Below are 57,671 nucleotides of genomic sequence, written 5' to 3'. Positions count from 1 at the left end.
TCGTTATTGAGACTACTGATTCCAAGCCGGGCTTTGTAGTTGATGGCCAACAACGACTCAGTGCCCTTGCGACGATGGAAAAGCCTGGGTTCCAGGTGTTCGTATCAGCATTGATTTGTAAAGACTACAACGAATTACGACAACAGTTTGTGCTCGTTAACAATACGCGGCCGCTTCCAAAGTCACTGATCTATGAACTGCTACCAACTGTTGACGGCTTGCCCGAAAGATTTACCAGTCGCAAATTCGCAGCTCACATTATTGATCTATTAAACTTCTTACCAAACTCTTCTCTATTTGGCGAGATCAAGCAACATACAAACCCCAAGGGAGTTTTAAGCGATATGGCGATGCAGAAGTTTGTAATGAACTCTGCTAACGACGGCGCCATTCGTAGCTTTATGAAATTCGATGACTTTGAGGGGCGCAGCATCGAACTCATCAACAATTTCTTTCACGCTGTGCGCGTGGTTTTCAGATCGGAGTGGGAAGGACTAGCGCCCAGAAACTCACGTTTGAAGCACGGGGCAGGCCTAGTATCGTTGAGTTTCGTTATGGAAATGCTTTACTCCGAGCAAGGTTCGGCCAGCAAAGAAGAGTTCATTAAAGGCCTCAAACTTTTGAAACCTCATACCGCATGGACAAGTGGTGAATGGCATATTTCAGAAACTGACCAACGCCCCTGGAACGGTATCCAAAATACCCCTACTGATATCGGACTACTTACGAAGTACCTGACCGAAAAGCTAAAACACGAATTGAAGCGTCGCTAAATACACGCCCAGTTCCGAGGATGGGAATATGCATAAAAAAGCCTTAGTTTTATTTTCAGGCGGGCAAGACTCCACAACCTGCCTTGCCTGGGCGCTAGAGCGCTACGAGTACATTGAGACTATTGGCTTTGATTATGGCCAGAGGCACGAAATAGAACTCCAGTGCCGGATAAACATCTTGCTGGAAATACGTAACAGGTTCCCAAACTGGGCTAAGCGACTTGGTGATGATCACGTACTTGATATCAAATTACTCGGCCAGATCAGCGATACAGCGATGACAGCCGAGAAGAAAATAGAATTTGAGAAGAACGGGCTTCCCAACACTTTTGTCCCTGGGCGCAATCTGCTGTTCTTCACCTTTGCTGCCGCCATCGCGTATCGACGAGGACTTAGCGTACTAGTAGGCGGAATGTGTGAAACGGACTACTCAGGCTATCCAGATTGTCGAGACAACACGCTAAAGTCGCTGCAGGTGTCTCTCGGCCTTGGCATGGATTTACCGTTGGTTATCGAGACACCCTTGATGTGGCTGGATAAGAAACAAACATGGGACTTGGCCAAAGACCTTGGCGGGCTTGGCTTTGTCGAGTTTGTTCAGGAGGAAACCCACACCTGTTACCTAGGCGATCGTCAGCGTCGACATGAGTGGGGATATGGGTGCAATGACTGCCCGGCTTGCGAATTGCGCCGAAACGGCTTCGAGGCATTCCAGCGGGATAACGACGTATGACCTACAGCGTTAAGGAAATTTTCTACACCCTGCAAGGAGAAGGACTTCGAGCGGGCCGGCCAGCAGTATTCTGTCGCTTTGCTGGGTGCAACCTCTGGAGCGGCCGGGAAGCCGACCGCTCCCAAGCGGTATGCCAGTTCTGTGACACCGATTTTGTGGGTACAAACGGAACCTTGGGAGGTAAGTACCTGAGCGCGGAGGCCTTGGTCGAGCGGATCAGTTCGCAGTGGCCAGTTGGCCAAGCGCACCGTTATGTCGTGCTCACAGGAGGTGAACCGTTGCTACAGGTCGATGAGGACCTGATCAATGCACTTCATAACCAAGATTTCGAGGTAGCGGTTGAGACAAATGGGACCATCGCAGCGCCTGCCGGTATCGACTGGATCTGTGTGAGCCCCAAGGCTGGCACTGAATGGGTACAGCAAAGCGGTGACGAATTGAAACTCGTCTACCCACAACCGGGACTGCTGCCCGACACCATTACCGCCAATGACTTCAAGTACTACCTATTACAACCAATGGATGGTCCATTGCAACGGCAAAACACTCGATCCGCAATTGCCTATTGTCAAGCCAATACCAAGTGGCGACTGTCCGTGCAAACACACAAAATATTGGAGATCCGCTGATGTCCACGCCTCCGGTTGCTCTTCCCTCCCCTTCGCCCGCCGCTGAGTCCATTCTCAACTCGAATAGCAACACGGTCTGCGAATTGTCGCAGCGGTTCTACTTTGAGGCTGCCCATACATTGAATCGTGGCATAGAGACCGAAAGTAGCCGCCGCATCCATGGGCATACCTATGAAGCGGAGGTAACCGTCGCAGGCCAACCAGATGCCACCTCCGGCATGCTAATTGACCTAGGCTACCTACGAAGCGAGATTGCACGTGTTCGCGAGATGCTTGATCACCGGCTACTTGACGAGGTGCAAGATCTGGGGCCGGCCACAATCGAAAACCTGTGTGCTTTTATCCGTAAGCAACTCGAAGATTCAGTACCCAGCCTCTGCGCCGTGATGGTGGAGCGCCGCCTCAGTGGTGACCGCTGCGTTTTGCGCTGGAGGAAATGATGACCTTTTTCAAAATCATTAAGTCCATAATACTCCAACACCTAAATAGACTTCCGCTCCACTCCCTCTATAAACTCACGAATGATGCTTGAAGCCCCCTTACCATGCGGATAGATAATATCTCTTCTTACACTAATCACAGGATAGAACGCCTGATGTTTTGAACTGCGAGATGAGAATACAAAATAATCTGCGGTTTTAGCTAGATGGCACAAGGCTGGCGTAGATGTATGATCGCTGTTGATCTCAACCCTGAGCCCTTTAAAAATAATTTCCAGTACATCCCTGGCGCGGCGCGCGGCCCCCTCAGTGAGGGTGTAGATAGCCAACAATTTTCCTTGTAAGTCAGGGACTGATCTTATCGCTGAGTCGGTATCTGAGTTAGAGTCTTTGTTATCGGTAAAGTCTGGAACTGACTCACCGACCTCAAGAATTTCTCGCATTAGCACAAAAGTCAACTGGCGTACCGCTGGGTCTTTAATTTGCCTCCAATGTTTTGCCGCGAAATCCTGTAGCGCTTGCCAGACCTGGCGACGCAATGGCTCAACTGGGCAGGGCGCATCCAGTAGCACATCCACCGACTCCAGCATTTTGGAATACGCTTCAGGCCCTTTATTGACCTCCCACAGCATTAATATCGCGTCGATCAACCTCGTATATTCATTGACGGTGAACGGTTGCGCTAACATCAACTGTGTCAGTTGCGCGGCCAGTGACAGCAATGCTGGATTGACTACGGAATCAAGGGCTAGCAACTCTAACAGTTCTAACCAGAGAACTCCTTGGCAAGTCAGGTCCCGCTCCTCCAACCAATCCAGGAGCAGTGGCAGCGTGTTACGAAGAACCGCCTGCCCAGCAGGCGATCCGGCCTGGATACAGTGAAGCAACTTTTTCGCGCTAAAGGATTCAACTGTCCAATTTTCGCAGTACTCTTGTGCCTCACGCTCCAGTCCACCATCTAGCGATTCAGCATCATCCAAGCGCTGAAACCAACTATTCCAACCGCCTAACTGTTCTTTAGAAAAGCGCTTCTGCATATCTTGCCAAATTGCAGTCATCATAGGAAATGACTGCAGCGGTTCAAACCAAGACACAGGCATGGCCTGCAACTGCTGCCACAATTGCTGCAATTCACCTAATGACACATCCAGCGATCGCTGCAGTAACGCTTGTACCGCTCCAGGCCCCTCCTCCTGAGCTTTCGACTCACCGACCACCGTCTGTATATCAACCTCAGGTTGAACTACCTGAACTGATCCTGCCCAATGTAGTAGTTTTCTTAACCAGTCCGAATCGACAAAAACGGGCGCATGCTGCTGAATCTGTACATTCCCCAACACAGCGGCACCAGCAACCCACAACTGCCAGTCTTGCTTAAAGCTTTCGTGAACCTCAAACAGCGGAACTGACATGAATAGCGGGTTTAACGGGTAGCACAAATCAGCCAACTCATCCCTGCTTTCCCCGGCTATCACATCAGTAATAAGCAGCCGATTGAGTCCCAGATGCCCCAGCGCTCGAAGCATTATGCGAACTAGCCGTAACGGTATACGACCGCCGAGTAGACTGGGCAAGCGTGGATGGTTAATAATGTCCTGCCAACGGTCTGCTGAAGCCAATGCCTGCAACTCTAACGATAGCAGGTTAGGCGGGCTGAAACCTCCCGAGTTCTTAAGTTCGCCGTAAAAGCGCCAAGCATTTTCGCCATCATGTAGTCGGTAGGCCAACATGAAATCACGCAGAACTCGACCTATTGGCCGTTTAGCCAATGACATAAGTGCGGGACGTTGACGATACAACTGCAGCACATTAGCGAGCACTGTAAATATCCGGTGTTTCTGCTGTTCACCTACCCCGTCCAGCAAGTCAATACGCAACAACCCTGCGGGTGAACGCGCTAGCAATGCACTTTGTCCCTCATTATTTGGAGTGCTGATTAGACCATAACCAGGAGCGGTACCCGCCGTTCCTAAGAACGCCGAAAGTACCTGACGTAACTCCTCCAGCGCTCGGCCATCCTCAGCCGCTGCGTAGAAACATAATTCCGGAGGTCGACTGTACGGCAACAATAGCGGCCACTGCCCGGCACAAGCACTTTTCAGCAATGGTTCCAACAAACGCTGATGCGGTTGCGGGTATTTTCCGGCAATTACTTTTTCTGGATCGATCTTATTATCGACCGAGAAAAATGGTTGCAACCAGGCCGGCACTTCGCTCATGAACACGCCTCGAAGCGGTAATAATCTTCAAACTCCAGTAGCGCTTCGGAAATTATCTGCGGGTTATTTGTCAACATGACGTGCTCGTCGTTGCGGTTTGTACCGCTCCAAGTGTAGTTCATTGAACCCTTCAAAAAACAATTTTTAGTAAGCAGGCCTTTGGTATGAACCTGATCACTGTACTGGTAACAAAAATCTTGATCGGCAACCAAGCGACCGCTCAGTTGTTGGACAAACCGACGACTGTGAACGTCGTCTCTGGTTACAATCCGCAACCGGCAACCACCGTTAACTGCTCGCGCCAATACCTCATTAAAACCAACCTCTCTATTGCCCCAACCAGGTTCAAGTGCATCCCACTGCCCGGAACAGTTGTCCAGAACAGGAAAGTCACTCAGCCAGGGTGACACTAGCCATATAGGCTCTGGACGGAGTAATAGACCCGCCATTAACCCGCCAAGTACTTCACGAAACTGCCTACGCCCCAGAGGGCCGTGTAAAAAAATTTGACGCTGATCAGTCATGCTAAATCTCTTATTGAATGGCCTCAGCCAGTTCGATTCGCAGTACCACACTATCCTGCAACCGAGCCATAGCCCCGATGCGCGGATACAACCAAAGCCCTAAGTGATCAACCGGTTGCAACTGAATCTCAGCAATCAGTTGCGAAATATTGGTGATCTGCGTACGCGGAAGTAGCAGGTCCGCACGCCCTGCTCGGCATAACACTCCGTGCAACTCAGCCAGGTAGCCAGAGGAGAGTTGAACAAGCGGTTCTTGCTCTGCAAACAGAAAACTGCCAAGTAAGCGTTCAGTGGTGGCAACACCGTTTTGGAACGGGTTGTAGTAACTCATCTCAGACTGACGAATGGCATTGCCACGTGGCCACAACAACCCCTGATTGCGGCACAGCCCTTGGAACACCTCAACAGGGGTTGCCTGCTTACCCAGATCTTTGGACGCAAGTGCATGAGCTGCGATATTTAGGGCCCATTCAAGGCCGCTATCAGCCTCCAACGCTCGCCAGGCGCTCAGTAATTCAAACAAGGCTGCGTCAGTGGAGTCATTGCTGCCAGGTCTTAGAGCCCTCGAATACAGCACACTCAAGAAACTGTGACTCAGGGCAAAGCCTTCGCTGAGCAGAAGTCGGTGCAGTTCTGCATTGGCTTCACGGCGGCACTGCAAATCACCGGCCCCTCGCACCGAGGCTAATGCATCAGCCAGATTGCCTCCTGGGACTACTAGCCCCAGCAATTGGTACAGATCAAAATCAATCTGTTCATAGTCACTTGGCTGTAGGCTACGTGCGAGAGTATTAAGAACGCGAAGCGGATCATCGAAATATACTTGCTCCAAGCGACTTATAATCCCGTTACCCCCAGCCTCCGACTCACTCAACCAGATCTCCAGGCAGTCCTCCAGCCATACCGCATCGGCCAATACCGCCCGCTCATCAACATCCGGCAGCAGTACGCACATTGTTCGCTGGGCAGCGGCAGCGAGAGTGTTGGCTAACAATGTGCGACTCCAGAGAGGCAATTCAGGTAGCAAATCTACATCCACCCACAGTGCACGGGCGCACTCCTGTAGGCAGATGAGCAGATCATCCCGCGCCAGTAACTCACGCAGATCCGCTTGTAACTTTTGCTCTTGCACAGAATCCAACTGTTCATCGGGTTGAAACAAACTCTGTGGAATTTTACGCAAGCGCTCAATACCGGCAGTCGTGTGCAACCGAGTTAACGCACTGGTTAATGGTTGAACCTCTGTAGGATCTAGATCAAACAACTCTCCGGCCAAAGCGGCTAAGTAACACTCGGCAATCCAATTTGCCTTGAATGGATCACCATCAAGAATATCTAGTTGATCAACAAGATGACGGAAGAATAACGGGCGGAGTCCACGTAAAACCTGCGGGCTTGGCAACATATCGCCAATCACTTGATCGCTAATCTGAAAGCGCAAACGCATGCCATCGACCCACTGCCGCGCACCGATAGCTACAGGTTCACCCCTGCGCTGCCAGTCAAATCTCACCCGGGTATTTTCCCCGTTGGTAAACCGCAAACTGGCATTCGCTGCGGTGCTGAATCGCACCACCTCCAAAGGAGTCATTTGCTGGTGCAAACAGAAGGTCACATCGGTCAGATGTCTTCCCCAACTTCCGACTGGAGGCTCATGCACCTCAGTCAATGACGGCACACGAAACTCGGCTTGCCACACAAGTCGCGCGTTGCTTTTCTCAGTTAGATTTAACTTCGGCTCGAGACGACGGGTATAGACGACACTTGGGCGCAGTACTGTCAACGGGTGAGCAGCGCTACTGCCAACCAGGCCCTCATCACGTAACTGCTCGCCAAAGGCCTCAAAAACCTCAAACTCGGACTGCTGGTCGACGCCAGGTTCAGGAACGAAACTTGCTGGAATTAGCCAGTCAGCATCCAAGTTGCTGTCAATGGCATAGCGCTTGGAAATCCGTCCAGGGGCAAACTCGCGTAGAGCTTGGAAAATCGGCAAATCTGTCCACTCGACGCTCACATCCACACCGCGCACCAAGGCAATAAACAGACTGGGTAAGCTCAACTCGGCAAACAGCGCTTCAGGGATAAACTCCGGTAGTGGTGAACTTCCTTTAGCCAAATCTTCCCAGAGTTGGCCATTGGCGCACCAGTCGGTAACCAGTTTGCGCTGCAGAGCAGGTAACAACTCAAGCATAACCGAACGCGGCGGAGCCCAAAGAATACGCAGCAGAGCATCGTTGTCGACATGCAGGGCATCTTTCAAATAAGCAGTGAACTCATCTTGCTGGCTTCCAGGCTGCAGTAGTTGCTCAACTAAAACCAATAATCTCTTGCAACCACTCCTATTAGCCTGAGGCTTTCGCAGTATCGTCCAAACTGCACCACTGCCTAATTGCTCACTTAGCCAGTCGAGTAGCGCCATAGCTGCTTGCATTTTCTGAATATGGCTGTTGTGTAACGGCAGACTTTGCCGCTTAATTTCTGGGCTAAGCAACTCTTCGTAGCGTTGAAATGCAACTCGATCGCGACCAAACTCGGAAAGGACTACCAACATCCAAGGGCGCATGGTACGAGAGCGACCTGCTCGGCCCTTGCGCTGCAAATATGACGCAACATCACGCGGCGCCTTGTGTTGCAGTACAGCCCCCACGGCAGGGTCGTTGAAACCCACCTCAAGTGAGGCCGTGGCAACGACAATTTCAGCGTCAGCATCGACTCCCACATCTTGGCTTGATGTACGACCGATTACCGCGCGATCATCCTCACTGAGCAAATGGCCTATGTCAGTGCCCACCCTCCAGTCTTGCCCTAGACGAACACGTTCTAGAGGATGCACCGCTTCTTGCTCATCTACACCCTGCCCATCCTTCGGACCGCGCAAGCTAGCCAGTGTGGGGTGGTGAGGTGTTAGCCCCCACTTATTCGTACGCCATCCTTCGGCATCTGCAAGCTGGTGATAAAGACGATTGTTGGCGTCCAAGTCGTCGGTAAAGACGAAGGTTTTACTTCCCCACGTTCCCTTAGAACAGCCCTTGCGGGCATCCAGAATACGCCTAGTTAGCATGCTCGCCTGAATGGTGGTCGATAGCAAAGCAGTCTGTGAGACCGGATCACCACGCAGCACCATCAGGTACTCCGCCCCCTCATCAAACATTTCATCAGGCAACGGTTCAACCAGTTCAACACGCTCTTGGCGCGCCCCGACCAGTTCGGCAAAAAACCGTGCGGCATCGGTCAAGGTTGCAGATAACCCCACAAAATGAGGCCGGCATTGAGCGCGCCTCATCCAACGCCGGAGTAGATACGCCGTCTGAGCCCCACTGCTACCGCCGTAGGTGTGCACCTCATCAAGTAACACTAGCGTCGGCCCCGCTTGCGGGCCGACACCAAAAAGATGGTTACAACTATAATCCCCAAGTTTCCGATTGAGCATCTCAGTGGTGGTAAACAAAATATCCGGCGGGATATCTGCCTGGCAATGGCGAGTCAAGGCCACTTCGTCATCGGCCACTCGATGCCCGCAGCGATTGCATTTAACCTCTTGCAGGCTGGCAATCCATTCCATCTTTCCGCCGCAACTACTGCTGGAGCAACGCAGCAAGTCAAATGCCAGACTTGGTTTCTTCGTTTTAAAATCCACCCCAGCCCATTGCCACTCAGTAGGAGTATCACCGTAGAGCGCGCCAATGCGAATCTTGCGCCCAATTCCAGCCTGCATCAGGCCATCGAGTTTACGGCACTGGGTCCAGGCCTCCATAAACTGGTCTTTGAGCAGTTCATTTCGCGGATAGACGGCTAGAATCCGCACCCTGGGTGTGTGATTGCCCAGCAGGTCTGCAGCGAGCGCCGCTAGTCCTGGCAAGTAGAACGACAGCGTCTTTCCACTACCTGTACCGGCACAAACAATGGTGCCGGAGGCATGGGTCTGTCCATTGCGATGCGCACTGAAAGCCTGCAAAATTCTCGATGTGGAGCGGGTCTGAAAACCGGCCAAATCCAGTGGGTTTCTGGCCGACTCGAGTAATGACTCAATGGCTGCTTTTAAATATTCAGAGGCATGCATCCCCGGCCACTGCAACCACTGAGGCAACAGTTGCGCCGGATCCTGATCGCGTTTGGGATAACTACGAGGTCGCCGTAAAAAGCGGAAATCCGACACTAGCGTACGAGAGCGATCTATCGGTTGCTTAAGAAACCATTGCCGGAGATTGCGATATAGGTGCGCCGCCTCGCCCATTCTCGTCCGGTAAACCTTCATCAGTCCTTCCGGATGGGGTACCTCGATGAGCATCGCATGCTTTATCAATGCCCTTCGTACATCGTAGGAGTCATGATCTGGTAATACTTCTTCTAGGATGTGCAGTACCTCTTGCTCACTGAAAAAGCCCCCGGTATCTCCCCAAACCAGCAGCCTAGTTTCATGCTCTTCCAACTTATCCAAACAAGCGTGCAACTCATTCAGCGTGATGCTCATGAGAATTTCAACCTTTGCGTCTTATTAGAAAATGACCAAGCAGGTCGTTCTTCTGCAACCACTCAAAGACCTCAAGACTCATAGCTGATAAAGGCAACCAACCTTCTCTAAACAACTTAAAGAAATTCTTTACAACATCAGGAAGAGAGCCCTCCAACTCAGAACTGACTTCCTGCATTTTCTTCGTCAGATCCTGCAGAATCGCAATATTTTCTGAACTTAAAGGCCCCCTCTTCTCAAGAGTCGAAAACTCCTTCTGCCAAGCTATATAAGATCTACAGAACTCCGCACGCCCGGGAATATCTTTTTGACTTTCCAACACAGAAGGCAACACCAGTGATCGCTCTTTCAAAGAGGCAACCCACGCCCTCCAGCAGGAATCGACCTTCCCCTCCAAGTAAATCGTTAACGATTCAAGAGACACCTTAGCGTTATCTAAAGAGTCGTCCTGTCTCGCGGCCGCTTTTAGTTGCTCCCAGACCTCTATGCAGGACCTGAGACTCGCAGAGGCTTTAGCAATTTTGCCTTGAACTTCCTCATCGAATCGAATCAATTCCGGAGCATCTGCAGGAAGTTTTTTGAGCACGGCTACCTTGTCGACCAACACCTTAAGAGTCGTCGCCGCATCAATAAACCGCCCTCTAATCGCGTCACACTCAGCTATTTGACTCTCAGCCTGACCTGAGGACTGGTTCAACTGCTGTTGGCTGCGCAAACTTTGGACCTGTTGTTCAAGCGCAATCACGGCTTACCTCCTCTAACTTATCCAAAGTTGCAGATAGGTCATCAAACAACTCAGCAACAAGATTTTGCGCATTAGCCAAATTATTACCACCCCATTTATTATTCTCCGTAACTAGACTAGCCAGCGCATGCCCATAGACAATTTTCCAATGTCCGAGCACCTTCAACACGAATTCCAACTGCTTTCCATCCAGTCGATTGACCTGCTCAAGGCGCTTAACCACATCAACTTCGGCACGCATTGCTAGAAGACCTTTGATCACATCCCAAGTCTTACTATTTTTCAACTTTGCCAGGGAGTCCTGTAAGCCTTTTCCATTGGGCAAATCAGTTCGCGGTAAAGGATAATGCTGTCCCTCATCACTGATTTGTCGCACAAGAGCTATCATATCATCTAGCAGACCACAAAAAACCTCGTAGCGAGAGCAACCCTCCAGCACCTCTACTGCACTAAAGGCTGGTTGCAAAGCAGCAACAATACCTTTAGCCAGTTTTACCAATTTTGGCTCTGGGTTGCTCTTAGCGCCCCTAATCGCTTTAAGCACTAGATAACCATCCATACCATGAAAACTGGCAGAAACTAGTTTCAGCCAAGCATCACGTTGAGCATCCCATTCCTCAAGCACTTGCTGACGTGCAGACTCTAACTCGAGAACAACAGGAGGAAACTCTACCTCGCGAATTTGTTCAGTTGTTTTGAGCAACTCATTTAAGCGTTCTCGATCATTACTGCTACCCGCCAACAAACCCAAGGTCATGGCTGACTGCAGTTGCGCACTTAACAAACCAGATAATTCTTGCTGCGCCTCAATCGCTAACGTCTGCAAAACATCAGGCACCCAACGCGCAGCGAAAGCCTGGCAAACCAGGAAATCATCAAAGCCATTAGCGTATTGCCAATCAGCATACGGAGGCTTCCGATTGAAATGTTCATAACGCAACAACGCCAGAGTTACGCTTTGTAAAAAAGCAGACTTCTGCGGGGCATCAAAATCTTTGTCTAGAAAAAAGTTAATTTTACTCGACACCAAATTCCCTTCCGCATAAGGCAATTCAATTAGCGGACGATTACCAACTAGAAGAGACGGCAACTCCTTTAACCCTAACCAGTCTAGATGCTTATATCTCTTTTCTGTGTGCAAATCATAGATACGCAAAAGCCCCGTTCGCAAATCGCGAGCATCATGCTGCCCCAATTTTTGTTTACGCTGAAACCATAAAGTAACAGTATCCTCCAATTGATCCAGTCGCGCCTGATCTGGATCTACCTTCACTCGCGGTTCAACCTTATTTTCACCGAGATTTTCTGCACTAAGCGAGGTAACAGGAACTGCAGCAGAAGCAACTACTCCGTCCTTAAGCAACAAAGCCAGACCATCCAAGCCAAAGGTCTTAGCAACATTTCTATCTAACTTACTTTGCAATTCATCTAACGTACGACTTCTATACCCCCAGATTGCCGCTGTGGTCTTAGATCGCTCAGGATCATTAAGCCTCTGCAAACCACTACTTAATCCTGCACCAACAGTAACCCCTGCAAATCCTGCCGGCGGAAAACGACTGGCCAAGCATAGGTCCCGGTAATCACGCAGGACGCGTAGAAGAATTTCATTCAAAATCTGGCGAGGATTGAACTTCAACTCTTCATCACCTTTGCAGCAAAATTTATCTGACAGACATTCAATGGCATTACGATTGAATGGAAACAATGGCACATTACAATGCGCGTAACCGAATGACTTTATATCGTCGCCGTCATCATTATCGGAATTCGACCAAATGGGCGGCCATGAACCTTTCTCTCGAACCAACCAGGAAGACTTCAACGTTTCACTACCATAGCGTGCAGCATTCAGATAGCGGCCGCAAAAATCGACAATCCGCTCAAGGGTCTGCTCACGATCCTGCCCATGCTCGCGAATATACCACTCATATTGTGCACGGGTTTTAATGGTGTCCTGGCGTCGCAGATATCCTTGGTAGCCGTCGGTTACAGCAATAGCTGAACGCAATGTGCACAACTCTTGCTCACCGTCATACACAGACTCTTCTAACAAACTTTCGATCAGTACATCTTCAATTGCTGAGATAGCCGCCATGTCCTCAACAAGCACAACCAGAGTGCGATCTTGTTGCTTCAATGATCGACGAATCTCCTTGAAAAGGTCTTGAAAACTGCCGCCACTGAACTGAAACAACTGCTGAAATGCTTTACGGGTCGACTCGCCAAGAACCTCACTAAGTACACTCGCAGCACTTTCGCGAGATGCAGCACTGGTATTGAGTTGCGTTTGACTAACATAGCGCTTTGCGTTACTCGCCAAATCATCCAGATTGAAATTAAAATCCAGATCCTTAGCACTTATTTGATAACTATTACAACTCAACTCTTCATCTGAGGCTCCGTCAGTCAGGCGAGAAGCGAATTGGTAAATGCAATGATCAGGCTTAAGCAAACCAAGCCTGAAGTATGAGTCCTGAATCAACTCAGAGAGGCCTGCACCTTTACTGGTATGAGCATATATTTCCTTAAGGCGCGCCTCTTCTTTAGCATCTGGTCGAGTCCCATTCGCGCGATGCATTTCCACGATTTCTGTAACTTTACGGTTCAAGTGCCTCAACTGCTGCCCCATAAAGGTAAGCAATAATTCTGCCACCTCATGAGTATTTAACCGCTCGCTCACCTGTCTTATTTTTGTCCTTGCTTGCGCGAAAGTCTCTCCATCTAAGTCCTTCAGTAGAATATCCAATACTTGCCGTAGACTGGCATTCTTTGGAATGCGCACGATATGCCAGTCTGCAGACGCTGGATGAAGCTTTAACTGAGCATGCAACCAACGAATTAGATGGGATTTCCCCACACCAGAGCGACCGATTACTGGAATTGGCCTCTCCGTCAACAAGAAGTGCTTAAGCAGATCCTCCTCATCACAAACTGTATCCTCGCCACTCCCCACTCTCTGCAGTAGCATGGGTTCATGCACCGCCAACAGAACGTGCTCGGCCAATTCCTCAGCTTCGGTCCGTATACACTGGGCGATATTCTCAGGCAGCGGCCAGTAATTGATCAGATTCATGCATTCACCTCAGAAAGGTAAACTACTTCACTAACGAAACGATGTTTTCCTTCCGGCAGTTGTAGTTGCATGCTGGAGGTATCGTCTGAGGCCTTATCAAAGCGCAGACGGAAAGCACTTTCTAAGCGAACAAGAGCATGACTTAGAGATGGACTGACCTGATGAACCTCTCTCGGGTGCCATCCTAATTCCTGCATCAAGGGTTCTAGCAAGCGACGGTAACGTCCACCGTCCAATAATGGGATCTGCTCAGCCAATCGTTCAATAAAGATTCTTAGCGACAGCTTGTTATCACTTCCAAACACAGTCTGTAAATGCGGCTCAATAGCACGAGTTGGATCGACGATATAGCCAGCACCAAAAGGCTCGAGAAACCCCAGAAAATCGCCGTATTGTAAAAACGTAGGTAATTCGTTACTTAAGTTCAGGCCTCGCTCACCTGGCAGCCAGCGGTTTACCGCTTTTTGTGCATTACCATTTTTTCCAGGCAGTACCGTTTCCCCCCCCATAAAGGTGTAGCCCTGCTGCACCAACAAACAAGTCATCGCACGAAAAAAAGGCTCTGTATTCTTATCATCAAGTATGGCCTGATCTGTTTGCGACCTTGCATTAGCTATTAGTAACTCCAACACTCTTTTAGGCAAGTTACGCTCTGTTGCTTCGGATGACACCGATATCATGGTATCGTCATCCTTTAACCACAGACCCTCTTTGATCCAAAAGTCCAGATTCCACTCAAAACGCCTCATTGCCGTTCCATCGGCATCATCTGCATCATCTGCGTCTTTTTTTCTCTTAGGCGATAACTTAGGTAACATTTCAGGCCGTAAAATTCCCAACAACTCGGCTCGCGAAACTGGTTTATTTTTGCGAAGCAGTACCCGATCAATCAGGCTCAACAACACCAAACTGCTGCCTGGATGGGCATTGTTAATCATCGACACTATTGAAACTCCTGACAAAAACTTTCAAGTTCTCTGCTGCCGGGGTGACACTCCCACCAAGTGCGATGGGGTAAAAGTGGATCGGACAACTCTTCCGGAGCGACGATGACCCTAGGGCGGGGATCAAAATCCGACGGAGGTAAATGTGTTTCTGTCGGCATCAGAAGTACCAATTCGACCCAACTCCCGGCAGCATCTTGAGGCTCAAAAGAACACCAGAACGGCAAATTCTCCCAAGAACTATCCTGGAAAATTTCACTCAATACTGTATGACTGGCGCGTATAGCCTGAATTTGCTTACTACGTAGTAAGCCCTTCAGCCAGAAACGCCACTCTTCAAGCAGATCACTAGGTGTAACTCTACGATACGACTCGGTTCGATAACGAACTCGCAGCAACTGCGAAGTTGGCATCCAATTCGGCATAGGCGATATAGGCACACCGCGCAGGTGGAATACATGCCCCAGCGTCGGGGTAAAAGCCCCTCGTCCCTGGCAACGACACCCAGGACATCCGCCACAACTTCGCTCGGGAGCGACCGCACTAGGACGATAGAACTCATCCAAAATCCAGCATAGTGGTTGCTTTGCATCATTTAACCATCCGATTAAACGAGCAAAGCCATCGGCCCTCACCTTTTTTTCTTGATTGCGGCGCATTACTACCTGCTGCTGCCACACCTCTGGAGACAAATGAGCGTCAATGAGGATCTGAACACCAATCCGACTGTAATACGCTTCAAAGTATCCTGTTCGGATTTGCTCATCTTCGTGTGTTAACTCACCCTCAAACTCTGGGGGGTCGGGAGGCGAAAAAAATAAACGAATCAACCCCGCACGCTGCATCAACTGTAGCGTGCGTAGATTCCACTTTTCGTTACGCTCACTATGCCGTGGTAAACCTCGATGCAGCGCCGACCGGGAAATGGTGAAATGCTCGCCGCAACGCTCCTGGCTTTTCAACAGCATTTTCCAGCGTTCCATTCCTAACTCTGCAGAAATCAACCTCTCGTGCGACAAGCTTTCCGCAATATTCAACTGTCCCGGGTGATATATCATCCAAGACCAGCAGGCCGTACCGTCACGCCCCCCGCGACCTGCCTCCTGATAGAACCGATCTAGGCTTTCTGGCACGGTTGCATGCAGTACCGAACTCACGTCAGACTTATCCATGCCCACACCGAAAGCGGAAGTTGCGACCATAATGTCCAGTTGGTCACACCCCCACATGCGAATCAAGGTGTCACGTTGGTCCGACGCTGTTGCACCGTGGAACAAACCGACTCTGTTAAACCCCTGGGATAGCAGAAGGCTCTTCCAAGACTCAGCCTCTTTTTGCTTCGTCGTGTACAAAATCAGAGGGCGAGGTAAACGCTGAATTGCGTCCAGCACCGCGACTTTATGCGCCTCAGGTCCTGCAGTTTTAAGAACATTGAAATTCGGCTCAGGACGTAAAAAACTGCCGTGAATCTCTATAGCCTGTTCGTCTTCAAGAAGAAATGAGTCTTTAAGCAACTGCAAAGTCGGCTCACTGAATGTTGCCGACATTAAGATCGTTCGTATGCCTTTCGATGAATGTTCTTTAAGAGAGCGAAACAGAGGTGCTAATAACTGAAACTCTGGGCGAAACTCAGCACCCCACTGATCAATAATGTGCGCTTCATCAACAACCAGAGCTTCCAACTGCCCCTGCTGGGCCAACCGAAACAGCATAGGTCGCAACTTGCCAATTGCTAACTCAGGCGAACAAAACAAAATACGCTGAGTGCCAGTTTTTAACCGATCGAGGACTTGCTGGCGCTCATCCTCCTTCTGTCCCCCATACAAGGTGTAACTGCCTCCATGGCCACAATCCGCGTGGTCAAGAACCTCACCTGCCCGACTCGCCTGCTCTAGCGCTAACCCTACTGTTGGCACAATGACCAGTACCAGTTTTTGCTTTCCTGCAAAAAGGCTAACCGCATGAATAACTAGCGTTTTTCCACTACCGGTTGGCAGGTTTATAATCAGCGTGCTGTCTGGCGGAGAGGTAAGAACAGTACGTACCGCTGCTTGTTGGCCAAGGCCCTGGTATGAATCAAATTTGTCATTTTTAAGCTTTTGCCGTAGCGCCACATCCATCGGTACCGACTTCAAATATCGGCGTCGGCGATGCCCATACACAGCAAGCGCATCATCATCCAAAACTTCTACCATCCGTACATGTCCGGTCATGAAATCCTGAACTAGACCAGCCCGACTGAGAGACAAGGAATCAACCGCATTGGTAGGTAGTTGCAACACAGGTTGGACAATATTATTTGCCAATGCGCAACCCAGGGCATCGCGGCACGCAGTTGCGCGGTCACCTGGGCCTGATTTCCAGTCCCGAAAAACCGTTAGTAATCGAATAAAAAATGACTCAGTCAGAGCTCCCGACTCGCTCACAAGACCAGGACTCAACAATGCTGCTTGTAGTGCGTTCCATTGCGCTTGCATCACCCCTCCCTCAGCATTTTTTTTGTGCACACCACTACCGCGCGCATCGATAGCAGATGCAGTTGCGGTTCAAACGAAGAGATTGTCATTTTTGGCAAATCCGCTAGAGTCTGTTGGCGACTCAGAGACATGATGTCCAAGACCATTCGCCTCCAATGCTCTGCAGGTAATAAGGACTCCAGTTCAGGCCAGACGTCACTGCGTAAATTGATATCTTGAAAACCAGGGTTTGATTTGTCGTAAGGCCATTCCAAAGACCTCAACATGCTCTCAGAAATTACCAGACTGCCATCCTCTGCCAGCCAGTGGCTATATACTGAAGGCGGCATAACCTCATCACCACGGAGTTGCTGCTGGCGACCAGCCCCAAGCTTCGTTGCGGCCACCATCCAATTAAGACGGAAAAATATTTTCGGTGCGCTCAAGTTGCTTTTTTCCAGCACGCGCAAAAAAGCACTGGTTGCCCCCCGTGAATCACTAGCGGCCAGTTCAAATATGCAATCCACGAATGGCTGACCGTAACGGAAAGGGTAGACATCCGCTTTAACTGAAACCTGCTGCCGCGAAAAGCTCATTGGAGCGGTGTACGGCGGGTTACCACTTTTCGGATCAATCCCCGTGACACAACCCTCGATAAAGGTCCTCACGTCCACTAGGGTACGACCGCCACGCTCAGTGGGGTCAAGGCCGAAGCCCAACCTGAATTGCTGCCGCAGATCCCCCTCTAGCCTGAAGTTCAAGCCGCGCGTCATCCAGGCACACATGCGGCCAATCTGCTCCTCAGCAATTTCGTCCGCCTCAGAAATTTTTTCGGCGAAATCCTGTGCCTTGGCGACTTCCTCGTCCAATGCAAGCAATTCTTCCTGTACCTTCACCCGACGGCGCTCGCGATCCAGCAGGCCACCCTCGCCGCTCAATTGCTTAGCGCAGGCAAGCAACTCTTCATCACCGGATCGCGCGACTGCCTGCCAAGTCTTGTCGAGGTGCTCCTCCAGTACGTACTGCAAGCTAGCCACCGTCTGATCGAACACACCTACCGATGTGTCAAGCAGATCTAGCCACCGTCGGAATAAACCATCATGGTCAGACATCAACACCAAACTTTCCACAGGTCTGATGCCACGCAAATTTGCGCTGTAACGGTTCAATCGTCCCAGACGTTGTTCAACGCGACTGATCGACCTCGTTAGACTGTAGTGTACGGCGAGTTTCTGCCCTCCATGCAGGTTAAGACCATCTTCACCACCTTGATCGCAAACCAATATCCGCACAGAGCCGCCGGACTGCAAGAACTGCAAGTCGCGGTCGGAAGCATTGCGTTCTATATCTACAGCCAGAGAGTCACCGAGGGTAGCGGCAACATGATTCGCGACTACTTCGTCCCCGCAGAAAACAACCACCTTGCCCTTAGGGTTTTCGGCCAACCATCCCTCCAGACTCGCGATCAAACTCCGATCTTTACACGCCTGCTCGAGTGTGGCCTGTTTGGATATTTCGGCAAGAAAATCTCGCTCGGTTGCTTCGAGAGTCGCCGCCAGTTGGCTGACGAACCTATCGGCCCGCTGCTGGACCAATAATGGACTGCCCAACAAGTCGTCAACCCAGTTCAGGTACTTTCCAGAACTCATCGCCTGGAACGCATCGGGATCTCGGCAGGCCTGGCTGCGATACTCTTCCAACAACAGATCTAATGGCATGCTGCGTGGTTGTATCGGCCAGTATTGACGGCGCAACCCAGCCAATCCTGGAAACAACTGCGCAAGATACCCCATTTCCCGGCGATTACGAAGCATACGCTGATGCAGGCGGTAGTGTTCTCCGAGATAATGCCGCAACCCTATGATTTGTTGCTCGCGCTGCTCGCTGCTCTCCTCAGCGAAGAGATCCACCAGTGGCATCAAACTCCCGATCCGCTCATGCAACTCCTGATCCTCAGGAAATTTCCCGCGCATGTCCTGTAGTGCTGATTCCAATGCGGCGTTCGAGTTAGTCGGGGTCAGTGCGCTATACAACCCGCCAAGCCACTCACGCTCCTTGACTCTAGCGATGAAATGCTGAACGCCCGCGTCCGAGATCTCATAGGCTTCGGGACTCAAGCAGTGCAGCATCGCTAGAAAATTTTTTTCGTTCCCATTCAATGGGGTGCCTGAAAGTAACAGAACTGCCTCAGTTGTCCAGCAGGCCTCCGCCAAAACCTTAAACCGGTCATTCGAGCGTTGCTCGGAGGACCAGGCCAGCGGCGCTATTTGATGCATCTCGTCTACGACAACCAAGCTAGGCTGGCCACCCTCTCGCAACGCCATCACCAATTGCTCATGACTGCATATTCGAATCAGTTGTTCCGATCGATGCTTTGTGGACATCAACTCACCGAGATGAAATCGGCCCTTTAACTCCTCATGCCATTGAGTAACAAGAGAAGCCGGCGCCGCAATTAGCACATTGGCGTCGAACTTTTTCTGAAGCACATGCTCACGGATGATCAGCCCAGCCTCGATCGTCTTTCCCAAACCCACTTCATCCGCTAGCAAGTACTTTGGGCATGTATCCTGAAGGACACGTCGAACTACGGCAATTTGATGTGGTTCCAACTCCACGCTACTGCTGATAATCGCACCGATGGAACGGCAAGCCGCCCGCTGCTCGATATACGCTTCGAGAAAACCCTGACGCAGTGGGAAGAAGTAAGGCGCGTCGTTAGCCCTAGCCGCCAAGAACGCCGAAGGATCGAGAAAACCCTGCGTTCCAAGGTTCAGGCAATAGAGCTCATCAATATCGACAACCGCTTGATCGTTATCTTCAGCACGAAATATCACTAGATGCTGATTAAGTGGCCGAGCACCGCCGTACCGACCACGCCGCCAAATGCCTGTCGATGGATCTCGACAATAGACGATGGCTTCTTCATACAACTGGATTTTCTGAATGTCAGCCAGGTTTACCCTAACCTTTCGCGCCTCAGGGCTCAAAGGAGACTCGAAGAAGGTGACCTCGCACTCGCCTTTCTGACGATCCAATGCCGACAGTTTACCAATGCCAGGAAAGGCACTGGACAAAACCAATTCACCGACGCATAAAACCTGGTTCACTTCGTCCCTCTACCAGTATTTTCTCACTATCTTCCGCCTCTCACCGGCGACGTGGGCGAAGCCGTGGCGCCTGACGCTTCAACGTTAATGGGCGCTAATTCTGAGGCCAGCGCTTCCGTTGGCGTTCACCCTATCCGCTGGCCACATTCGGGTAAAGCCATGCGCAGTGTTTTTTTGCCATCACAGCTAGCACACGCCCGCAGCCATCGCCCGATCCTTGCGAAGGCGACAAACAACCACACTTTCATTCGCCTTACCGGCACACCTTGCCTTGCCTGATCCTTGAATATTGCCAGCGTATTAGCATCTAGACGCGACGCGATTCGTTGCAGGAGCCAAAGGGGCATCTCCATAGTGCTTGCCTGTACGGACAAACTGTTTGGAACAGACCTAACCACGCTGTCAATGCGCTGCTGAAAAGCAGCAATCCGATTGGAAAAATCTATCACGCCACGAAAGTCAGAACTCGGATGGGAGTCAGTATCCAGAGCGGTGCTATGCGCAAAGCCAGCAATGGCCTGGTATGTGGTCAACCAAGCGTTCCATGCTCATTTGAAGCCCAGGTCGTGAAATTCAAATAATGTGCTAGGTCGATCCCTGGTTTAGAGTTCGGGAATAGGTATTCCAAACGGTATTCCAGCTTTTTTCACCAAAGAAATTTCTAGTTAATTTTCAGATAGATATAAATCCATTTCAAATCCCCCCGGCTCCCAAAACCGGCCTAAAGAGCAGCCAAACCGTGCAGTCATAGGCTTGCTAACCAGCAGTCACCGCCGGGCTGGAACCGAAGACGGACAGCGATTTAGACCATGCTCAGCCTTGGATTTTGACCAATACATTGTCCAACGCCGCCAGCAGTGCCCGGCTACCGCCTCCGCTCTCAAAGTCCCTAAACAACTGCTCATTCAAGCCCCCCTTCGTAGAAAAATCACTACGCAAACCCGCAAAATCAACCCCTTCCGACGCGCATGCAAAATTCCCCAAGCTCGCAAACAGTGGTTTCAGATACCCCTGCGCCTTGGCACTGGGCATGCCCTTGCCCTCCAGCCAACCGGCTACCTGATCAAGAATGCCGAAATAGGTCCCCATCAATGCGCTAGCTACCGCCAACTGGTCGAACTCAGCCTTGCTGTCGCAGCACACAGCCGTCCCCAACGCATCAAATAGCTCGCTCACAATCGGGTCAGCCGGATAGATAGCTGTCACGCCTTCACGCTGGGCAACGAACGGTAGTGGGATAGCCCTGATGATGCGCTCAGCCGGTATATTGGCCCAGCGCGCGAGGGTTTCATGGTCCGTGGCGGCGATCACGCTGATGATCTTGGTGTTTGCAGGGATTACCAGGTTTCGCAGCACCTCCTCCGCAACCTGCCAACGGATAGCCAAGACCAGAATGTCGCATGAGTCTGCTACCTGCTGATTGCTCTGCCCCACCGTTACCTGTTGATACTGAGCGCTAAGACGAGAGGAAACCGGTTCACTCCTGGGCGAAACGATCACCGACGAGCAGGCTGAAAGTGGCGATGCCATCAAGCCGTGGATCATGGCTTCGGTGATTGTGCCCGTGCCGATGAAGCCGTAAATCATTCGTTTAACTCTCATAGGACCACTCATAAGCTATTGATTTAGGGGGCTGTGGGGTAATGCCAGTCAGTTAAGACTGCCGGGGCTGCTGTGCAGCCCATCGCCGGCAAGCCAGCTCCCACACCGATTGCACTGAACTCTAGCCATGCGCTGTACCTGTGGGATGCCGGCGATGGGCCGCAACGCGGCCCCAAATTGCTTAACTGACTGGCATTAGGCTGTGGGGGCGGATTTACCTGTGAATGCGATGGTGGTTGTACGGGCGCATTCGCGGGCTTGCCCGCTCCCACAGGGGATCGCGTGAGGGCTGACAGGTGGTGGCCACGGGATGTGTAGCGCCTGTGAGATCGAGCGCCGCCCGCGCGGCGCATCGCGAGCTGGCGCTCGCTCCTACGTTTGTTTCGGGCCAGTAACGCCAGTGCCAGGTGCGCGCGATCGCCTTGTTTGTTCGACGCGATATTGAGCCGTGCGCCAACGTGTTCGCGCGCGGATCCCGCAGGGATTATTGGGCCGGAAAAAACGCAGGAGATCACCCTGCCCTTTGGGCTGGGCTGTCGTGCAGAGAATTGTTGCTGGCAAACGCGGCGCATTTCCTGTGGCGGGATTACCCGCGGTTGTTGTTGCGGGAGCCGCGCTTGCCGGCGATGGGCGGCGAAGCGGCCCCGCGATTTCGAGGTTGTTGCATGGATTGCCGGGGCCGCTTCGCGCCCCATCGCCGGCAAGCGCGGCTCCCACAGGGTTCCCTGCTATATCAATGAGTTATGCGCAGTTCTATGAGAGCGAGCGACTGCTCGCGATGCGCCGCGCGGGCGGCGCTCGGTTTCACAGGCGCTGAGGATACTGTGACGAGCACCTGATCTCCCACAAGGTACGCGACACGCTTGCGAGCTATGTTCTCTGCGCGACAGCGCAGCCTGAAGGGCGGGTGCAGGGCCACGTTCTAACTCGACCGCTGCCTGAGCTGGAACCTCAACGAATATAACTACCGCCATTCACATCCAGCGTGGCCCCGTTCAGCGAAGCTTGTGACGGCCGCAACGTGAAGGCAACCAACTCTGCCACTTCTGCCGGGCTCGCCATACGCCCAACCGGGATATCACTCACCGCCGCAGCCTCTCCATGCTGAGCCACAAACTGCTCCGCCATGTCGGTACGCACCCACCCCGGCGCGATGGCCACTGCCACCACCCCGCAACCACCCATGCTCCGGGCAATGGACTTGGTCAGATTGATCAACGCCGCCTTGCTGGTGCCGTAAGGCAGGGCATCCGCAGCGTAGCCGCGCTGGGCCGCACGGCTGGCCATGTTGATGATTCGCCCACCACCATTAGCGCTGTAGTGCTGCACAGCTTCGCGGCTGAGATCAGCGGCAGCAAAGAAGTTAACCTGGAACTCACGGCGCCACGCCGCACGCCACTCTGCCGAGCTCGCATCCAGCGCAATTTCAGTGCGGATGCCGGCGTTGTTCACCAAACCGTGGATACGGCCAGCACTCAACTCCAGCGCGGCGTGCCAAAGCTGTTCCGGCCCGGCCTCATCACTCAGGTCGCCCTGCACGATCCAGCCATTACCGCCAATGCGCTCAAGCAATGCGCGGGCACCCTGCTCGTCCCGGCTGTAATGAATGATCGGGCGCGCGCCCTCAGCTGCCAACTGTTCGACGATCGCGGCACCAATACCACCAGAAGCACCAGTCACCAGTACGGTTTGTCCTGCCAGGGGGCGTGTCGGGTCATACATCAGTTATCACCTTATTGGTTCAAGAACGGGAAATGCTGCCCGCTTCAGAAGCCCGGGCAGCATGCCAGGGAATGCTAGTTGGCCGCGTTGGCCTGATTTGAAGCCTTGTCGACCAGTTGCTGGATATCGCCGGTGTCGCGTCGTTGGCGCAGGTAGATGTTCAGCACTTCCAGGTCAGCAGGTGAAATGTCGCGCCGCACACCAAACGATACGCCCTGCTTGGCCAAAGCCGGCTTGGGCAGAATCTCACGGGCCCAGGTGGGGTTGGCCAGCGCGAACAAGTGGTTGGTGTCGCTGGCATCAACCAGCACGTCGGCACGCTTGGACATGACGGCAAGGCGGGCTTCATCCATGCCTGGCAAGCGCATGATCTTGCCGTTATGGATCACCGAAGAAATGGCTTTGTCCTGGGCGGTGCCCGACATCACGGCGAAGGTCACTTCGGGCTTGTCCAGGGCCGCAATGTCCTCTTTCACATCAGCGACCTTGGGGTTGTCCTTGTTCACCAGCAGCGACACCTGGTAATCGGTGGCGGGCACGGTGAAGGCAACCGCCAGGGCACGCTCAGGGGTCTGGTTCAGCGCCATGGCCAGGTCCCATTTGCTGCTTTGCAAACCGGCCACCAGGTTGTCCCAGTTGGTGTCCACGAACGAGACCTTGACCTTCAGCACCTTCTCGCCGAAATCGCGGCACAGGTCGACAAAGTAGCCGCTGTACTCACCCGTCTTGGCGTCGCGCATCACATAGGGCGCGGCTACCGCCGCACCGCAGCGCAACTCGCCTGCCTTTTGAATACCTTGCCAAACGGACGTGTCTGCAGCCTGGGCAGCGGAGTGGGCCAGCAGTGCACCACACAGGCTTGCGCCAACCAACAGACCTTTCAGATACGAAGGGACCGGAAGAACCATTTCACACCTCACTGATATTCATTGTTTTTTGGCAGGAAGGTACGGCACTTTCTGCATGCGATTTTGTGTGCATGACTGCATTCACAATAAAAACTATGATAGGGGCTGTCAACAGCTTTGCTTGGTAGCGTTTCAGCCTTCAGGGGCGCTCTTTTGAACAGAAATACCAAAAGCTAGAGCAATCAATACGCTGCCCGATAATGGGTGAGTGATTTTGAAACATAGCGTGAGAATAAATGGATTTAACTCAACAATGCTTTCACCCCAAGCTTTTGTGCTCTGTAGGGTCCGCGCGAGCGGCAGACCGCTGAATGGAGGATGACCATGAGCCTGAACGATGAACTGGCGCTTTTGATTCGCCAGGAAGAAACCCTCCAGTTTCCACGTTTCAACGAGGAAACGGCTTGGCAACTGGGCAGTCTTCTGTACCAGCAGGCGGCGGCCAATTCGTGGCCGCTAGTGATTGATGTGAGGCGTTTCGACCGCCCCCTGTTTTTCGCCGCAAGGCCGGGCATTACCCCAGACAACCTCGCGTGGGTGGCGCGCAAGAACAACACCGTTCAGCGTTTCCTGCGCAGTTCCTATCGCATCCGCTACCAGCTGGCCCTGGAAGGCCTGGACATCAGCCAGCGCTATTTCCTTGCACCGGCCGACTACGCAAGCGTTGGTGGCGGCTTCCCGATCATCGTCCGCGGCACAGGCGTGATCGGCTCGGTAACGGTTTCCGGCCTGCCTGATCGGCAGGATCACCAAATCATCGTCGACGCGCTCTGCGAGCTGCTCGGCCATGCCCCAGATACGTTGGCACTGTCACCACAGTGCCCGTTCCAGAAGGCAAGCCTGCGCTAGCGCCCTGCCCCACCGCATGGCGGCACGCAGTGCGTTGGGGCCTTGCCTGTTGTACGGATTAGAACGCTCCAAGAACAACTAATGAGTCTATCCATGTCAAATACATCACTCGCTCCCGGCTTGAAGCAGCGCCATGTCACCATGCTTTCGATTGCCGGCGTCATCGGTGCAGGCCTGTTCGTCTTCTCTGGGCATGCCATTGCCAAGGCTGGCCCGGCCGTTATCCTGGCCTACATCTTTACTGGCGCGCTTGTGGTGCTGGTCATGCGCATGCTGGGCGAAATGGCGGTTGCGTCACCGGATACCGGTTCGTTCTCAACCTACGCCGACCGGGCCATCGGCCCTTGGGCCGGCTTCAGCATCGGCTGGCTGTATTGGTGGTTCTGGGTACTGGCCATTCCATTGGAAGCCATTGCTGCAGCGAACATCGTGCATGCGTGGGTGCCGGCCATCGACACCTGGATCACTGCCATGGCCGTGATCGTGCTGCTGACGTGCTCCAACCTGTTCAGTGTCGCCCGCTACGGTGAGTTCGAGTTCTGGTTTGGCCTGATCAAGATTGTCGCCATCATCTCTTTCATTGCGCTATGCGCAGCTGCACTGATGGGCTTGCTGCCCAATCGTGAAGTCAGCGGTATCGGGCAGCTGATGGCCCAGCACGGCGGCTTCGCGCCTAACGGATTATCAGCGGTCATCGGCGCCATGCTCACGACCATGTTCAGCTTCATCGGCGCCGAAGTGGTGACCATCGCAGCAGCTGAGTCGAAGAACCCCGCTCGCCAGATCACCCGCGCCACCAACTCGGTGGTATGGCGCATCTGCGTGTTCTACCTGTTGTCGATCCTGATGATCCTGTGCGTCGTACCTTGGGACGACCCACGCCTGCCGGAAGTCGGCTCGTTCCAGCGCGCGCTGGAGATCATGAACATTCCCAACGCCAACCTGCTGATCGACATCGTCGTACTGCTGGCGGTCGCCAGTTGCATGAACTCGCAGGTCTATACCGCCTCGCGCATGCTCTACTCGCTGGCCAAACGCGGGGATGCACCACGGTTGTACAAATACACCACCAAGGCGAATGTGCCGCTTGCAGCGGTGGTAGGCTCGACGGTGATTGGTATCGCGGCAACCTTTATCAATTACTTCGCGCCGGAAAACGTGTTCAAGTTCCTGCTTTCCACCTCCGGCGCTGTCGCCCTGCTCGTCTACCTGGTCATTGCCATTTCGCAGCTGTGCCTGCGCAAGAAGCTGACAGCCGCAGGCAGTACGCCGGCGTTTCGCATGTGGCTGTTCCCGTGGCTGACCTGGGCAGTGATCCTGTTCATCAGTGGGGCACTGATCGGCATGTTCTTCATCCCGGCCTATCGCTCGGAGATCACGGCTACCGGGCTGCTGGCCGTGATGATCATCTGCCTTGGCCTGATCCACCAGAGAAGGACGCATGCCACGGGCACCCAGCATCACGAACAACATGCCGCGCTGCCTGAGCGATGAGCATGCCTGCAATGTCTACTGGAGATTCAAACGTGGTTGAGTACGTAGTTTCCCTCGATAAGCTCGGCGTCCATGATGTGGAGCATGTGGGGGGCAAGAACGCATCCCTGGGCGAGATGATCAGTAACCTCGCAGGTGCCGGGGTGTCCGTGCCGGGCGGCTTTGCCACCACGGCGCAGGCGTACCGTGACTTCCTCGAGCAGAGTGGCCTGAACGACAAGATTCACGCCGCGCTCGACGCGCTGGACGTGGATGACATCAACGCCCTGACCAAGACCGGCGCGCAGATCCGCCAGTGGGTCATGGAAGCCGAATTCCCGGCACGTCTGGATTCGGAAATCCGAACCGCCTTCGCCGCCATGGCCGCCGGCAACGACAACATGGCCGTGGCCGTGCGCTCCTCGGCCACCGCCGAAGACCTGCCGGACGCCTCGTTCGCCGGCCAGCAGGAAACCTTCCTCAACATCCGTGGCGTCGACAACGTGATCCGCGCGGCCAAGGAAGTGTTCGCCTCGCTGTTCAACGACCGCGCCATCGCCTACCGCGTGCACCAGGGCTTCGACCACAAGCTGGTCGCCCTGTCTGCCGGCGTGCAGCGCATGGTCCGCTCCGAAACCGGCACCGCCGGCGTCATGTTCACCCTCGACACCGAGTCGGGCTTCCGCGACGTGGTGTTCATCACCGGCGCCTACGGCCTGGGCGAAACCGTGGTGCAGGGGGCGGTCAACCCTGACGAATTCTACGTGCACAAGAACACCCTGCAGGCCGGCCGCCCGGCCATCCTGCGCCGCAACCTGGGCAGCAAGGCCATCAAGATGGTCTACGGCGACGAAGCCAAGGCCGGCCGTTCGGTCAAGACCGTGGAAGTGGACCGTGCCGAGCGCGCGCGCTTCTGCCTGAGCGATGCCGAAGTCAGCGAGCTGGCCAAGCAGGCCATGATCATCGAGCAGCACTACCAGCGCCCGATGGACATCGAGTGGGCCAAGGACGGTGACGACGGCAAACTGTACATCGTCCAGGCCCGCCCTGAAACGGTGAAAAGCCGCTCCAGCGCCAATGTCATGGAACGCTACCTGCTGAAGGAAAAGGGCACCGTGCTGGTCGAAGGCCGTGCCATCGGCCAGCGCATCGGCGCCGGCAAGGTCCGCGTGATCAACGATGTGTCGGAAATGGACAAGGTCCAGCCAGGTGACGTACTGGTCTCCGACATGACCGACCCGGACTGGGAACCAGTAATGAAGCGCGCCAGCGCCATCGTCACCAACCGCGGCGGGCGAACCTGCCACGCGGCGATCATTGCCCGTGAGCTGGGGATTCCGGCCGTGGTCGGTTGCGGCAACGCCACCCAGGTGCTCAAGGACGGCCAAGGTGTGACGGTTTCCTGTGCCGAAGGCGACACTGGCTTCATCTTCGAAGGTGAGCTGGGCTTCGACATCAAGCAGAACTCGGTCGATGCCATGCCGGAACTGCCGTTCAAGATCATGATGAACGTCGGCAACCCGGACCGCGCCTTCGACTTCGCCCAGCTGCCCAACGCCGGTGTCGGCCTGGCGCGCCTGGAGTTCATCATCAACCGCATGATCGGCGTGCACCCCAAGGCGCTGCTGAACTACGCAGGCCTGCCACCGGAGCTCAAAGAGAGCGTCGACAAGCGCATCGCCGGCTACAACGACCCGGTCGGCTTCTACGTCGAGAAACTGGTCGAAGGTATCAGCACCCTGGCGGCGGCCTTCTACCCGAAAAAGGTCATCGTGCGCCTGTCGGACTTCAAGTCCAACGAGTACGCCAACCTGATCGGCGGCAAGCTGTACGAGCCGGAAGAAGAAAACCCGATGCTGGGCTTCCGTGGTGCGTCGCGCTACATCAGCGAATCGTTCCGTGACTGCTTCGAGCTCGAATGCCGTGCGCTGAAGCGTGTGCGCAACGAGATGGGCCTGACCAACGTCGAGATCATGGTGCCGTTCGTGCGCACCCTGGGCGAAGCCAGCCAGGTCGTCGACCTGCTGGCCGAAAACGGCCTGGCCCGCGGCGACAACGGCCTGCGCGTGATCATGATGTGCGAGCTGCCGTCCAACGCCATTCTGGCCGAAGAGTTCCTGGAGTACTTCGACGGCTTCTCGATCGGCTCCAACGACCTGACCCAGCTGACCCTGGGCCTGGACCGTGACTCGGGTATCATTGCCCACCTGTTCGATGAGCGTAACCCTGCGGTGAAAAAGCTGCTGGCCAACGCCATTGCCGCGTGCAACAAGGCCGGCAAGTACATCGGCATTTGTGGCCAGGGCCCATCGGACCACCCGGACCTGGCCAAGTGGCTGATGGAGCAAGGTATCGACAGTGTTTCGTTGAACCCGGATTCGGTGATCGAGACGTGGCTGTTCCTGGCTGAAGCCCAGTAAGCCTTCAAGCCCCTCCCCTAATCCAACGCCTCGGTTGAGCAGTGACTGTGGGAGCGGGCTTGCCCGCGAAGCATGCAACGCGGTGGTTGGCACCGGCTTCGCCGGTGCTCGCAGGCTCGCCCACACAACACGCAGACGGTAGCGACCTTCGTGGTCAGTCGAACTGATAAGCCTCCACACTCGACATCGTGCAGATCTCTAAAAGAGCAATACACAGCAAACACTTTGCAAACCAATTCGACATATCACAAAGTCTTTTCCTACGTGACGGAGAGAAGTTTCCTACAACTCCGTCGACATAATTAACCCAACAACAAATCCTCTTAAGAAGTTAATACTAGTCATTGCCTAAGTCGAGGCCACGCACCCTGACCGTGCGCCCAAGATTAGATAACTCACTAATTTTCACCATCCGCGTCACTATTCATTGATCACCACATTTCCCTCAAATAAACGCTTGACATGGAAGTTTGGTCTTGGCCATATTCGGCTTTACTGACCAACTGACCGCTCAACTCCCTCTACGGTGACCAGCATCTGAAAATCGGGTCAGTTTCTTCACGATCAACCTATATAGATGCCTGTGCAAGGACGGTCGAAACTGGTAATCACTACTGGCAGTTCGCACAAAGCCCCGGGGTTGACCGACTTGAGCGTCAGGCATGTCGAGCGCAGCCGCATGGTTGACCAGAACGGGCACGAGTTCGTGGACATGTGCTCGTGTTCCTATCTCAGGCTGGAGATCGACCCACGTTAGGCCAGACGTGTGGCGAACTAAGTAGTATTCAGCCGATCAAGTATCGTCCAGTAATGAACGCATGAGTCGAGCGATTGATTTCCACTTGGCACAAGTAACATCGAGGAGCGCCTATGCGACAGCAGTATGATCCTGCCTGGGTTGAAAGCACAGCCCAGGCCAAATGGCTTCGCGCGGAAGTCTTCAAGGCTACAGAAGACGAAAGTCGGCCGAAATTCTATGCCTGCTCCATGCTGCCCTACCCGTCGGGGAAATTGCACATGGGCCATGTGCGCAACTATACGATCAACGACATGTTGGCCCGCCACTTGCGGATGAAGGGCTACAACGTCCTTATGCCGATGGGGTGGGATGCTTTCGGCCTGCCGGCAGAAAATGCCGCCATGCAATCGGGCGTGCCTCCAGCCGAATGGACACGGTTGAACATTGCCGACATGAAGTCGCAGATGCAACCGCTCGGGCTGGCGTTTGACTGGTCACGGGAAATCGCCACCTGCGATCCGCAATACTACAAGTGGAACCAGTGGTTCTTCCTGAAGTTGCTGGAAAAGGGCGTGGCCTACAAGAACACCCAGATCGTCAACTGGGACCCCATCGACCAGACCGTGCTCGCCAATGAGCAGGTGGTAGATGGACGGGGCTGGCGATCCGGAGCGCTGGTGGAGAAGCGCGAGATTCCTGGCTACTACCTGCGCATCACGCAGTATCGCGAAGAGCTGCTGTCGGGCATCGATACCCTGGAAGGCTGGCCAGACATGGTTCGCAGCATGCAGCGCAACTGGATTGGCAAGGTCAGCGGCGTGCGCCTGGCCTTCCGCCACGCGATCGAAGATGCCAGCGGGCAGTTGATAGACGCGGGCAAGCTGTGGGTATTCACCACGCGCGTCGATACACTGATGGGTGTGACATTCTGCGCTGTTTCCCCAGATCATCCTCTGGCAAAACGAGCCATCGAGCTCGAGCCTGGGCTCGAACAACGGGTGCAGGCGTGCCGGCAGTCGGCACAGGCCAGCCCCGCCGCCGGCGCACAAGCGAAGCTCGGCATCCCCAGCGGCTTGCATGTCGAGCACCCACTGACAGCCGCACCGGTCGCCGTCTGGATCACCAATTATGTGCTCGGTGAATACGGTGAAGGCGCTTTGATGGGGGTGCCGGCCCACGATGAGCGTGATTTCGGCTTTGCCCGTCAGCACGGCGTGCCGGTGCGCCCCGTCATAGCGTTCGAAGGGGCGGCCTATGACCCTGCCGCTTGGTCGGATCGCTACGCCAGTCGGGAAGGTCGCCTGATCAATTCAGGCGCCTACGATGGCCTTACGGTGGACCAGGCGTCTCTGGCGATCGTCGATGCCCTGGCTGAGCGCGAATGCGGCGAGCAAGCCACCACTTGGCGCTTGCGTGACTGGGGCATATCGCGGCAGCGCTACTGGGGAACACCGATTCCTATCATCCATTGCGAACACTGTGGCGATGTGCCGGTGCCTTATGCGGACCTGCCGGTGGTATTGCCGACCGACTGCATCCCCGATGGCAGTGGCAACCCGCTGCAGCAGCATGCTGCGTTCCTCCACGTCGCATGTCCGCGTTGTGCCGCGCCCGCGCTTCGGGAAACGGACACCATGGATACCTTCGTCGATTCGAGCTGGTACTTCATGCGCTACTGCGACCCGGACTGCCATAGCTCGATGGTCGGGCCTGGCAATCGCTACTGGATGCCCATCGACCAGTACATCGGCGGCATCGAGCATGCGGTGCTGCATCTGCTCTACGCCAGGTTCTGGACCAAGGCGATGCGCGACGAGGGATTGGTGGACTTCAGTGAACCGTTCAAGAACCTGTTCACCCAGGGCATGCTGCTGCGAGAGAGTTACTACCGCAAGGCCGAAGACGGCAGCCGGCGTTGGCTCTACCCCTCAGAGGTAATGGTTCACTACGATGAGCAAGGCCGCCCGGTCAGCGCCACTGCGGTGGAGGATGGCTTGCCCGTGAGCCTGGGCGGGGTGGAGAAGATGTCCAAGTCGAAGAACAACGTGGTCGAGCCCAAGGACATCATCAACCGGTTCGGCGCCGACACTGCACGCCTGTTCACCATCTTCGCAGGGCCTCCGGACCAGAGCACGATCTGGAGCGATAGCGGTGTCGAAGGGGCTTATCGCTTTCTGCGCCGTCTCTGGAAGTTTGCCGTTGACGAGCAAGCCCGCTGGGAAGAAGGTGCCGACCTGGTGACGGATGCCGCGCAAGCCAGCCGTGTGCGCTTCGAGACCCATGGCCTGCTGCAGCAGATCAATAACGACTATGAGCGCCTGCAGTACAACACCGTCGTCTCGGGCGCCATGAAGATGCTCAAGGTGCTCGAGGGAGCCGGCGGCGCTGGCCGCCAGGTATGCCGGGACACCATGTCCATTCTCCTGCAGGTGCTGCATCCGGTGACGCCGCATATTACCCAGGTACTCTGGGAAGCACTGGCGTTGCCTGGCGCGATCTACGACAGTGCCTGGCCGACCCCGGACAGCGAAGCCCTGAAACAGGATGAAGTGAGGATGATGGTGCAGGTGAATGGCAAACTGCGCGGGGAGATTCTCGTAAAGGCCGACGCCGACCATGACACGATCCGCAGCCAAGCGCTCTGCGATGGGGCATTGAGCAAGTATATGGAAGGTGCGGGGAGAATGATCGTGGTACCTAACCGCTTGGTGAACTTCATCGTCTGAACTGACGGACTGCCCCTGAAAACCAAAAGCCGGCATTACTGGAGAATGCCGGCTTTTTCGTTGCGCGTATTAACCCAACACTGAGCCGATCACCTCATCCAGAATGGCAACACCCTCTTCGATCTCTTGCGCATTCACAACGCAAGGTGGCACCACATGAATGCGGTTTTCGACCACGAATGGCAGCAGGCCACGTTCCAGCAACTTGGCTTTGATCGCCAGCATCTTGTCGGCAGCCAGCGGTGCACGGCTTTGTTTGTCGCTGACCAGCTCCAGCGCCCAGAACACGCCGGCACCACGTACTTCACCGATTGCAGCGTGACGCTGCTGCAGCTCGCGCAGGCGCGGGCCCAGCACCTCGGTGCCGATGTGCAGTGCGTTCTCGACCACCTGCTCCTTGCGCATGGCATCGATGGCGGCAACGATCGAAGCCATGGCCAGCGGATGCCCGGAGTACGTCAGGCCGCCTGGGAAGAAGTGGGTATCGAAGTAGGTGGAAATCTGCTCCGAAATTACAACACCGCCCACAGGGACATAGCCCGAGTTGACGCCCTTGGCGAAGGTGATCAGGTCAGGCACTACACCATAGTGCTCCAGGGCGAACCACTTGCCGGTCCGGCCGAAACCCGACATCACTTCATCGAGAATCAGCATGATGCCGAACTCGGTTGCCAGTTCACGCACGCCCTGCATGTAGGCGGCAGACGGCATCAGGATACCGGCCGTGCCAGGCAGGCTTTCGAGCAGAATGGCAGCGATCGAGCTGGAGCCTTCGGCTTCAATCACGCGGCGCAGGTGACGCAATGCGCGCTCTGTCTCTTCGGCCTCGGTCTGCGCGCTGAACTCGCTGCGATACAGATAAGGGGTGAAGAAGTGGACGTGGCCGCGGGCATATTCGTTCGGCACGCGACGAGGGTCACCAGTAGCGACGATCGCCGAGCCGGTATTGCCATGATACGACCGGTAGGCGGACAGCACTTTGTCACGCCCGGTGAACAGCCGCGCCATGCGCATGGCGTTTTCATTGGCATCAGCGCCGCCGTTGGTGAAGAAGACCTTTTTGAAGCCCTTCGGCGCTTGCTCGATGATGCGCTTGGCCGCTTCGCCTCGCGCCAGGTTGGCGGTGGCCGGAGCCACGGTCATCAACGTAGAGGCCTGTTCCTGGACCGCTTTGATGACTGCAGGGTGCTGATGACCCAGGTTGGTATTGACCAGCTGGCTGGAGAAGTCCAGGTAGCGCTTGCCGTCGTGGTCCCATACCGTGCACCCCTCCCCACCTGCGATCACCAGAGGGTTGAGTGAACCTTGCGTCGACCACGAGTGGAACACATATTCGCGGTCCAGACCTTTAACGTATTCATTGGTGATTGCCATGATGCACAGCGACCTCTAATTGATCAGCCTGACAAAGAAAAGCCGCCAGCGTGGTGGCGGCGAGGTCTCCAGCCAAGGCTTTTGACAAAGGGTGAGAATGAATCCCGGCCTTTACCGGGGCCCCGTAGAAGCTCTACGGGGGGTTGAGCAACAGCGCCATTGGCTTTCTCCGTCAGAACAACCCATGGCGCTGCCACTCGAACACGTCATGCCTTAGCTGTTGCTAGGGAAAGCGAATTGCGCAGCCTCGTGGCTGGTGCGTTTCGGCCAGCGCTGGGTGATGGCCTTCTTGCGGGTGTAGAAGCGCACACCGTCCGGGCCATAGGCGTGCAGGTCGCCGAACAGCGAACGCTTCCAGCCGCCGAAGCTGTGGTAGCTCACCGGTACCGGCAACGGTACGTTGACCCCCACCATGCCGACCTCGATCTCGTCGCAGAACAGGCGCGCCGACTCACCGTCGCGGGTGAAGATGCAGGTGCCGTTGCCGTACTCGTGGTCGTTGATCAGCTGGATCGCTTCTTCCAGGCTGTTTACACGCACCACGCACAGTACGGGGCCGAAGATCTCTTCTTTATAAATGCGCATTTCCGGGGTAACACGGTCAAACAGCGTACCGCCCACGAAGTAGCCGTCTTCGTTGCCAGCCACTTTGAAACCACGGCCATCGACCACCACCTTGGCACCGGCAGCAACGCCGTCATCGATGTAACCCAACACCTTGTCACGCGCAGCCGCGGTAACCAGCGGGCCCATGTCCAGGCCGCAGGAGGTGCCAGCACCGATTTTCAGCGCCTTGATCTGGGGTTCGAGCTTGGCGATCAGGGCGTCTGCCACCTGGTCACCTACACACACGGCCACGGAGATCGCCATGCAGCGCTCGCCGCACGAACCGTAGGCGGCGCCCATCAGCGCGCTGACGGCGTTGTCCAGCTCGGCGTCCGGCATCAGCACGGCGTGGTTCTTGGCGCCGCCCAGGGCTTGTACGCGCTTGCCGCGCTTGGTGCCTTCGGCGTAGATGTATTCCGCGATCGGGGTCGAACCGACGAAGCTCAGGGCCTTCACTTCAGGCGCCTCGATCAGTGCGTCCACCGCTTCCTTGTCACCGTGCACCACGTTCAGCACGCCTTTTGGCAGGCCGGCTTCGTACAGCAGTTCGGCGATCAGCAGCGTCGAGCTTGGGTCGCGCTCGGACGGTTTGAGGATAAAGCAGTTACCGCAGGCAATGGCCAGTGGGTACATCCACAGTGGCACCATGGCCGGGAAGTTGAACGGGGTGATTCCGGCGACCACGCCGATGGGCTGCAGGTCGCTCCAGGCATCGATGTTCGGGCCCACGTTGCGGCTGTATTCGCCCTTGAGGATTTCGGGGGCGGCACTGGCGAACTCGACGTTCTCGATACCGCGCTTGAGTTCACCGATGGCATCTTCGATGGTTTTGCCGTGCTCTTCGCTGATCAGCTGGGCAATCCGCTGCTCGTTCGCCTCCAGCAGTTGTTTGAAGCGGAACATCACCTGGGCGCGCTTGGCCGGCGGGGTGTTGCGCCAGGCCGGGAAGGCGGCCTGGGCCGACTCGATGGCCTTTTGCACGGTGGCGCGGCTCGCCAGGCCCAGTTTGTGGATAGCCTGGCCAGTGGACGGGTTGAACACATCCGTGGTGCGGGCGTCGTCCGCTATGTGTTCACCATGGATCAAGTGCTTGATAGTTGCCATCTTCTTTCCTCGAGCTTGGTGCCAAGCTGTCTGTTTGTTGTATTAAGGAAGCGCCCGTCGCACGGGCGCATGCTGATCAGTCGATACCGTGCAAGGCTTCGCCCACGGCATCGAACAGGCGATCCAGTTCCTGGGGTTGGGTGTTGAACGTTGGGCCGAACTGCAAGGTGTCGCCGCCAAAGCGCACGTAGAAACCTGCTTGCCACAACGCCATGCCCGCCTCGAACGGGCGAACAAGCGCGTCGCCATCGCGCGGCGCAATCTGCAACGCACCGGCCAGGCCGCAGTTGCGGATGTCGACGATGTGCCGGCTGCCCTTCAGGCCATGAATGGCCTGCTCGAAATGCGGGGCAAGTTCTGCCGACTGCTGAACCAGGTTGTCCTTTTCCAGCAGGTCCAGAGTGGCCAGGGCCGCTGCGCAGGCAACCGGGTGGGCCGAATAGGTGTAACCGTGGGCGAACTCGACCGCGTATTCGGGCGACGCCTGGTACATGAAGGTGTTGTAGATCTCGCTGGAAGCAACCACGGCGCCCATCGGGATGGCACCGTTGGTGACCTGCTTGGCGATGTTCATAAGGTCTGGGGTAACGCCGAAGTACTCGGCACCGGTCATGCTGCCCAGGCGCCCGAACGCCGTGATGACCTCATCGAAGATCAGCAGGATGTTGTGCTGGTCGCAGATCTCGCGCAGGCGCTGAAGGTAGCCTTGCGGCGGCACGATGACACCTGCCGAGCCAGACATCGGTTCGACGATGACTGCCGCGATGTTGGAGGCATCATGCAGCTCGATCAGTTTCAGCAATTCATTGGCCAAGGCCACGCCCCCGGTCTCGGCGGCCCCCTTGGTGAACGCCAGTTCTGGCTGCAAGGTGTGCGGCAGGTGGTCTACCTCCATCAAGGGGCCGAACATCTTGCGGTTGCCGCCAATACCACCCAGCGAGGTGCCAGCAACGTTTACCCCGTGATAGCCGCGGGCACGACCAATCAGCCTGGTTTTTTGTGGCTGACCTTTAAGCCGCCAGTACGCACGGGCCATCTTGATAGCCGTATCGGCACTCTCCGACCCCGACCCCGTGAAGAACACGTGGTTGAGGTTACCTGGCACCAGACCGGCAATCTTTTCAGCCAGCTGGAACGACAAGGGGTGGCCATACTGAAACGCTGGCGAGTAATCCAGGGACACCAGTTGCTTCGCCACAGCGTCAGCAATTTCCTGCCGGGAATGGCCCGCGCCGCAGGTCCACAACCCCGAGAGGCTATCGAACACCTCGCGGCCATGCTCATCGATCAGGCGATTACCTTTGGCACCCACGATGAAGCGTGGGTCTTTCCTGAAGTTCCGGTTAGAGGAAAATGGCATCCAGTGCGATTCAAGCTGCAGGCCACTGGCCAAGGAGCGAGGTGTCTGCAAGGCCTGGTTCATGACGGTAATCCTGAGCGTGGAGTGATGCGCCTAGCTTGTGCTGGAAAGTCATGTGCGATAAATCTATATTTTCTTGCACTCAGTTACTGGATAACTCACGCATGACCAAGAAGACGCCCCTGCATCAGGTAAGTGATTTTGATCTCAGGCTGCTGCGGGTTTTCAAAACCGTCGCCGAGTGCGGCAGTTTCTCGGGCGCCGAAAGTGCGCTGGGCATCACCCGCTCCGCCATCAGCTTGCACATGGGCGACCTGGAAAAGCGCCTGGGGATGCGCTTGTGCCAGCGGGGCCGCGCAGGCTTTGCCCTTACCGACGAAGGCCGTGAGGTGCTGCGCGCCAGTGAAACCGTACTGGTGGCCATCGAGGGCTTTCGCAGCGAAGTGAACCAGATGCACCAACAGTTGCGTGGCGACCTCAACGTCGCCATCGTCAACAACCTGGTCACCCAGCCGAAGATGCGCATCACCCATGCGCTCAAGGCCGTGCGCGCCGAGGGCAGCGGCGTACGCATCAACCTCAGCATGAGCACCCCCGGTGAAATCGAGCGCGGCCTGCTCGATGGCCACCTGCACGTTGGCGCAGTGCCGCTGATTTCACCGCTGTCCGGCCTGGACTACAGCCTGCTCTACGAGGAACGTTCAAACCTGTATTGCAGCCACGAGCACCCGCTGTTCGCCCATGCCGCCAGTGTCACCGACGAACAACTGGCCCAGGCCGATGCCGTAGTGCCGACCTACCGGATGACCGCCGAGGCAATCGGGCTGCACCAACTGCTCAACTTCGCGGCTTCGGCGACTGACCGCGAGGGCATCGCGTTTCTTATCCTCACCGGCAGCTACATTGGTTTCCTGCCCGATCATTACGCCGCCACCTGGGTGGAAAAAGGCATCATGGCAGCGCTTGACCCCAACCGCCTGCACTTCGATGCCAAGCTCGCCATCGCCACCCGCAAGGGGCGCCGCCCGAACATGATCCTCGAGCGTTTTCTCAACGAATTGCAGTTGACCGGCAGCCCCACCTAGCTTCGCCCCCTCCTCCCCACAGCGCGCTCCCCCAATCACTTTTGCAGGTGATCGGGGGCGCTTTGCGTCAAAAAATTCTTTCAAGCGTGTTGACAGCTTGCGCAGAGTCGCAATAGCCTGAATGCATCGCTGCACACATTGCAGCACTCAAATAAAACACAGCGATTCGTTTGCTTGCTCTTCTGCCTACAAAAACAAATTACCGGAGAGATTCAACATGGCACGGTCCCTCACACGCAAAGTCAGCGCCGGCGTTGCATGCCTTACCGCAGCCCTGGCGTTGCTGGCGCAACCTGCGGCGCACGCCGACACCCACACTTGGCAAAGCGTCCAGAAAGCCGGCGTGCTGCGCTGCGGCGCAGCTGTCGCTGCCCCCTATGTGATGCGCGACCCGGCCTCCGGGCAGTACAGCGGCTATTTCGTCGACCTGTGCCGGGACTTCGCCGAGAACGTGCTCAAGGTCAAGGCGCAATTCGTCGACACCAGCTGGGACAACCAGGTGGCCGGCCTGCAAAGCGGCAAGTGGGACATGGCCATGGCGCTGAACATGACGCCCGAGCGTGCCCAAGCCGTGGCCTTCTCGACCCCGGCCACCGACTATCAGGTGTCGTTGCTGATCAATGAGAAAAACCCCAAGTTCAGCGGTGCCGGTAACGCCATCACTGATTTCGACAAACCAGGCGTCACCATTGCCGTCATCTCCGGTACCGCCGCCGACAAGGCCGTCAGCGCCGCCATCAAGAACGCCACGCTGATGCGCCTGCCCGGCTCCGACGAAACCCGCATGGCGCTGATGTCCCGCCGCGCCGACGTGCTCGCCGACGCCAACGACACCAACCACCTGTTCGCCATGGCCAACAGCTGGGTCAAGGAAGTGCTCCCTGTCCCTGCCATGGCCAAGCAAGGGGTGTCCTTCGCCCTCGCCCATGACACGCCTGCTGCCGACCTTGCCCAGCTCGATGCCTACCTGACCCAGCGTCGTGAGTCGGGTGAGATCGACAAACTGGTCGACAAGGCCTCGGCCGAAATCATCGCGGGCGGCAAAGCCCAGTAACTCCAGCGGACACACAGCGGGCCCGGCACAGGGCCCCTCCGGAGACGACTGTAATGACCACTCCTCATTTGGTGGCTTCCCAGCCACAGGCTTCGCTCACCCCGAATTCCGACATGAACGGCGATTTCATCCAGTTGCGCAGCGTGCGCAAGGCCTACAGCGAGCAGTTGGTAGTGATGGACCAGATGAACCTGGACATGCGCGCCGATGATCGCCTGGTCATCATCGGCCCGTCCGGTAGCGGCAAAAGTTCGTTGCTGCGCGTCTTGATGGGGCTGGAAGGCATCCAGGGCGGCAGCATCCAGTTCCAGGGCAAGCCTTACATCGACGGTGCGCGCAAACAGGGCAAACCGCTCGATGAGGTGCTGCACAAGCAGATCGGCATGGTGTTCCAGCATTACACCCTGTTCCCGCACCTTTCAGTGCTGGGCAACCTGATCCTGGCACCGGTCAAGGTCCATGGCCTGGGCAAGGCCGAGGCCACCGAAAAAGCCCGCGCCTATCTCGCCCGCCTGGGCCTGGAAAGCAAACTGCACGCCTACCCCAGCCAGCTTTCCGGCGGCCAGAAGCAGCGCGTGGCCATCGCCCGTGCACTGATGCTGGAACCGCGCCTGATGCTGTTCGATGAAGTGACCTCGGCGCTGGACCCGGAAATGGTCATCGAAGTGCAGAACGTGATGATGCAGCTGGCCGAGCAGAAGATGGCGATGATCATCGTCACCCACGACATGCACTTCGCCCGCCATATCGCCACCCGCGTGGTGTTCTGCGCCAACGGCAAGGTGGTCGAGCAAGGCCACCCCGAACAGATCTTCACCCAACCCAGGGAAGCCCGCACCCGCGAGTTCCTGGAAAAGGTCGTGCATTTCGAGTGAGGGCACTGCCATGAACTACCAATTCGACTTCCACTTCCTCAGCGGCACCCTCCCCGCGCTGCTTGACGGGCTCAAGGTAACGCTGGAACTGGCACTGGTCTCGAACCTTATCGGTGTCGTCTGCGGCTTCCTGCTGTGCCTGCTGACACTGAGCCGCTGGTTCTTCATTCGCTGGCCCGCACAGCTGTTCATCGAGTTCTTCCGCTGCACCCCGGCGCTGTTGCAGATCGTCTGGTTCTTCTATTGCGTGCCGATGCTGTTCAACGTGTTCATCGACCCCATCGCCATGGGCTTCCTGGCGCTGGGCCTGAACCTGACCGCGTTCAATGCCGAGGCGTACCGCGCCGGTGTTCAGGCAGTGCCGCGCGAGCACCTGGATGCCTCGATCGCCCTGGGCCTGAAGAGCTGGCAACGCACCCTGTACGTGATTTTGCCGCAATCGCTGCGCAGCGCGCTGCCGGTGCTGATCACCAACGGTATCGGCACCCTGCAGCAAAGCGCACTGGTGGCCATCGTCGCGGTCGCCGACCTGATGTACGTGGGCAAGAGCCTGGCCACCGAGGCTTATCGCCCCCTGGAAACCTACACCCTGATCGCCCTCATCTACTTCGCCATGTCGCTGCCAATTGCGCAGCTGGTGCAGTGGTTCGAGCGTCGCCAGGAACTGGCCGGACAGCGCTGAGGAAACCACCATGCCACTCGATTTTTCGGTTGTGCTGGGCTACTGGCCCGTACTGCTCAAGGGCCTGGCCCTGACCTTGGCGTTCACCGGCGTGTGCGCCCTGCTCGGCAGCCTGCTTGGCTTTGCGGTCAGCCTGCTGCGCCAGGTAAAGCTCAAACTGGTGCGCCTGCCGCTGACCCTCTATGTGGAGTTCTTCCGCGGCACGCCCTTGCTGATCCAGCTGTTCTGGGTGTTCTTCTGCTTCCCGGTGGTATTCGGCCTGGACATCCCGCCGTACGTGTCGGTGCTGATCGCCTTGACGCTGTACATGGGGGCAATCACCAGCGAGACCTTCCGTGGCGCACTCAAGTCGATCGCCAGTGAACAGCATGACGCCTGCACCGCGCTGGGCCTGACGTCGAAGGTGAAGGTGCTGTACGTGATCTTCCCGCAGGCCCTGCTGCGCTCGGTGCCGCCACTGTTGTCGAACATTGTCAGCCTGTTCAAGGAGAGCGCATTGATCTCTTCGGTGGGTGTCGCTGACCTCATGTTTGTCGGCCAGAACATTTCCAACAGCACTGCCCGCCCGGTCGAGTTCCTTTCGGCGGTAGCGGTCATCTATTTCCTCGTGGCCTTCCCGCTGACCCGCATGGTCGGCGTGGTCGAAGGGCGCTTGCTGCGCCGCTACGCCTACTAAACCTCCCTTGATAACCTGGAGAACCACCATGAAACTGAATGGCATCCTGCCCGCCCTGGTCACCCCGTTCGACGCCGCTGGCAAAGTCGACCACGACACCCTGGCGTCGATCCTCGAGCACCAACTCAAGGCCGGTGTCAGCGGCTTCGTGCCACTGGGCTCGACCGGTGAATACTACGCACTGGCCAATGACGAGCGCCGCCAGATCCTGGCTACCGTCAAGGAAGTGGTCGGTGACCGCGGCACCCTGATCGCCGGCGCCAACGGTTCCTGCACCCGCGAAGTGCTGGAGCAGATCAAGCAAACCGTCGATGCCGGTTACACCAACCTGCTGATCGCCCCGCCGTACTACGCACTGCCATCCCAGGAAGAACTGCTGGCGCACTACAACACCATTCTCGAGACCTTCCCCGAGATCAATGTGGTGCTCTACAACTACCCGATCCGTACCAACGTCGAGGTCGGGCTGGACGTGATTGCCGCCCTGCACGAACACCCGCGTGTAATCGGCATCAAAGAGAGCAGCGGCAACCTGTTGCGCGCCATTGAAATCGGTGAAAAATACAAAGGCATCCAGCTGTCCTGCGGTTCCGACGACCAGGCGCTGGACTTCTACCTGTGGGGCGCCGACAGCTGGATCTGCGGCCCGGCCAACATCTTCCCGGAGAAGGTCGTGGCCTTCCACAAAGCCTTCACCAGCGGCGACATCCGTGGCGCCCAGCAAGTCATGCGCAGCCTGTTCCCGGCCATGGCCAACCTGGAAAGCGGCAAGTTCGTGCAGAAGGTCAAGTACGGCGCCGAGCTGGCTGGCTTCAAGGTCGGCAACGCCCGCGCACCGCTGCTGCCACTGACCGATGAAGAAAAAGCCGAGTTCCGAAAAGTGTTCGAAGCTTCGCAGCAGTAAGGCAACACGGGGCCGCCCGGCGGCCCCTTCGCAATCTCTCTGGATACGAGACAAACCCATGAACACCCCACAATCGTCATCGCAGAACGCCGTAGTCATCGGCGGCGGTATCGTCGGTGTCTGCTGCGCGCTGTACCTGCAGCGCGAAGGCCACAAGGTCACGCTCATCGACCCCGCCGCACCGGGCGACAGTACCGCCAAGTGGAGTTGCGGTCAGATGGCGGTCAGTGAAGTCATTCCACTGTCCAAACCGGGCATTCTGATGAAGATCCCGGGCTGGCTGCTGGACCAGAAAGGCCCACTGGCACTGCGCCCCAGCGCCCTGCCTGGCATCCTGCCCTGGTTCCTGCGTTTTCTGGCCTGCGCACGTTCGTCGAAGATCCATGAGATCGCCGAGGACATGGCACGCCTGACCCAACACGTCTACACCGACTACGCCCCGCTGCTGGATGCCTGCCCGGACAAAACCCTGTTGGGCGACCGCCCTATCCTTGAAGTGTTCGACTCGCCAGCCGGCCTGGCCCACGAGCGCCCGCACCTGGAGCTGCGCCAGCAGTTGGGCTTCAAGTCCGAGGAACTCGACGGCGCCGCCATTGGCGACCTGGAGCCGGCACTGGCCGGTAAGTTCCAGCATGGGCTGATGTTCCCTGACTGGCGCGCGGTCAGCGATACCGAAGGCTTCATTGCCGCACTGACCGCAAGCTTCATCGCCCAAGGTGGCGTGCGCCTGCGTCAGAAGGCCGTGAAGATCGAAGAAAACCACGACCGCGCAAGCGGCGTGGCCCTGGCCGACGGCACCCGCCTGCCAGCCGACCACGTGGTCGTGGCGGCCGGAACCGGGGCTCGCCCATTCTTCGACAGCCTTGGTGTGAACATCCCGCTGGCCGGCATTGCGGGCTATCAGGCCGTGCTGCCCACGCCTGATGTGGAAATCCGCCACTCGGTGATCTACGCCGATGGCGGCTTCTGCTTCGCCCCGATGACCCGCGGCCTGCAGATCGGTGGCACCATCGAGTTCGCCGCCCCTGGCGCCGAACCGAACTTCAAGCGCGCCGAAATCATCATGGAAAAGGCCCGCCGCGTGCTGCCACAACTCAATACCCAAGGCATGGAGTTCGGCGTCGGCTATCGGCCGTTCCTGCCAGACACCAAACCGGTCATCGACCGCTCGCCCCGCCTGAACAACGTGATCATGGCCTTCGGCCACGGCCAGCTCGGCCTGACCCTGGGCGCCACCACCGGCCGCCTGGTCGCCGACCTGGCGGCAAACCGTACACCGGCACAAAACCTGTCTGCTTTCAGCGCTCGCCGCTTCGCCCTTATTGGAGGTACTGCATGAACCGCTACGACCAGTTCTACATCAATGGCCAATGGGTAAGCCCTGTTTTGGGCGGCAGCTTCGATTCGTATGACCCAAGCGACGAGAGCCTGATCACTCGTGTGGCCTCGGGTAGCGAAGAAGACATCGATATCGCGGTCAAGGCTGCCCGCGCTGCCTTCGACGAGGGCCCGTGGCCGCGCCTGAGCGGCGCAGAGCGTGGCGAGTACCTGCGCAAGATCGCCGACGGCATCCGTGCCCGCCAGGAGGAGTTGGCCGAACTGGAAGTGCGCGACAACGGCAAGCCGTTCCCGGAAGCCATGTGGGATATCGGCGACACGGCCGGCTGCTTCGACTTCTACGCCAACCTGGCCGAAGAGCTGGACCGCAACCGTGAAAAGCCTGTGGCCCTGTCCGACGACCGTTTCAGCTCGCTGGCCCGTAAAGAGCCGATCGGCGTCGCCGGCGCCATCGTGCCGTGGAACTTCCCGATGCTGATGGCTTCGTGGAAGATCGCCCCGGCCCTGGCCGCAGGTTGCAGCATCATCCTCAAGCCCGCCGAGCAAACCTCGCTGACCGCCCTGGAGCTGGCCCGCATCGCCGATGAAGCCGGCCTGCCTGCTGGTGTGCTGAACATCGTCACCGGCCCAGGCTCCAAGGTGGGTGCCGCCCTCACCGCGCACCCAGGCGTGGACAAGCTGGCTTTCACCGGCAGCGTGCCGGTCGGTAGCCGCATCATGCAAGCCGCGGCCCAGGACATCAAGAATGTCACCCTGGAGCTGGGCGGCAAATCGCCGTTCGTGATCTTCGCCGACAGCGACATTGAAAAAGCCGTCGAGTGGATCATGTTCGGCATCTTCTGGAACAAGGGCGAAGTCTGCTCGGCCACTTCCCGCGTGCTGGTCGAGCGTTCGGCCTATGAGCCGCTGCTCAAGCGCCTGGCCGAGGAAACCCGCAAGATCAAGATCGGCAACGGCATGGAAGAAGGCGTGCTGCTCGGCCCGCTGGTCAACCGCAGCCAATACGAGGGTACACTCAAAGCCATCTCGCGCGGCCTGGAAGAAGGTGCGCGCCTGGTCTGCGGTGGCGAACGCCCGGCACACCTGGACAAGGGCTTCTATCTGCAACCGACCGTGTTCGCCGATGTGCCGGAAGACAGCTGGATCTGGAACGAAGAGATCTTCGCGCCAGTGGTGTGCATCCGCCCGTTCGACACCGAAGAAGAAGCGGTCAAGTCGGCCAACAACTCGCGCTTCGGCCTGGGCGCCGCGGTCATGTCCAGGGACATCGAGCGCTGCGAACGTGTCGCACGCAAGTTCCGCGCCGGCATCGTCTGGATCAACTGCTCGCAACCGACCTTCACCGAAGCACCGTGGGGCGGCTACAAGACCAGCGGCATCGGCCGCGAGCTGGGCGAATGGGGCCTGAACAACTACCTGGAAACCAAGCAGATCACCCGCTACGACAGCGAACAGCCCTGGGGCTGGTACATCAAGTGAGGTAACACCCATGCGTTGGAAACAGACGCTTCAGCTGGCTGAGGTGCACTGCGAAGGCGAGATCGGCAAGGTCATCACCGGGGGCGTCATCGGCGTCCCGGGTGCCACCATGCTCGACAAGATGAACTACATCAACGAAGTCGACGACAGCCTGCGCCGCCTGGTGACGCTGGAGCCGCGCGGCTGCCTGCAGATGTCGGTCAACCTGTTGCTGCCGCCGACCCGGCCCGAGGCTCAAGCCGGCTTCATCGTGCTGCAGGCCGACAAGGCCCACCCGATGTCAGGCAGCAACTGCATCTGCGTGGTCACCGCCCTGCTCGAACTGGGCATGGTGTCCATGCAGGAGCCGGAAACCACGGTAGTGCTCGACACGCCAGCGGGCCTGGTCACCGCTCGCGCCCAATGCGCAGACGGCCGCTGCCTGAACGTGTCGCTGGACATGGTGCCGGCCTTTGTCGAGCACCTGGACCTGGCGGTCGAAACCGAAGCCTTCGGCACGATCAAGATCGATGTGGCGTTCGGCGGTGTGTACTACGCGCTGATCGACGTTGAGCAGGTCGGGCTATCGATTGCACCGGAAAATGCCCGGCAGCTGGCCGATGCTGGCGTAGCGCTACGGGAGGTAATCAACCGGCAACTGAACATCCAGCACCCGCTGCTTGCGTCGGTGAACGAGGTGGCGTATGTGATGTTCCGCAACCGCCTGGATGATCGCACCTACCAGACGTGCACCACCCTGCCCCCTGGCCGGGTCGACCGTTCCCCCTGCGGTACCGGCAGCTCGGCCAACCTGGCCACACTGGCCGCACGCGGCAAGGTTCAGGCCGGGGACCACCTGGTCTCGCAGTCGACCATTGGCGGCCAGTTCCAGATTGCCCTGCTCGGCCATACAGAAATCGGCGGCAAGCCGGCGGTACTGCCACGGGTAACCGGGCGAGCCTGGCTGTACGGCCTTCAGCAGTTGGGGGTCGATCCGGATGATCCGCTCGCTGCTGGCTTCATGCTCAGCGACACCTGGGGAGAAGGCTGACCGCATTGCCCCTGCAGCCGTGCCCGCATACCTGGGCACGGCTTTCTGATGCCCTCAACGGAGTAAAGCCATGCGTTTCAAGCAAGTGCTGTCTGTAGTGGATTGTCATGCCGAAGGTGAAAGCGGGAAGGTCATAGTCGGGGGTGTGGGCCAGGTGGCAGGCCATACCATGTTCGACAAACGGGTCCATCTGGAAACCCACATGGACCACATACGCAAACTGGTACTGTTCGAGCCGCGAGGCGCGGTTTGGCACAATGCCAACATCATTCTGCCCTCCAATCACCCCGAAGCAGACATGGGCTATGTGATCCTCGAGACGACCGAGTATCCCGCCATGTCGGGCTCGAACACCATGTGCGTGGCAACGGTACTGCTCGAAACCGGCATTTTGCCGATGCACGAGCCGGTGACACAGCTTACGCTCGAATCCCCGGCGGGGCTCATTCGCGTCCGCTGCGAATGCAAGGACGGCAAGGTCACCAGTGTGCGGCTGGTCAACCAGCCTGCGTTCTGCTACTACCGCGACCGCACCATTGAAGTAACAGGGCTGGGTACCGTTCGGGTCGACATCGTCTATGGTGGCATGACCTACGCAATGGTCGAGGCCGCAGACCTGGGTTTCAGCATAACCCCGTCCGAAGCCCGGGAACTGTGCGAAGTGGGGCAACGCATCAAGCAGGCAGCCGTTGAGCAACTGTCTGTAGAACACCCACTCAACCCGGCGATTCCGGGCATCACCAATACCGAGTTCATGGGCCCGCTGCGCCGTGAAAGCGGTGTACTCAGTGCCAGGAACTGCGTGGTCGTCTCACCGGGGCGCTGTGACCGCTCCCCTTGCGGCACCGGCTCCTCGGCCCGACTGGCGTTACTGCACGCACGCGGGCTGATTGCGCCTGGTGAGTCATTCATCCATGAGTCGATCACCGGTAGCCGGTTCACCTGTAGTATCGAAAGCCTGGGCGAAGTCGGCCCCTACCCTGCGGTGATTCCCGCCATCGCGGGTCAAGCGTGGATTACCGGCTTCTACCAGATGGGCATAGACCCTACCGACCCTTATCCAGCGGGCTTCACACTGTCCGATACCTGGATGGAAAGCACCTGAGCCCGCGACTGCCATGACTCATTGGGCGGCCGACAGGAGTTGCACCATGACAGAGCCCGGCCTGTATGATACAGGCCAAAGCTGATGAGACCTGATGATGACTAAAGATAATGATAAAGAAAGTGGCGTGCGTCGCCACAGTGGGCGCTACATCTATGAAGAGTTGCGCAAGCAGATCCTGACCCTGAAACTCAAGCCCGGGGTGCAACTTGACGAAGTGTCGCTTGCCGCCCAGTTCGGCCTGTCTCGCTCCCCCGTGCGGGATGCACTGGCCCGGCTGATTACTGAAGGCCTGGTGGTTATCCTTCCGAACCGTACCACCTTGGTTACACCGTTCGAGATTGAAGAGTTCCCCAACTACATCTCTGCACTGGACCTGATGCAACGTGCAGTCACGCGCCTGGCAGCCATTCAACATCGCCCGGAAGACCTCGAAAAAATCCGCAAGGCCGACGCCGACTACCTCAAGGCAGTAACCACGGGTGACTTCCAGTCCATGTCGGAGTTGAACAAGGCCTTCCACATGGCCATTGCCCACGCCGGTCGCAACCCTTATTTCATCAACTACTACGAGCGCCTGTTGGGCGAAGGGCAGCGCCTGCTTCACCTGCACTTCGACCATATCGTAAGTTCGGCAAGCACCCACAAACTGGGTCGCGACCACGACGAAATCATCAATGCCATCGAAGCGCGTGATGCAGATGCTGCGGAAGCCGCTGCCCATGAGCACACCATGCTGTTCCAGCGGCGTTTTCTGGACTACATGCAGCAGAACCTTACAGCGCGCATGTCGGTGGCTTGAGGTACAGGCCCTTGGTCGTCCCGGCTGAACATCGGGATACCCCCTCCCGCATTGCTACCATAGATAAAAAAACGGCCCAGGCCGTAGTGCCAGTCAGTCAAGCCATTCGGAGCCGCTTCGCGGCCCATCGCCGGCAAGCCAGCTCCCACAGAGGCTGCACGTCACTTACTGATTTAGCAGGGACCCTGTGGGAGCGGGCGAGCCCGCGAACACCGGCGCAGCCGGTGCCATGCACCGTGTTGCATTATTCGCGGGCACGCCCGCTCCCACAGGGTACGCGGTGCGCCCGGCATCAGTGTTCTGCGCGACAGCGCAGCCCAACGGGCGGGGCAATCTCCCACAGGACTGCGCAAAGCTTGAGATCTGCACGACACCTGTGGGAGCGGGCGAGCCCGCGAACACCGGCGTAGCCGGTGCCATGCACCGCGTTGGATTCTTCGCGGGCAAGCCCGCTCCCACAGGGTACGCGGTGCGCCCGGCATCAGTGTTCTGCGCGACAGCGCAGCCCAATGGGCTGGGCAATCTCCCACAGGGACTGTGCAAAGCTTGAGATCTGCGCGACACCTGTGGGAGCGGGCGAGCCCGCGAACACCGGCGCAGCCGGTGCCATGCACCGTGTTGCATTATTCGCGGGCACGCCCGCTCCCACAGGAACTGCGCAAAGCTTGAGATGTGCGCGGCACCTGTGGGAGCTGGCTTGCCGGCGATGGGCTGCACAGCAGCCCCAATATGCCTTGTAGGCTTAACTGACTGGCATTCCCCCAGGCCGGTGCAATACCGAGCCTGGACCGCTTGTACACGTGCTGCCTGGCTTGCTTATGGCAAGGCGTACGCAATCACGCTGTCACCGCGCTTGTCGGAGTGCGGCGAACCACCGGCGAAGATGACAACATACTGCTTGCCGGTCTTCTGCGAACGGTAGGTGATCGGCCCGCTCTGGCTGCCAACCGGCAAACGCGACTTCCACACTTCTTCACCGGTGCGGCTGTTGTAGGCGCGCAGGTAGAAGTCCTGGGTGCCGGCAAAGAACAGCAGGCCCGACTGGGTGGCCAGCGACGGGCCGAGGGTCGGCATGCCCAGCGGCAGTTGCAGGCCAGTCGCGATACCCAGCGGGCCAGTGTCCTGCACCGTACCTACCGGCACCTGCCAGACCAGCTTGTGGGTCTTCAGGTTGACGGCCGACAACGTACCGAAAGGCGGCGCCTGGCACGGTACGCCCAACGGCGACATGAAGCGCTCGCGCCAGGTACCGAACGGCGTGCCCTTCTGCACGATGATGCCCATGCCTTCGCTGCTGCCGGTGCCTGGCGGGATATCCTTGGCCGGAACCATGTTGTAGTGCAGGCCCAGGCGCAGGTCATTGACGAACATCAGGTCGGTGGTCGGGTCAACCGAAACACCGCCCCAGTTCATGCCACCCAGCGAACCTGGGTACTGGATCGCCCAGTCTTCGCCCGGCGGGGTGAACACACCGTCGTAACGGCTCGACTTGAAGATGATGCGGCAGATCAGCTGGTCGAACGGGGTTGCGCCCCACATGTCGGACTCTTTGAGGGTTTGGTTGCCGATGTTCGGCATACCCACGGAGTGCGGCTGGGTCGGCGAGTAGCGCTCACCCGGCAGGTTGCCCTGCGGCACCGGCAGTTCCTTGATATCGGCCAGTGGCTTGCCGTTGGTGCGGTCCAGCAGGTAGATCATGCCGGTCTTGGAAGTGACCGACAATGCCTTGGACACCGAACCATCGTCATTGGCGATGTCATACACCAGCGGCTGGCCGGTGACATCGAAGTCCCAGATGTCATGGTGGACAGTCTGGAACGACCACACCGGGCGGCCAGTGGCAACGTTGACCGCTACGATGGACGAGCCGTATCTGTCGTCGGCATCAGTACGGAAACCTGCCCAGAAATCAGGCGTGGCGTTGCCGGTAGGCAGGTAGACCATGCCCAGCTCGGCATCGTAGGACATGCCTACCCAGACGTTTGGCGTACCGCGGGTATAGCCCTCAGGCGACAGAGGCTCACGGGTAACTTGCGGGTTACCCGGGTCCCACGCCCAGACCAGCGTACCGGTTACCGCATCGAAGGCACGCACCACACCCGGCGGCTCGTTGGTTTCAAAGTTGTCGATTACCCGACCACCAACGATCACCAGGTTGCCGGCAACCAGCGGCGAGGACGACTGCTGGTAGTAACCAGGCTTGACTTCGCCCATGCCGACTTTCAGGTCTACTGCACCGTTGTCACCAAAGTTGGCGACCGGCTTGCCCGTATGCGCGTCAACAGCCACCAGGCGACCATCGCCGGTCGGGAAGATCAGGCGTTGCGGGCTGACGGATGCATCCAGTGGGGCATCAGCCTCGGCACCCGGTACCGCAGCAGACTTTTTGGCAGTGGTGGCGTCGAAGTAAGCCATGCCACGGCAGCGCTGGTAGGTCGAGTTGCCTTTGCCCGCGGCGTAACGCCAGTTTTCCTTGCCGGTATCGATGTCGTAGGAAATGACGGTGCTGTAGGTGGTGCACACGTACAAACTGTCACCCACCTGCAAAGGCGTGTTCTGGTCTTCGGCATCGCCCAGGCCCGGTACCACGGCCTCGCCAGTGTGTGCGGTCCAGGCAACCTTCAGGTCCTTAACGTTCGCCGGCGTGATATCCCCTACGCGCGAGAAGCGCGAACCATGGTTATCGCCCGCCCAGGCCTTCCAGTCGCCAGCTTCACCTTCGGTTTTCTTGACCACAACATCCTGTGCCGCTGCTACAGACTCGGCATCACGAATGATGTTCTTGGGTTGGAAAGCGCTGATGGCGGTCAGCACGATACCTACCGAAGCCACCGCCCCCAGTGCCGCGCCTGTTACACGGGCTTTGCGAGCACGCGTGAAAAGCGGCACCGAAAACGCCACCGCAGCACCCATGATTGCAAAAGCGAACACCCGCGACAAAAGCGGCCAGAACTTCAGGCCGACATCCAGCAGCGCCCAGATAACGGTATACGCAACGACTACCGCCACCAGCAGCACACCGACGAATCGGCGCCGAATGATCATGGCACCTGCTGCAATCAACAGAACGCCAGCGATCAGGAAGTACCAACTCCCCCCCAACGATGCCAGCCAGGCACCGCCCCCGATGAAGTACAGGCCCGCCAACAGAATAATCGCCCCGAGGGTGGCTAGCCACGCGCGCCCCAGACGGCTCGGAATCACATCGTCTACCACGTTTACAGTCCTTCAAAGATTGCCAAAGGACAGATTGTCGCATGCATACAGATCAGCATACAAATTGGAATCCCAGCTTGCGTGCAACTATTTCATTTTATTGCGGAGCTGGAAGCCCCGTAATAGAGGCCCTGCGCCCAGTGCGTGACGCGAAGGCTAGCTCTCGTCATCAGTCGCATTTGACACTGCCGTCGTGGACGGCCCTTTCAGCGCATGAAGGCGCTTGCACTGAATCGCGATGACGGCAATCAAGGAGGGCAAGCACAGAAACAGGAAGATATGCGTGATCGACCAGTTCCAGCCCATCATCAAGGCCCCCGCGCCCGCCCCCAGAATCGCCCCGGTGCGGCCGATGCCGAAGACCCAACTGACCCCGGTGGCGCGGATCGCCGTGGGGTAGAAATTGGTCGCCAGGGCAAAGCAGCCGGCATTCGCAGACATCATGAAATAGCCCAGGCTGAACACCAGCACATACAGCGCCCACGCATGCCCGGCCCAGATCGCGATCAGTAGCGACATCGCCGCACTGCCGGCGAACATCAGGCTGACCACGTTGTTCTGCTCCCAGCGGTCCATCTTCAGGCCGACGCTGAAATCGCCGACCGCCCCGCCCAGTTGCAGCACCGCGCCGATCAACGCGGCCTGGGACAGGGTCATGCCTGCAGACTGCGCGGTGATCGGCAGCCAGTTGCTGAGCAGGTACAGGTTGAGAAAGCCGGCAAACATCGCCAGCCAGATCATCAGCGAACCCAGGCGATATGGCCCCTTCAACACGCTGCCAAGGCCCTGGCGGGCGTTACCCAGGTCACTGTGCTCGGTGCTGATGGCCTGGGTGCGCGCATCGGCAGTACCGGGGGCCAGGGCATTGATCGCGGCTACGATCCGCGCCTGGGGCTTGCCCGCCTGGATCATGAAGCGCAGCGACTCCGGCAACAGCGCCAACAAGGCCACGGCCAGCAGCAAAGGCAATACCCCACCGGCCACGAACACCGCCTGCCAGCCATAGTCCTCGATCAGGTACTCGCTGAGCAGCCCCCCCAACGCCCCGCCCAGGCCGAACCCGCACCAGGTCGAGGTGACCAGGGTCGAGCGGCGCCGCAGCGGCGCGCACTCGGCCAGCAAGGTGGTGATGTTGGGCATGGTCGCGCCCAGCCCGACACCGGTCAGCAGGCGCGCGAGGGTCAGCATGGTCAGATCCTGGGCGAACGCGCAGGCCAGTGAGCAGAACCCGAAGAACGCCACCGAGAGGATGATCACCCAGCGCCGACCGAGGCGGTCGGCCAATGGGCCGGCACACAAAGACCCCAGCGACAACCCGACCAGGCCGCTCATCATCAGCGGCCCGAGCACCTGGCGCTGCAAGCCCCAATCCTGGATCAGCGCCGGCGCGATGAAGCCCATCATCATCGTGTCGAAGCCGTCCAGTACCAGGATCAACAGCCCCAGCACGATCACCCGCCATTGCTGACGACCTATCGGCCGGGCATCCAGAAACGTATGCACATCCACTACATTCGACGCGCTCATCGCAAAGCCCTCGGCAGCGAACAGGGACGGGTTAGCGCAGGCGCGCGCCAACGAAAGGTGCGCAGCGCTCGATGCCGATGCGCACGGTTTCTTCCGGGTCACGCTTCCACCAGTCCAGCTCCGAGAACAGTTCGAGTTCGAACGGGCCGTCGTAGCCGATGTCGTCGAGCACGCTGCGCAGGCGGGCGAAGTCGATCACCCCGTCGCCGACCATGCCGCGGTCCCGCAGGTTGCGGGTTTCGGCGAGCCAGTCGCACAGGTGGAAGGTGCTCAGGCGCTGCTTGCCGGTGCGGCGCAGTTCGGCTTCGAAATCCGGGTCCCACCAGCAATGGTAGGTATCGGCCACCATGCTGGTGTCGTCACCCAGCAGGTCGCACAAGTCGTTGGCATCCTTGATGCGGTTGAGCACGCTGCGGCTTCCGGCATACATCGGGTGCAGCGGCTCCAGCCCCAGCTTCACCCCGACCTGGCGCGCATGCGGGGCCAGTTCGGCAAGGGCGTCGCGAATGCGGGCGCGGTGCGCGGCGATGTCCTTCTCGCCGTCCGGCATCGCGCCAACCACCATGACCACGCAGGGCGCGCCGATCTGCGCGGCCTGGTCGAGGATCTTGCGGTTGGCCTCGATACCGTTGGCGATTCCGCCTGCCGAGGCCGCGTCGTTGAACCAGGCGCTGGTGCACAGCGACGCCACCCACATGTCGGCATCCTTCAGGTGCCGCGCGGTCTGGCCCACACCGTAGTCGTCCATGAAATTGCGCCACACGGCGATGCCGCTGACACCCTGGCGGGCATAGCCGTCGATGGCCTGGGGCATCGACCAGGACGGCGTGGTGATCTGGTTGATGGCAAAGCGTGAAAGATCGAGCTGCTGCGTCATGGCAGGCTTCCTTTTGTCATTCAGTTACGGAGCATGGATGCGTCTATCGCGGTACTAGCCCTGATGCGGAACGTCCCAGAGGTTGAGCCTGGTGCCGATGCCATTGACGCTGGCGGTTTGCAGCACTTCATAGCCCCAGCTGATATCGAACACCGCCATGCCGCAGGCGATGAAGATGACGCGATCGGAGGCGCTGCTGCGGCCGGGCCTGACGCCGTTGACCACGTCGCCCAGGCCGGTGGACTCGGTCAGTGCCGGCAGCTTGCCGGCGTCGATCAGGCGGTACAGCGGGCCGCCGATCACGCCACTGTAGTAAGCGTCCTTGTTGCCCGACGCCACGGCGTCTTCCACGTACGCTTCGTGCAACTGGGTGTGGTCGTAGACGATGCGTGCGCTGGTGAGGAAGCTGTCGTCGGTGAGCACCGGCCCGGACACCAGCACGGTGGCACCGGCCTTGATCCATTCATCCTTGAAGTACAACGGCTTGAGCCGGGAGGCGGCCACGGTGATCACGTCCGCGTCACGGAAGCCCGTCTCCGTGTCGTCGGTACCCCGGGCGCGGATGCCATGGGTTTCGCTTACCCAGGCAGCGAACTCGTTGGCCTTTTCGAGGAACAGGTCGAAGCACACCACTTCGTCGATGCAGGGCGTCTGGGTGATGATCGCCGAGAAGCATGCCTTGTTGATCGGGCCGCAGCCGACCACCGACAGCTTGCGGCTGCCCGGGTTGGCCAGGTGGCGGGCGCCGACACCGGGCACCGCGCCGGTGCGCGCCGCGCTCAGCAGGTTGGCGGACATCAGCGCCAGCGGCGCGCCGGTATCCTTGTCATTGAGCATCATGGTCAGCACCGAGCGCGGCAGGCCCTTGTCCATGTTGGCGTGGTTCGAGCCGTACCACTTGTTGCCACACACATCGAAGCGCCCGCCCAGGTAGCCCGGCATCGCGGCGAAGCGGCGGTCGGGGCCGGCGACCGGCATGTTGGGGAACGGGCTTTGCCTGGGGAACACGATGTTCAGGCCGTGGCTGTTGTGGTTGGCGCCGCCCATCAGGTAGTCGCCCTTGCCCAGCAGGCTGAAGGTTTCTTCGCACACATCCACGCAACGCGCGGCATCCAGGACACCAGCGGCGATCATGTCGGCTTCGGACAGGTAGGTGAAATCGATCTTCGGATACATGGTGTTTTTCTCGCTACGAATGGGGGGAAGGAACAGTCAGAAGCGCAACAGCGGCTGGATATCGAACAAGCGGCAGCCTTGGTTGCGCGCACTGGCACGCATCAGGAAATTGAGTTTTTCGATTCGCTCGCCGGAACGCGGGGCGCCGTTCTTCTGAAACGGCACCTGCAGCCCGACCGAAAGGTCCATCACCACGTCATCCACCACCCCGCCCGAACGACCGGAGGGCACTGCGATCATTCCGTGACGGGCAGCGAAGTGGTACGCATCCAGGGCTTCGGTGATGGTGCCGACCTGGTTGGGCTTGAGAATGAACCCGTCGACCGCGTTCAACTCCAGGGCCTTCTGCAGGTACTCCAGGTTGGTCACGGTCAGGTCGTCGCCCAGGATCAGCGTGCGCGGTAGTTCGCGCTTGGCCTGCTGGTAGCCGCCCCAGTCGTTTTCGTCGAGCAGGTCCTCGATGAACACGAAATCGAATTGCTCGGTCAGTTGCCGGGTGTATTCGATCAACGCCTGCGCGCTGACCCGCTGGCCTTTGAGCAGGTAGGTGGCACTGGCCTTGTCGTAGAACTCGCTGGACGCGCAATCCAGGGCAAAGGCGATGGCGCCGCGATGCGGCGTGCGCTCGATGGCCTGCTGCATCAGCCGCAGTACCACTTCAGGGTCGTCCGATGGCGCGGCGTAACCATACGAACTGGCCACCGCCGGCTTGTGCCCCAGGTACTCGGTGAGCACCTCGTTGAGTGCCTGGAACACTTCGACGGCCATCTCGACCGCATGGTCGACGCTGTCGGTCTTGTACGGGACGATCAGGAACTCGTTGAACGCCTGGGTGAAGCCGCTGTACTTGCCGCCGTTGACCACGTTGAAGCACGGTACCGGCACGGTCTGGATCGCGCCGCCGGCGATGTGGTTGTAAAGCGGGATGCGCTTGGCATCGGCAGCGGCGCGGAACACCGCGATGGAAGTCGAATAGATAGCGTTGCCACCGAGCACGTGTTTGTCGGCAGTGCCGTCCAGGTTGATCATCACCTGGTCAATGCAGCGCTGGTCATGGATGTCCAGGCCAACGATGGCCGGGGCGATCACCTTGACCACGGCCTCGACCGCCTTGTGCACGCCGAGGCCGCCGTAGGACGACAAGTCGCCGTCGCGCAGCACGAACGCCTCATGCATGCCGACCGAGCTGCCGGTGGGCGCCGCACCGCGGCCCACGGCCCCGCTTTCGGTGCGGACCTCGACTTCCACGGCCGGGCGGCACTTGCAGTCGATGATCTGTTGGGCAATTACCGAAACGATCTTGTCGACCATGTCATTGACCCTCCACGGCAGGCACGTACACGATATTGAGGTCACACAGGTTGGTGCCGGTGTTGCCGGTGAAAATGGCGCAGTTGATGGCCTCCAGCGCCTCGAAAGTGCTGTGCTCGCGCAGTGCCTGATAAAGGTTGATGCCTTGGGCCGAGGCTGCCGCAAGGCTCTGCGAGTCGGTGATGCCGCCTGCGACCTGGGTGGTGCCGTCGGTGCCTTCGCTGTCGATCGACAGCAGGCAGGCGCCTGGCGCCTTGGCAGCAGCGATGGCGAAGCCCACCGCCATTTCCTGGCCGGGCCCGCCGTGGCCTTTGATCACCGCGTTGTCGAGGATCTGCGTGGTGACCTCGCCCGAGCTGAGCAGCACGCACGGTGGCTTGATCGGGTTGCCGTAGGCCTGGATCTCACGGGCCATCGATGCCATGAACGTGCCAGCATCGCGGCTTTCACCCTCGAGGAACGAGGACACGATCAACGCCGGGATGCCCATGGCTTCACAGGCTTGCCGGGCGTAGATGCAGGAGTCTGGCAGGGTGTTGAGCAGGTAGTAGGTATTGTCCGGGAACGCCTTGGGCGTCTCGCCTTCGGGCCCGACCTTGGCGAGGTAGTCGACGATGCTTTTGGGCATCTTGTCGGCCAGGTTGAAATTGACGATGGTCGCCCGCGCATCGTCCAGGGTGGTGGCGTCCGGGCCGATGGGGGTGCTCTTGTAGGCCTTGTACGGCTCGCCGATATCGCCCGTGGCTGGCGTGCCGACCGCGTCGCTGATGCCGATGCCAATCAGCTCGGCGCCGATGTCCTGGATACGCTTGGCCAGCATGCCGCCGTTAAGGGCCGAGATGTGCCGGCGCACGGCATTGATCTCGTAGATGCCCGCGCCCGACTTGAGCATCACGTCGGTGGCATCGATCTCATCCTGCAGGCTGATGCCGTCGCGCGGGCATGACATCAGCGCAGAGCTGCCGCCGCTGATGACCGCGATGAACAGGTCATCCTGGTTCGCCTGCTCGACGATGCGGATGATTTCGCGGGAGGCGCGGTAGCCCTCCTCGTTGGGCAGCGGGTGCCCGCCAACATACACCTCGGTGTTGTTGAAGCGGTCGCTGGCTTCGTGGATCTTGACGATGGCGATGCCACGGGTCAGGCGGTCGCCCAGCACGTGGTCGACGGCCATGGCCATGTGGTTGCAGGCCTTGCCCGCGCCGAACAGGTACACATTACGCTTCTTGCTCAGGTCCCAGCTACGGCTGCCGACGTGCAGCACGTCGCCGTCCAGGCGCATGATGCTGCGAATGCGCTCGTAGCCGTCCAGCCGTACCAAGGTCTGGTCGGCAATCTCGAGCACGACCTGACGCGACGTGATGTCGCCCCCTTCCAGCAAATCCCTGAAATTTCGGATCTTCTTCATTTCAATTCCTGCAGTCAGCGTTACGTACATCGGGACGTTCATCGCTCAGAAGCCCCGCCGCCTGGGCGGGGGACGGCGGTTCACGCAGGCTCGACCAACCCGAGCAACTCGCTCGGGAAGAGC

40 protein-coding genes (2 of these 40 cut by a window edge) are annotated in these 57,671 nt (G+C 57.7%); 19 read left to right on the top strand and 21 right to left on the bottom strand.

Going from position 1 to position 57,671, the window contains the following annotated elements:
* The 4 genes in view from dbpB to ACIQUI_RS13215 are tightly spaced (at most 28 nt apart) and all read left to right on the top strand, a layout consistent with a single transcriptional unit that may run on beyond the window.
* On the top strand, positions 1–773 hold the 3' portion of the coding sequence (gene dbpB, locus ACIQUI_RS13230; protein WP_085694983.1) for a DGQHR domain-containing protein DpdB. The gene continues 283 nt to the left of window position 1, outside the view; only the last 773 of its 1,056 coding nucleotides appear in the window; its start codon lies beyond the left edge, outside the window; its stop codon occupies positions 771–773.
* A gap of 28 nt (positions 774–801) precedes the next feature.
* Positions 802–1,506 carry a 7-cyano-7-deazaguanine synthase QueC gene (gene queC, locus ACIQUI_RS13225; RefSeq protein WP_403199065.1) on the top strand — a complete coding sequence of 235 codons (705 nt, stop codon included), beginning with the start codon at positions 802–804 and terminating at the stop codon, positions 1,504–1,506.
* Positions 1,503–2,135, top strand: a complete 633-nt coding sequence (queE, locus tag ACIQUI_RS13220) for a 7-carboxy-7-deazaguanine synthase (protein ID WP_403199063.1) — start codon at positions 1,503–1,505, stop codon at positions 2,133–2,135. Before queC ends, queE begins: the two co-directional genes overlap by 4 nt.
* Positions 2,135–2,575, top strand: a complete 441-nt coding sequence (locus ACIQUI_RS13215) for a 6-pyruvoyl trahydropterin synthase family protein (protein ID WP_403199060.1) — start codon at positions 2,135–2,137, stop codon at positions 2,573–2,575. The genes queE and ACIQUI_RS13215 overlap by 1 nt, the downstream gene beginning before the upstream one ends.
* A 41-nt stretch (positions 2,576–2,616) precedes the next feature.
* On the opposite strand, the gene dpdD is transcribed toward ACIQUI_RS13215, so the two are convergent.
* The 11 genes from dpdD to ACIQUI_RS13160 form a co-directional block, all read right to left on the bottom strand.
* Positions 2,617–4,794, bottom strand: coding sequence for a protein DpdD (dpdD, locus tag ACIQUI_RS13210; protein ID WP_403199058.1), 2,178 nt, complete (start codon positions 4,792–4,794; stop codon positions 2,617–2,619).
* Positions 4,791–5,318, bottom strand: a complete 528-nt coding sequence (gene dpdK / locus ACIQUI_RS13205; RefSeq protein WP_403199055.1) for a phospholipase D-like domain-containing protein DpdK — start codon at positions 5,316–5,318, stop codon at positions 4,791–4,793. The genes dpdD and dpdK overlap by 4 nt, the downstream gene beginning before the upstream one ends.
* 10 nt (positions 5,319–5,328) lie before the next feature.
* Entirely contained in the window at positions 5,329–9,789 is a 4,461-nt protein-coding gene (gene dpdJ, locus ACIQUI_RS13200) for a protein DpdJ (RefSeq protein ID WP_403199053.1), read from the bottom strand.
* Between the two features lie 7 nt (positions 9,790–9,796).
* Positions 9,797–10,534, bottom strand: a complete 738-nt coding sequence (locus tag ACIQUI_RS13195; protein WP_403199050.1) for a hypothetical protein — start codon at positions 10,532–10,534, stop codon at positions 9,797–9,799.
* Positions 10,521–13,610: a protein DpdH gene (gene dpdH / locus ACIQUI_RS13190; protein ID WP_403199048.1), complete on the bottom strand. Its 3,090-nt coding sequence runs from the start codon at positions 13,608–13,610 to the stop codon at positions 10,521–10,523. The genes ACIQUI_RS13195 and dpdH overlap by 14 nt, the downstream gene beginning before the upstream one ends.
* Positions 13,607–14,548, bottom strand: a complete 942-nt coding sequence (dpdG, locus tag ACIQUI_RS13185) for a protein DpdG (protein ID WP_403199227.1) — start codon at positions 14,546–14,548, stop codon at positions 13,607–13,609. Before dpdG ends, dpdH begins: the two co-directional genes overlap by 4 nt.
* A gap of 5 nt (positions 14,549–14,553) precedes the next feature.
* Positions 14,554–17,031 (bottom strand): protein DpdF, encoded by a 2,478-nt coding sequence (gene dpdF, locus ACIQUI_RS13180; RefSeq protein WP_403199046.1) that lies wholly within the window; start codon positions 17,029–17,031, stop codon positions 14,554–14,556.
* Positions 17,031–20,120: a protein DpdE gene (dpdE, locus tag ACIQUI_RS13175; RefSeq protein WP_403199044.1), complete on the bottom strand. Its 3,090-nt coding sequence runs from the start codon at positions 20,118–20,120 to the stop codon at positions 17,031–17,033. The genes dpdF and dpdE overlap by 1 nt, the downstream gene beginning before the upstream one ends.
* Before the next feature lie 813 nt (positions 20,121–20,933).
* Positions 20,934–21,707 carry a pyrroline-5-carboxylate reductase gene (locus ACIQUI_RS13170; protein WP_403199041.1) on the bottom strand — a complete coding sequence of 258 codons (774 nt, stop codon included), beginning with the start codon at positions 21,705–21,707 and terminating at the stop codon, positions 20,934–20,936.
* Positions 21,708–22,673: 966 nt separating this feature from the next.
* Entirely contained in the window at positions 22,674–23,444 is a 771-nt protein-coding gene (locus tag ACIQUI_RS13165) for an SDR family NAD(P)-dependent oxidoreductase (protein WP_403199038.1), read from the bottom strand.
* Positions 23,445–23,518: 74 nt separating this feature from the next.
* On the bottom strand, positions 23,519–24,352 hold the full coding sequence (locus ACIQUI_RS13160; protein WP_403199035.1) for a transporter substrate-binding domain-containing protein: 834 nt from the start codon (positions 24,350–24,352) through the stop codon (positions 23,519–23,521).
* 318 nt (positions 24,353–24,670) lie between these two features.
* Here ACIQUI_RS13160 and ACIQUI_RS13155 point away from each other — a divergent pair, with 318 nt between their 5' ends.
* From ACIQUI_RS13155 to leuS, 4 genes are all read left to right on the top strand, one after another.
* Entirely contained in the window at positions 24,671–25,201 is a 531-nt protein-coding gene (locus ACIQUI_RS13155) for a heme-degrading domain-containing protein (protein ID WP_403199032.1), read from the top strand.
* A gap of 93 nt (positions 25,202–25,294) precedes the next feature.
* Complete coding sequence (gabP, locus tag ACIQUI_RS13150) at positions 25,295–26,695, top strand: GABA permease (protein WP_403199029.1); 1,401 nt, start codon at positions 25,295–25,297, stop codon at positions 26,693–26,695.
* Positions 26,696–26,727: 32 nt separating this feature from the next.
* Positions 26,728–29,094, top strand: coding sequence for a phosphoenolpyruvate synthase (gene ppsA, locus ACIQUI_RS13145; protein WP_403199026.1), 2,367 nt, complete (start codon positions 26,728–26,730; stop codon positions 29,092–29,094).
* Positions 29,095–29,964: 870 nt separating this feature from the next.
* Positions 29,965–32,559, top strand: coding sequence for a leucine--tRNA ligase (gene leuS, locus ACIQUI_RS13140; protein WP_403199023.1), 2,595 nt, complete (start codon positions 29,965–29,967; stop codon positions 32,557–32,559).
* A gap of 69 nt (positions 32,560–32,628) precedes the next feature.
* On the opposite strand, the gene ACIQUI_RS13135 is transcribed toward leuS, so the two are convergent.
* From ACIQUI_RS13135 to ACIQUI_RS13125, 3 genes are all read right to left on the bottom strand, one after another.
* Positions 32,629–33,933, bottom strand: a complete 1,305-nt coding sequence (locus ACIQUI_RS13135; RefSeq protein ID WP_403199019.1) for an aspartate aminotransferase family protein — start codon at positions 33,931–33,933, stop codon at positions 32,629–32,631.
* A 213-nt stretch (positions 33,934–34,146) separates the two neighbouring features.
* Positions 34,147–35,643, bottom strand: coding sequence for a CoA-acylating methylmalonate-semialdehyde dehydrogenase (locus ACIQUI_RS13130; RefSeq protein ID WP_403199016.1), 1,497 nt, complete (start codon positions 35,641–35,643; stop codon positions 34,147–34,149).
* A 76-nt stretch (positions 35,644–35,719) separates the two neighbouring features.
* On the bottom strand, positions 35,720–37,066 hold the full coding sequence (locus tag ACIQUI_RS13125) for an aspartate aminotransferase family protein (RefSeq protein ID WP_403199013.1): 1,347 nt from the start codon (positions 37,064–37,066) through the stop codon (positions 35,720–35,722).
* A 101-nt stretch (positions 37,067–37,167) separates the two neighbouring features.
* Between ACIQUI_RS13125 and ACIQUI_RS13120 the strand changes: the two genes are divergently transcribed.
* From ACIQUI_RS13120 to ACIQUI_RS13070, 11 genes are all read left to right on the top strand, one after another.
* Positions 37,168–38,088: a LysR family transcriptional regulator gene (locus tag ACIQUI_RS13120; RefSeq protein WP_403199010.1), complete on the top strand. Its 921-nt coding sequence runs from the start codon at positions 37,168–37,170 to the stop codon at positions 38,086–38,088.
* Between the two features lie 217 nt (positions 38,089–38,305).
* Positions 38,306–39,142, top strand: a complete 837-nt coding sequence (locus tag ACIQUI_RS13115) for a transporter substrate-binding domain-containing protein (protein WP_403199007.1) — start codon at positions 38,306–38,308, stop codon at positions 39,140–39,142.
* Between the two features lie 53 nt (positions 39,143–39,195).
* Positions 39,196–40,017 carry an amino acid ABC transporter ATP-binding protein gene (locus tag ACIQUI_RS13110; protein ID WP_403199005.1) on the top strand — a complete coding sequence of 274 codons (822 nt, stop codon included), beginning with the start codon at positions 39,196–39,198 and terminating at the stop codon, positions 40,015–40,017.
* Between the two features lie 10 nt (positions 40,018–40,027).
* Entirely contained in the window at positions 40,028–40,699 is a 672-nt protein-coding gene (locus ACIQUI_RS13105; protein WP_403199003.1) for an amino acid ABC transporter permease, read from the top strand.
* 10 nt (positions 40,700–40,709) lie between these two features.
* The gene (locus ACIQUI_RS13100) at positions 40,710–41,375 is read left to right on the top strand and encodes an ABC transporter permease subunit (protein ID WP_391131536.1); all 666 of its coding nucleotides are present in this window, start codon (positions 40,710–40,712) and stop codon (positions 41,373–41,375) included.
* Positions 41,376–41,403: 28 nt separating this feature from the next.
* Positions 41,404–42,279, top strand: a complete 876-nt coding sequence (dapA, locus tag ACIQUI_RS13095) for a 4-hydroxy-tetrahydrodipicolinate synthase (RefSeq protein WP_403198999.1) — start codon at positions 41,404–41,406, stop codon at positions 42,277–42,279.
* 58 nt (positions 42,280–42,337) lie between these two features.
* Positions 42,338–43,618, top strand: a complete 1,281-nt coding sequence (locus ACIQUI_RS13090) for an NAD(P)/FAD-dependent oxidoreductase (protein ID WP_403198996.1) — start codon at positions 42,338–42,340, stop codon at positions 43,616–43,618.
* Positions 43,615–45,096, top strand: a complete 1,482-nt coding sequence (locus tag ACIQUI_RS13085; RefSeq protein WP_391131541.1) for an aldehyde dehydrogenase family protein — start codon at positions 43,615–43,617, stop codon at positions 45,094–45,096. Before ACIQUI_RS13090 ends, ACIQUI_RS13085 begins: the two co-directional genes overlap by 4 nt.
* Before the next feature lie 10 nt (positions 45,097–45,106).
* Entirely contained in the window at positions 45,107–46,126 is a 1,020-nt protein-coding gene (locus ACIQUI_RS13080; RefSeq protein ID WP_403198994.1) for a proline racemase family protein, read from the top strand.
* A gap of 70 nt (positions 46,127–46,196) precedes the next feature.
* Positions 46,197–47,231 (top strand): proline racemase family protein, encoded by a 1,035-nt coding sequence (locus tag ACIQUI_RS13075; RefSeq protein WP_403198991.1) that lies wholly within the window; start codon positions 46,197–46,199, stop codon positions 47,229–47,231.
* A 97-nt stretch (positions 47,232–47,328) separates the two neighbouring features.
* Entirely contained in the window at positions 47,329–48,033 is a 705-nt protein-coding gene (locus tag ACIQUI_RS13070) for a GntR family transcriptional regulator (protein WP_403198989.1), read from the top strand.
* A gap of 816 nt (positions 48,034–48,849) precedes the next feature.
* Here ACIQUI_RS13070 and ACIQUI_RS13065 read toward each other — a convergent pair.
* The 7 genes from ACIQUI_RS13065 to ACIQUI_RS13035 all read right to left on the bottom strand — a co-directional run.
* Positions 48,850–51,249 (bottom strand): membrane-bound PQQ-dependent dehydrogenase, glucose/quinate/shikimate family, encoded by a 2,400-nt coding sequence (locus ACIQUI_RS13065; protein ID WP_403198986.1) that lies wholly within the window; start codon positions 51,247–51,249, stop codon positions 48,850–48,852.
* A 156-nt stretch (positions 51,250–51,405) separates the two neighbouring features.
* Positions 51,406–52,776, bottom strand: coding sequence for an MFS transporter (locus tag ACIQUI_RS13060; protein ID WP_403198983.1), 1,371 nt, complete (start codon positions 52,774–52,776; stop codon positions 51,406–51,408).
* 31 nt (positions 52,777–52,807) lie between these two features.
* Positions 52,808–53,653 (bottom strand): sugar phosphate isomerase/epimerase family protein, encoded by an 846-nt coding sequence (locus tag ACIQUI_RS13055; protein ID WP_403198981.1) that lies wholly within the window; start codon positions 53,651–53,653, stop codon positions 52,808–52,810.
* Between the two features lie 54 nt (positions 53,654–53,707).
* On the bottom strand, positions 53,708–54,829 hold the full coding sequence (locus tag ACIQUI_RS13050; protein WP_403198979.1) for a tyramine oxidase subunit B: 1,122 nt from the start codon (positions 54,827–54,829) through the stop codon (positions 53,708–53,710).
* 36 nt (positions 54,830–54,865) lie between these two features.
* The gene (locus ACIQUI_RS13045; RefSeq protein WP_403198976.1) at positions 54,866–56,140 is read right to left on the bottom strand and encodes a phosphopyruvate hydratase; all 1,275 of its coding nucleotides are present in this window, start codon (positions 56,138–56,140) and stop codon (positions 54,866–54,868) included.
* Between the two features lies 1 nt (position 56,141).
* On the bottom strand, positions 56,142–57,548 hold the full coding sequence (locus ACIQUI_RS13040) for a glycerate kinase (RefSeq protein ID WP_403198973.1): 1,407 nt from the start codon (positions 57,546–57,548) through the stop codon (positions 56,142–56,144).
* 80 nt (positions 57,549–57,628) lie between these two features.
* Positions 57,629–57,671: the 3' portion of a shikimate dehydrogenase family protein gene (locus tag ACIQUI_RS13035; protein ID WP_403198970.1), read on the bottom strand. The gene runs 833 nt beyond the window's last position; only the last 43 of its 876 coding nucleotides appear in the window; the start codon falls outside the window, past its right edge; the stop codon is at positions 57,629–57,631.

The organism is Pseudomonas sp. NPDC090592 (assembly GCF_044769185.1).
Lineage (GTDB): Bacteria > Pseudomonadota > Gammaproteobacteria > Pseudomonadales > Pseudomonadaceae > Aquipseudomonas.
Note: the sequence above shows the minus strand (reverse complement) of the source record. Positions and strands in the feature narration are given on the sequence as shown.

Bases quoted from the DNA above. Each gene is read 5' to 3' on its own strand.
- ACIQUI_RS13130 (WP_403199016.1), bottom strand. From the start codon at position 35,643: ATGGCAACTATCAAGCACTTGATCCATGGTGAACACATAGCGGACGAC.
- dpdF (WP_403199046.1), bottom strand. From the start codon at position 17,031: ATGCAAGCGCAATGGAACGCACTACAAGCAGCATTGTTGAGTCCTGGT.
- ACIQUI_RS13050 (WP_403198979.1), bottom strand. From the start codon at position 54,829: ATGTATCCGAAGATCGATTTCACCTACCTGTCCGAAGCCGACATGATC.
- ACIQUI_RS13125 (WP_403199013.1), bottom strand. From the start codon at position 37,066: ATGAACCAGGCCTTGCAGACACCTCGCTCCTTGGCCAGTGGCCTGCAG.
- ACIQUI_RS13090 (WP_403198996.1), top strand. From the start codon at position 42,338: ATGAACACCCCACAATCGTCATCGCAGAACGCCGTAGTCATCGGCGGC.
- ACIQUI_RS13135 (WP_403199019.1), bottom strand. From the start codon at position 33,933: ATGGCAATCACCAATGAATACGTTAAAGGTCTGGACCGCGAATATGTG.
- dpdK (WP_403199055.1), bottom strand. From the start codon at position 5,318: ATGACTGATCAGCGTCAAATTTTTTTACACGGCCCTCTGGGGCGTAGG.
- ACIQUI_RS13040 (WP_403198973.1), bottom strand. From the start codon at position 57,548: ATGAAGAAGATCCGAAATTTCAGGGATTTGCTGGAAGGGGGCGACATC.
- dpdD (WP_403199058.1), bottom strand. From the start codon at position 4,794: ATGAGCGAAGTGCCGGCCTGGTTGCAACCATTTTTCTCGGTCGATAAT.
- leuS (WP_403199023.1), top strand. From the start codon at position 29,965: ATGCGACAGCAGTATGATCCTGCCTGGGTTGAAAGCACAGCCCAGGCC.
- queC (WP_403199065.1), top strand. From the start codon at position 802: ATGCATAAAAAAGCCTTAGTTTTATTTTCAGGCGGGCAAGACTCCACA.
- ACIQUI_RS13155 (WP_403199032.1), top strand. From the start codon at position 24,671: ATGACCATGAGCCTGAACGATGAACTGGCGCTTTTGATTCGCCAGGAA.
- ACIQUI_RS13120 (WP_403199010.1), top strand. From the start codon at position 37,168: ATGACCAAGAAGACGCCCCTGCATCAGGTAAGTGATTTTGATCTCAGG.
- ACIQUI_RS13215 (WP_403199060.1), top strand. From the start codon at position 2,135: ATGTCCACGCCTCCGGTTGCTCTTCCCTCCCCTTCGCCCGCCGCTGAG.
- ACIQUI_RS13075 (WP_403198991.1), top strand. From the start codon at position 46,197: ATGCGTTTCAAGCAAGTGCTGTCTGTAGTGGATTGTCATGCCGAAGGT.
- dpdH (WP_403199048.1), bottom strand. From the start codon at position 13,610: ATGAATCTGATCAATTACTGGCCGCTGCCTGAGAATATCGCCCAGTGT.
- ACIQUI_RS13165 (WP_403199038.1), bottom strand. From the start codon at position 23,444: ATGTATGACCCGACACGCCCCCTGGCAGGACAAACCGTACTGGTGACT.
- dpdG (WP_403199227.1), bottom strand. From the start codon at position 14,548: ATGATTAACAATGCCCATCCAGGCAGCAGTTTGGTGTTGTTGAGCCTG.
- dapA (WP_403198999.1), top strand. From the start codon at position 41,404: ATGAAACTGAATGGCATCCTGCCCGCCCTGGTCACCCCGTTCGACGCC.
- dpdJ (WP_403199053.1), bottom strand. From the start codon at position 9,789: ATGAGCATCACGCTGAATGAGTTGCACGCTTGTTTGGATAAGTTGGAA.
- ACIQUI_RS13060 (WP_403198983.1), bottom strand. From the start codon at position 52,776: ATGAGCGCGTCGAATGTAGTGGATGTGCATACGTTTCTGGATGCCCGG.
- ACIQUI_RS13055 (WP_403198981.1), bottom strand. From the start codon at position 53,653: ATGACGCAGCAGCTCGATCTTTCACGCTTTGCCATCAACCAGATCACC.
- queE (WP_403199063.1), top strand. From the start codon at position 1,503: ATGACCTACAGCGTTAAGGAAATTTTCTACACCCTGCAAGGAGAAGGA.
- gabP (WP_403199029.1), top strand. From the start codon at position 25,295: ATGTCAAATACATCACTCGCTCCCGGCTTGAAGCAGCGCCATGTCACC.
- ACIQUI_RS13110 (WP_403199005.1), top strand. From the start codon at position 39,196: ATGACCACTCCTCATTTGGTGGCTTCCCAGCCACAGGCTTCGCTCACC.
- ACIQUI_RS13170 (WP_403199041.1), bottom strand. From the start codon at position 21,707: ATGATTTACGGCTTCATCGGCACGGGCACAATCACCGAAGCCATGATC.
- ACIQUI_RS13115 (WP_403199007.1), top strand. From the start codon at position 38,306: ATGGCACGGTCCCTCACACGCAAAGTCAGCGCCGGCGTTGCATGCCTT.
- ACIQUI_RS13100 (WP_391131536.1), top strand. From the start codon at position 40,710: ATGCCACTCGATTTTTCGGTTGTGCTGGGCTACTGGCCCGTACTGCTC.
- ACIQUI_RS13160 (WP_403199035.1), bottom strand. From the start codon at position 24,352: ATGGTTCTTCCGGTCCCTTCGTATCTGAAAGGTCTGTTGGTTGGCGCA.
- ACIQUI_RS13045 (WP_403198976.1), bottom strand. From the start codon at position 56,140: ATGGTCGACAAGATCGTTTCGGTAATTGCCCAACAGATCATCGACTGC.
- ACIQUI_RS13105 (WP_403199003.1), top strand. From the start codon at position 40,028: ATGAACTACCAATTCGACTTCCACTTCCTCAGCGGCACCCTCCCCGCG.
- ACIQUI_RS13085 (WP_391131541.1), top strand. From the start codon at position 43,615: ATGAACCGCTACGACCAGTTCTACATCAATGGCCAATGGGTAAGCCCT.
- ACIQUI_RS13080 (WP_403198994.1), top strand. From the start codon at position 45,107: ATGCGTTGGAAACAGACGCTTCAGCTGGCTGAGGTGCACTGCGAAGGC.
- ACIQUI_RS13070 (WP_403198989.1), top strand. From the start codon at position 47,329: ATGACTAAAGATAATGATAAAGAAAGTGGCGTGCGTCGCCACAGTGGG.